50 protein-coding genes (1 of these 50 cut by a window edge) are annotated in these 55,996 nt (G+C 64.3%); 27 read left to right on the top strand and 23 right to left on the bottom strand.

Annotated features, from left to right (window positions below):
- Positions 1 to 126: 126 nt before the first annotated feature.
- From ACNJX8_RS05290 to ACNJX8_RS05280, 3 genes are all read left to right on the top strand, one after another.
- On the top strand, positions 127 to 1,011 hold the full coding sequence (locus ACNJX8_RS05290; protein ID WP_011090280.1) for a 4-hydroxyphenyl-beta-ketoacyl-CoA hydrolase: 885 nt from the start codon (positions 127 to 129) through the stop codon (positions 1,009 to 1,011).
- A 178-nt stretch (positions 1,012 to 1,189) separates the two neighbouring features.
- A complete protein-coding gene (locus tag ACNJX8_RS05285) occupies positions 1,190 to 1,921 on the top strand; it encodes a haloacid dehalogenase type II (RefSeq protein ID WP_439359828.1) in 732 nt (243 codons plus the stop codon).
- A 41-nt stretch (positions 1,922 to 1,962) separates the two neighbouring features.
- Positions 1,963 to 2,430, top strand: a complete 468-nt coding sequence (locus ACNJX8_RS05280; protein ID WP_091886986.1) for a YbaK/EbsC family protein — start codon at positions 1,963 to 1,965, stop codon at positions 2,428 to 2,430.
- 6 nt (positions 2,431 to 2,436) lie between these two features.
- On the opposite strand, the gene ACNJX8_RS05275 is transcribed toward ACNJX8_RS05280, so the two are convergent.
- Positions 2,437 to 2,781, bottom strand: coding sequence for a hypothetical protein (locus tag ACNJX8_RS05275; protein ID WP_091887079.1), 345 nt, complete (start codon positions 2,779 to 2,781; stop codon positions 2,437 to 2,439).
- A 96-nt stretch (positions 2,782 to 2,877) separates the two neighbouring features.
- Entirely contained in the window at positions 2,878 to 3,864 is a 987-nt protein-coding gene (locus ACNJX8_RS05270; protein ID WP_439359827.1) for a tripartite tricarboxylate transporter substrate binding protein, read from the bottom strand.
- A 146-nt stretch (positions 3,865 to 4,010) separates the two neighbouring features.
- Here ACNJX8_RS05270 and ACNJX8_RS05265 point away from each other — a divergent pair, with 146 nt between their 5' ends.
- Entirely contained in the window at positions 4,011 to 4,268 is a 258-nt protein-coding gene (locus ACNJX8_RS05265; protein ID WP_091886990.1) for a hypothetical protein, read from the top strand.
- Between the two features lie 114 nt (positions 4,269 to 4,382).
- On the opposite strand, the gene ACNJX8_RS05260 is transcribed toward ACNJX8_RS05265, so the two are convergent.
- Complete coding sequence (locus ACNJX8_RS05260; protein ID WP_439359826.1) at positions 4,383 to 5,318, bottom strand: LysR family transcriptional regulator; 936 nt, start codon at positions 5,316 to 5,318, stop codon at positions 4,383 to 4,385.
- 119 nt (positions 5,319 to 5,437) lie between these two features.
- Between ACNJX8_RS05260 and ACNJX8_RS05255 the strand changes: the two genes are divergently transcribed.
- The 3 genes from ACNJX8_RS05255 (at position 5,438) to wrbA (ending at position 7,651) form a co-directional block, all read left to right on the top strand.
- On the top strand, positions 5,438 to 6,190 hold the full coding sequence (locus tag ACNJX8_RS05255; protein WP_439359825.1) for an SDR family NAD(P)-dependent oxidoreductase: 753 nt from the start codon (positions 5,438 to 5,440) through the stop codon (positions 6,188 to 6,190).
- 36 nt (positions 6,191 to 6,226) lie between these two features.
- Complete coding sequence (locus tag ACNJX8_RS05250; RefSeq protein ID WP_439359824.1) at positions 6,227 to 6,925, top strand: pirin family protein; 699 nt, start codon at positions 6,227 to 6,229, stop codon at positions 6,923 to 6,925.
- 126 nt (positions 6,926 to 7,051) lie between these two features.
- Positions 7,052 to 7,651: an NAD(P)H:quinone oxidoreductase gene (wrbA, locus tag ACNJX8_RS05245; RefSeq protein WP_439359823.1), complete on the top strand. Its 600-nt coding sequence runs from the start codon at positions 7,052 to 7,054 to the stop codon at positions 7,649 to 7,651.
- A 38-nt stretch (positions 7,652 to 7,689) separates the two neighbouring features.
- Here the strand turns inward: wrbA and ACNJX8_RS05240 are convergent, their stop codons facing one another.
- On the bottom strand, positions 7,690 to 8,823 hold the full coding sequence (locus ACNJX8_RS05240) for a GNAT family N-acetyltransferase (protein WP_439359822.1): 1,134 nt from the start codon (positions 8,821 to 8,823) through the stop codon (positions 7,690 to 7,692).
- A 118-nt stretch (positions 8,824 to 8,941) separates the two neighbouring features.
- On the bottom strand, positions 8,942 to 10,294 hold the full coding sequence (locus tag ACNJX8_RS05235) for an O-antigen ligase family protein (RefSeq protein ID WP_439359821.1): 1,353 nt from the start codon (positions 10,292 to 10,294) through the stop codon (positions 8,942 to 8,944).
- Positions 10,295 to 10,625: 331 nt separating this feature from the next.
- Between ACNJX8_RS05235 and ACNJX8_RS05230 the strand changes: the two genes are divergently transcribed.
- On the top strand, positions 10,626 to 11,612 hold the full coding sequence (locus ACNJX8_RS05230) for a glycosyltransferase (protein ID WP_439359820.1): 987 nt from the start codon (positions 10,626 to 10,628) through the stop codon (positions 11,610 to 11,612).
- A gap of 15 nt (positions 11,613 to 11,627) precedes the next feature.
- Here the strand turns inward: ACNJX8_RS05230 and ACNJX8_RS05225 are convergent, their stop codons facing one another.
- Positions 11,628 to 12,656, bottom strand: a complete 1,029-nt coding sequence (locus ACNJX8_RS05225; RefSeq protein WP_439359819.1) for a glycosyltransferase family 2 protein — start codon at positions 12,654 to 12,656, stop codon at positions 11,628 to 11,630.
- Between the two features lie 396 nt (positions 12,657 to 13,052).
- Here ACNJX8_RS05225 and ACNJX8_RS05220 point away from each other — a divergent pair, with 396 nt between their 5' ends.
- The 5 genes from ACNJX8_RS05220 to ACNJX8_RS05200 all read left to right on the top strand — a co-directional run bounded on the left by ACNJX8_RS05220 (position 13,053) and on the right by ACNJX8_RS05200 (position 18,892).
- Entirely contained in the window at positions 13,053 to 13,853 is an 801-nt protein-coding gene (locus ACNJX8_RS05220; RefSeq protein WP_439359818.1) for a methyltransferase, read from the top strand.
- 279 nt (positions 13,854 to 14,132) lie between these two features.
- Complete coding sequence (locus tag ACNJX8_RS05215; protein WP_439359817.1) at positions 14,133 to 16,514, top strand: exopolysaccharide transport family protein; 2,382 nt, start codon at positions 14,133 to 14,135, stop codon at positions 16,512 to 16,514.
- Entirely contained in the window at positions 16,507 to 17,310 is an 804-nt protein-coding gene (locus ACNJX8_RS05210) for a WecB/TagA/CpsF family glycosyltransferase (RefSeq protein WP_128939866.1), read from the top strand. Before ACNJX8_RS05215 ends, ACNJX8_RS05210 begins: the two co-directional genes overlap by 8 nt.
- 19 nt (positions 17,311 to 17,329) lie before the next feature.
- Positions 17,330 to 18,322: a UDP-glucose 4-epimerase GalE gene (gene galE / locus ACNJX8_RS05205; RefSeq protein ID WP_439359816.1), complete on the top strand. Its 993-nt coding sequence runs from the start codon at positions 17,330 to 17,332 to the stop codon at positions 18,320 to 18,322.
- Between the two features lie 228 nt (positions 18,323 to 18,550).
- Positions 18,551 to 18,892, top strand: coding sequence for a hypothetical protein (locus ACNJX8_RS05200; protein ID WP_128939868.1), 342 nt, complete (start codon positions 18,551 to 18,553; stop codon positions 18,890 to 18,892).
- On the opposite strand, the gene ACNJX8_RS05195 is transcribed toward ACNJX8_RS05200, so the two are convergent.
- Positions 18,866 to 22,981, bottom strand: coding sequence for a bifunctional diguanylate cyclase/phosphodiesterase (locus tag ACNJX8_RS05195; protein ID WP_439359815.1), 4,116 nt, complete (start codon positions 22,979 to 22,981; stop codon positions 18,866 to 18,868). The two genes, ACNJX8_RS05200 and ACNJX8_RS05195, sit on opposite strands and share 27 nt — an antisense overlap.
- 296 nt (positions 22,982 to 23,277) lie before the next feature.
- Between ACNJX8_RS05195 and ACNJX8_RS05190 the strand changes: the two genes are divergently transcribed.
- From ACNJX8_RS05190 to ACNJX8_RS05180, 3 genes are read left to right on the top strand one after another with little or no spacing between them, the layout of a single operon-like run.
- On the top strand, positions 23,278 to 24,330 hold the full coding sequence (locus tag ACNJX8_RS05190; protein ID WP_439359814.1) for an Ldh family oxidoreductase: 1,053 nt from the start codon (positions 23,278 to 23,280) through the stop codon (positions 24,328 to 24,330).
- 21 nt (positions 24,331 to 24,351) lie between these two features.
- Positions 24,352 to 25,719, top strand: coding sequence for an LLM class flavin-dependent oxidoreductase (locus tag ACNJX8_RS05185; RefSeq protein ID WP_439359813.1), 1,368 nt, complete (start codon positions 24,352 to 24,354; stop codon positions 25,717 to 25,719).
- Positions 25,720 to 25,734: 15 nt separating this feature from the next.
- On the top strand, positions 25,735 to 26,520 hold the full coding sequence (locus ACNJX8_RS05180; protein WP_439359812.1) for a fumarylacetoacetate hydrolase family protein: 786 nt from the start codon (positions 25,735 to 25,737) through the stop codon (positions 26,518 to 26,520).
- Between the two features lies 1 nt (position 26,521).
- Here ACNJX8_RS05180 and ACNJX8_RS05175 read toward each other — a convergent pair whose 3' ends face one another.
- Positions 26,522 to 27,442 (bottom strand): LysR substrate-binding domain-containing protein, encoded by a 921-nt coding sequence (locus ACNJX8_RS05175; protein WP_128931342.1) that lies wholly within the window; start codon positions 27,440 to 27,442, stop codon positions 26,522 to 26,524.
- 62 nt (positions 27,443 to 27,504) lie between these two features.
- Here ACNJX8_RS05175 and ACNJX8_RS05170 point away from each other — a divergent pair, with 62 nt between their 5' ends.
- The 3 genes from ACNJX8_RS05170 (at position 27,505) to ACNJX8_RS05160 (ending at position 29,473) form a co-directional block, all read left to right on the top strand.
- Complete coding sequence (locus ACNJX8_RS05170) at positions 27,505 to 27,975, top strand: hypothetical protein (protein ID WP_439359811.1); 471 nt, start codon at positions 27,505 to 27,507, stop codon at positions 27,973 to 27,975.
- A 74-nt stretch (positions 27,976 to 28,049) separates the two neighbouring features.
- Positions 28,050 to 28,643, top strand: a complete 594-nt coding sequence (locus ACNJX8_RS05165; RefSeq protein WP_439359810.1) for a hypothetical protein — start codon at positions 28,050 to 28,052, stop codon at positions 28,641 to 28,643.
- On the top strand, positions 28,640 to 29,473 hold the full coding sequence (locus ACNJX8_RS05160; RefSeq protein WP_439359809.1) for an MFS transporter: 834 nt from the start codon (positions 28,640 to 28,642) through the stop codon (positions 29,471 to 29,473). The genes ACNJX8_RS05165 and ACNJX8_RS05160 overlap by 4 nt, the downstream gene beginning before the upstream one ends.
- Before the next feature lie 25 nt (positions 29,474 to 29,498).
- Here ACNJX8_RS05160 and ACNJX8_RS05155 read toward each other — a convergent pair whose 3' ends face one another.
- The gene (locus ACNJX8_RS05155) at positions 29,499 to 29,954 is read right to left on the bottom strand and encodes an Lrp/AsnC family transcriptional regulator (RefSeq protein ID WP_091887029.1); all 456 of its coding nucleotides are present in this window, start codon (positions 29,952 to 29,954) and stop codon (positions 29,499 to 29,501) included.
- Positions 29,955 to 30,109: 155 nt separating this feature from the next.
- On the opposite strand from ACNJX8_RS05155, the gene ACNJX8_RS05150 reads away from it, so the two are divergent.
- Positions 30,110 to 33,541, top strand: a complete 3,432-nt coding sequence (locus ACNJX8_RS05150; protein ID WP_439359808.1) for an indolepyruvate ferredoxin oxidoreductase family protein — start codon at positions 30,110 to 30,112, stop codon at positions 33,539 to 33,541.
- Between the two features lie 12 nt (positions 33,542 to 33,553).
- Here the strand turns inward: ACNJX8_RS05150 and ACNJX8_RS05145 are convergent, their stop codons facing one another.
- Positions 33,554 to 34,465 (bottom strand): LysR family transcriptional regulator, encoded by a 912-nt coding sequence (locus ACNJX8_RS05145; RefSeq protein WP_439359807.1) that lies wholly within the window; start codon positions 34,463 to 34,465, stop codon positions 33,554 to 33,556.
- A gap of 301 nt (positions 34,466 to 34,766) precedes the next feature.
- On the opposite strand from ACNJX8_RS05145, the gene ACNJX8_RS05140 reads away from it, so the two are divergent.
- From ACNJX8_RS05140 to ACNJX8_RS05130, 3 genes are read left to right on the top strand one after another with little or no spacing between them, the layout of a single operon-like run.
- Positions 34,767 to 35,948, top strand: coding sequence for an HlyD family secretion protein (locus ACNJX8_RS05140; protein WP_439359806.1), 1,182 nt, complete (start codon positions 34,767 to 34,769; stop codon positions 35,946 to 35,948).
- Positions 35,949 to 35,964: 16 nt separating this feature from the next.
- On the top strand, positions 35,965 to 37,575 hold the full coding sequence (locus ACNJX8_RS05135; RefSeq protein ID WP_128947458.1) for a DHA2 family efflux MFS transporter permease subunit: 1,611 nt from the start codon (positions 35,965 to 35,967) through the stop codon (positions 37,573 to 37,575).
- A 26-nt stretch (positions 37,576 to 37,601) separates the two neighbouring features.
- Positions 37,602 to 38,063, top strand: a complete 462-nt coding sequence (locus ACNJX8_RS05130; protein WP_128931335.1) for a carboxymuconolactone decarboxylase family protein — start codon at positions 37,602 to 37,604, stop codon at positions 38,061 to 38,063.
- A 214-nt stretch (positions 38,064 to 38,277) separates the two neighbouring features.
- Here the strand turns inward: ACNJX8_RS05130 and ACNJX8_RS05125 are convergent, their stop codons facing one another.
- The 6 genes from ACNJX8_RS05125 to ACNJX8_RS05100 all read right to left on the bottom strand — a co-directional run bounded on the left by ACNJX8_RS05125 (position 38,278) and on the right by ACNJX8_RS05100 (position 44,011).
- Entirely contained in the window at positions 38,278 to 39,138 is an 861-nt protein-coding gene (locus ACNJX8_RS05125) for a D-amino-acid transaminase (RefSeq protein ID WP_128931334.1), read from the bottom strand.
- Positions 39,139 to 39,340: 202 nt separating this feature from the next.
- Positions 39,341 to 40,072: an amino acid ABC transporter ATP-binding protein gene (locus tag ACNJX8_RS05120; RefSeq protein ID WP_128931333.1), complete on the bottom strand. Its 732-nt coding sequence runs from the start codon at positions 40,070 to 40,072 to the stop codon at positions 39,341 to 39,343.
- Between the two features lie 12 nt (positions 40,073 to 40,084).
- Complete coding sequence (locus ACNJX8_RS05115; protein ID WP_091887045.1) at positions 40,085 to 40,777, bottom strand: amino acid ABC transporter permease; 693 nt, start codon at positions 40,775 to 40,777, stop codon at positions 40,085 to 40,087.
- A 3-nt stretch (positions 40,778 to 40,780) separates the two neighbouring features.
- Positions 40,781 to 41,512, bottom strand: a complete 732-nt coding sequence (locus ACNJX8_RS05110) for an amino acid ABC transporter permease (RefSeq protein ID WP_128939881.1) — start codon at positions 41,510 to 41,512, stop codon at positions 40,781 to 40,783.
- 115 nt (positions 41,513 to 41,627) lie between these two features.
- Positions 41,628 to 42,539, bottom strand: coding sequence for an amino acid ABC transporter substrate-binding protein (locus ACNJX8_RS05105; RefSeq protein WP_249759518.1), 912 nt, complete (start codon positions 42,537 to 42,539; stop codon positions 41,628 to 41,630).
- Positions 42,540 to 42,625: 86 nt separating this feature from the next.
- On the bottom strand, positions 42,626 to 44,011 hold the full coding sequence (locus tag ACNJX8_RS05100) for a M20 family metallopeptidase (protein WP_439359805.1): 1,386 nt from the start codon (positions 44,009 to 44,011) through the stop codon (positions 42,626 to 42,628).
- 264 nt (positions 44,012 to 44,275) lie between these two features.
- On the opposite strand from ACNJX8_RS05100, the gene ACNJX8_RS05095 reads away from it, so the two are divergent.
- Positions 44,276 to 45,655 (top strand): LLM class flavin-dependent oxidoreductase, encoded by a 1,380-nt coding sequence (locus ACNJX8_RS05095; protein ID WP_128931329.1) that lies wholly within the window; start codon positions 44,276 to 44,278, stop codon positions 45,653 to 45,655.
- Between the two features lie 177 nt (positions 45,656 to 45,832).
- Here ACNJX8_RS05095 and ACNJX8_RS05090 read toward each other — a convergent pair whose 3' ends face one another.
- From ACNJX8_RS05090 to ACNJX8_RS05075, 4 genes are all read right to left on the bottom strand, one after another.
- Positions 45,833 to 47,494, bottom strand: coding sequence for a thiamine pyrophosphate-binding protein (locus ACNJX8_RS05090; RefSeq protein WP_439359804.1), 1,662 nt, complete (start codon positions 47,492 to 47,494; stop codon positions 45,833 to 45,835).
- Between the two features lie 270 nt (positions 47,495 to 47,764).
- Positions 47,765 to 48,268, bottom strand: coding sequence for a GFA family protein (locus tag ACNJX8_RS05085; RefSeq protein ID WP_128955924.1), 504 nt, complete (start codon positions 48,266 to 48,268; stop codon positions 47,765 to 47,767).
- A 223-nt stretch (positions 48,269 to 48,491) separates the two neighbouring features.
- On the bottom strand, positions 48,492 to 49,619 hold the full coding sequence (locus tag ACNJX8_RS05080) for an alkene reductase (protein ID WP_128931326.1): 1,128 nt from the start codon (positions 49,617 to 49,619) through the stop codon (positions 48,492 to 48,494).
- A gap of 117 nt (positions 49,620 to 49,736) precedes the next feature.
- A complete protein-coding gene (locus tag ACNJX8_RS05075; protein ID WP_128931325.1) occupies positions 49,737 to 51,233 on the bottom strand; it encodes an aldehyde dehydrogenase family protein in 1,497 nt (498 codons plus the stop codon).
- Positions 51,234 to 51,424: 191 nt separating this feature from the next.
- Here ACNJX8_RS05075 and ACNJX8_RS05070 point away from each other — a divergent pair, with 191 nt between their 5' ends.
- Positions 51,425 to 52,270 (top strand): SDR family NAD(P)-dependent oxidoreductase, encoded by an 846-nt coding sequence (locus ACNJX8_RS05070; RefSeq protein WP_439359803.1) that lies wholly within the window; start codon positions 51,425 to 51,427, stop codon positions 52,268 to 52,270.
- Between the two features lie 214 nt (positions 52,271 to 52,484).
- Here ACNJX8_RS05070 and ACNJX8_RS05065 read toward each other — a convergent pair whose 3' ends face one another.
- The 3 genes from ACNJX8_RS05065 to ACNJX8_RS05055 all read right to left on the bottom strand — a co-directional run bounded on the left by ACNJX8_RS05065 (position 52,485) and on the right by ACNJX8_RS05055 (position 53,994).
- Positions 52,485 to 52,691, bottom strand: a complete 207-nt coding sequence (locus ACNJX8_RS05065) for a hypothetical protein (protein WP_025033895.1) — start codon at positions 52,689 to 52,691, stop codon at positions 52,485 to 52,487.
- A 276-nt stretch (positions 52,692 to 52,967) separates the two neighbouring features.
- Entirely contained in the window at positions 52,968 to 53,243 is a 276-nt protein-coding gene (locus tag ACNJX8_RS05060; protein ID WP_061846546.1) for a YiaA/YiaB family inner membrane protein, read from the bottom strand.
- 55 nt (positions 53,244 to 53,298) lie between these two features.
- A complete protein-coding gene (locus tag ACNJX8_RS05055) occupies positions 53,299 to 53,994 on the bottom strand; it encodes a PspA/IM30 family protein (protein ID WP_128939889.1) in 696 nt (231 codons plus the stop codon).
- A gap of 101 nt (positions 53,995 to 54,095) precedes the next feature.
- Between ACNJX8_RS05055 and ACNJX8_RS05050 the strand changes: the two genes are divergently transcribed.
- Both ACNJX8_RS05050 and hydA read left to right on the top strand, forming a co-directional pair.
- A complete protein-coding gene (locus ACNJX8_RS05050; RefSeq protein WP_439359802.1) occupies positions 54,096 to 54,704 on the top strand; it encodes a TetR/AcrR family transcriptional regulator in 609 nt (202 codons plus the stop codon).
- A gap of 114 nt (positions 54,705 to 54,818) precedes the next feature.
- Positions 54,819 to 55,996, top strand: partial view of a dihydropyrimidinase gene (hydA, locus tag ACNJX8_RS05045; protein WP_439359801.1) — the 5' portion only. The gene runs 277 nt beyond the window's last position; 1,178 of the gene's 1,455 nt are visible here — the first part of the coding sequence; its start codon is at positions 54,819 to 54,821; the stop codon falls past the right edge of the window.

The raw sequence follows: 55,996 nt of genomic DNA, 5'->3' as shown, positions 1-55,996 counted from the left end.
CAACAACCCCATGCACAGTAGAAACGGCCGGATCGGCCCGATCTGCCAAGCCGAGAACCCGCGGCAGCGCCTTGCCAAATTCGTTATATGATATAATCAATTTGGCAACCCGTCGGGAGGAAACCCATGCCAAAGCTGAAGCTGCCCAACATCGACGATGTCGTTGCCATCGACATCCACACCCATGCCGAGGAGCCCTGCGGCTGCCATGCCGACGACGGCTATGACGATTTCCAGGCGCAGATGGCGGAGTATTTCAAGTCACCCAACAAGCATCCGCCAACGGTGCCGGAGACCGCGGCGTACTATCGCTCCAAGAACATCGCCGCCGTGATCTTCCCGGTCGACGCCGAGCGCGAGACTGGCTTCCGACGCTATAACAATTACGAGATGCTGGAGGTCGCCTCCGACCATCTCGACGTCCTCATCCCCTTCGTCTCGATCGATCCGCACAAGGGCAAGCTCGGCGCCCGCGAGGCGCGCAAGCTGATCGAGGAGTATGGCGTGCGCGGCTTCAAATTCCACCCGACCATGCAGGGCTTCTACGCCAACGACCGCATGGCCTATCCGCTCTATGAAGAGATCAACAATGGCGGCGCGATCGCGCTGTTCCACACCGGCCAGACCGGCGTCGGCTCGGGCATGCCCGGCGGCATGGGGATGCGGCTGAAATATTCCAACCCGATGTACATGGACGACGTCGCGGCCGATTTCCCCGACCTCAAGATCATCCTCGCTCACCCCTCCTTCCCCTGGCAGGAGGAGGCGCTGTCGGTCGCGACCCACAAGCCGAACGTCTATATCGACCTCTCCGGCTGGTCGCCGAAATATTTCCCGCCGATCCTGGTGCGCTACATCAACTCGATTCTTCAGGACAAGATGCTGTTCGGCTCGGATTGGCCGGTGATCACGCCGGACCGCTGGCTGTCGGATTTTGCCAAGATCGACATCCGCGACGAGATCCGGCCGAAGGTGCTGAAGGCCAACGCGCGCAAGCTGTTGGGAATCTAGGCGCTCACCCATCGCCCGTAGCGCATCGAGGGCTTCGATCCCGGTGACCGAAGCCCTCGGCTCAGACGCTCGAGGCCTCAGATGGTCTTCGCCGAGCAGGAGGCTCGGAATATAGAACGACGATAGCTGGCCGTTCCGATATAGTCCCTGCGCCTGCAACGATCCAAGGGAGGGGTCAATGAGCATCAAAGCCGTCGTCTTCGACGCCTACGGCACGCTCTACGACATCCAGTCGGTCGCAGAGATCACCGAGGATGCGTTTCCAGGCTATGGCGAGATCATCACGCAGGTCTGGCGTATCAAGCAGCTCGAATACACCTGGTTGCGCTCGCTGATGCGGCGCTACGAAGATTTTGCCACTGTCACGCGCCACTCGCTTGCCTATACGCTGCGCGTGCTTGGGATCGCTTACGAGAACGACGCATTCGAGCGCGTGATCGAGAAGTATCTGCACCTCGACCTTTATCCGGATGCGACCGCAGCGCTTGCGGCTCTGAGACCGCGAAAGCTTGCCATCCTCTCCAACGGCAGTCCGGACATGCTCAATGCGCTCGTGCGCAATTCCGGCCTCGACGCCCTTCTCGATGCCACCATCAGCGTCGACGCGAAGAAAATCTTCAAGCCGAGCCCGGACGTCTATGAGCTGATCGGCGAGGTGCTCGGCATCAAACCGAACGAGGTTCTGTTCGTCTCCTCCAATCCCTGGGACGCCGCCGGCGCGAAATCGTTCGGATTGAAGGTCGCCTGGATCGAACGGGTGACGCCCGAAGCCATGGCGCTGGCTTGCGTCGAGAACGAACTCGTGGCACCGCTGACGATGTTCAAGGCGATCCGCACCCAGATGGACGAGCTCGGCTTCGCGCCGGATCACCGCATCCGCGCGCTCTCCGAGCTGCCAGGAATCGCTTAGGGATCACCGCCCGCCCATGTGCTTGGAATGAGCTGTTTGGAATGAGCCTTCAATCCGTTCGCGATTTTTTCGCCGAGAGAGCCCCCGACATTACTGTCATCGAATCCCCGATCAGCTCTGCCACCGTGACGCTGGCGGCGGAAGCCTATGGCGTCGAGCCGGGGCGCATCGCCAAGACGCTGTCGTTGCGCATCGGCGAACGCGTGATCCTGATCGTCGCTGCCGGCACCTCGCGCATGGACAACAAGAAGGTGAAGGCGCAGTTCGGGGGCAAGCCGAAAATGCTGGGACTGGAGGAGGTCGCCGAGATCACCGGCCACGAGGTCGGCGGCGTCTGTCCGTTCGGCCTGAAGGCGCCGCTGCCGATCTATTGCGACGTCTCGCTGAAAGCGTTCGACGTGGTGGTGCCGGCCGCAGGCTCGACCCACAGCGCCGTGCGCATCACGCCGGAGCGGATGGCCGAACTCGTCGCGGCCGAATGGGTCGATGTCTGCGAACACCGATCCTAAGCGAGGCTAATCATCCTCGTCATAATAGGGCCGCGGTGGCGGGGGCGGGGCTGTGTTGTAGCGCGGCGGGGGCGCGGCGCGGTTGCGCGGCACCGGCTGCTGCGGCTGGGCCTGGTTGTTCGATTGGAACACCGCACGGCAGCCGCTCGAGAGCTGCGGCGTGTTCTGCTGCAAGCAGGCCACGATACGGTTCACGTCGGGAATCTGATCGCTGCACAGACGCCACACATCAGGCGTGCAGGCCATCTGTTGTTCCATTGTGCCGCGATATTCCTGGGCGAATGCTGCGTTCTGCGCGACGATGCCGCCGATCGCGAGCGCCACACCCAGCGCAATCCGCTCTGTTCGCATGTCCCGATCCTTCCCGAATCCCATCAAAACCTCCTCAATCAATGAGGCGGGGGAAGGTTCTGGACCAACAACAAAATGTGAAAGAGCGCCTGGAACCTACTCCACCTTGCCGATCTTCTTCACCGCCGCGATCAGCCGCGCGCTGTCGGCCGCGACGAATTGCGCGAAGGCCGGCGCATCCTGATAGGCCACGAGACTGCCCGAGGCCTCGAACGATTTGAGCACGTCCGGACTGGTCATGACCTGCGCCATCGCCTCGCGCAGACGGGTCGCGATCGGGGCCGGCAGCGCGCTTTGCGCGAACAGGCCGGCCCAGATGTACATCTCGACATCCCTGTAGCCGAGCTCCTGGAAGGTCGGCACGTCGGGGAAGCTCGCGATGCGCTGCGCGCCGCAATTGCCGAGCACGCGCAGCTTGCCGCCGTCGACCTGCGGCTTCAGCGTGCCGGGTGCGGCCGCGATCGCCTGCACTGTACCACCTAGGATCGCCGTCAATGCCGGACCTGCCCCGCGGAATGGCACGTGCAGCAGCTTGATGCCGGCGCTGCTTGCGAACATCTCCATCGCCACGTGCAGCGTGCCGTAGGGCCCCGACGAGCCATAGGTGATCTGGCCTGGCCGCTTCTTCGCGTCCTCCACGAAACCCTGCGCCGTCTTCCACGGCGCCGAGGCCGGCACCGCGAGCAGCGTGGGATCGGCGAGCACGCGCGCGATCGGCATGAACTGCGAGACCTCGTAGGCAACGGGACGCTCGAACAGCCGATCGGCCTCGGGGAGCACCGCGAGCGAGGACAGCGTCATCAGCAGCGTGTAGCCATCGGGCTCGGCGCGCGCCGCGGCGGCATTGCCGACCGATCCGCCGCCACCGCCGGCTCTGTTGTCGACGATCACGGGCTTGCCGAGGATCCGCTCCAGCGCCTGTGCCACCGGACGCGCCGCGAGATCGGCCTGTCCGCCGGCGGGAAACGGCACGATCATGGTGATGTTGCGAACGGGATAGGTTTGAGCGAAGGCTCTGTCAGGTAACGCGGCTCGCAACAACGGCAGTGTAGCAGCGGCGCGAAGGACGTCGCGTCGATCCATGGCAGGTCCCTCCCCTCATTTTCTTTGTTCGCCAGCCAGCCTAACGTCGCGATCGGCAAGAACAAGATGTTTACGAAGCATTAGCCATGTTCGACCGAGCCCGGAACGCATGCCTGAGGCCTCCGTTGCCCTCCCAGGAGTGTGCCATGGGAAAACTCGCGACCATCGACGTTGCCTTGGACGAGATGCTGGTGAATCTCGCCGCGATCGTCTTGCGACTTTCAACGCCCGAAATGACGCGAACACCGGAAGCGCGGCGCGCACTGGCACAATCCGTCCATCAATATGCGGTTTGCGCGAAGCGTTCGAGCGACCCGCGCGTTCACGAGCTGAAGTCGCAGCTGGAAGAGACGCTGAAGCCAAGCTTGCGCATTGTCGCGATCGACGGCGTGAAGGTGTCGTAGTCGAATACCGTCATTGCGAGGAGCTCTTGCGACGAAGCAATCCAGAATCTCTACGCGGAGACACTCTGGATTGCTTCGCTGCGCTCGCAATGACGAAGTTGTTGAAGCCGGTCGCTACGACGTCTTTGCTTTCCCACGTGGCCGCCGCTTGCACGTGCCCGGCAGCTTCGCGGCCAGGAAATCGCCGAGCGCCTCGACGCGCGCGGGGCGCGGGCCGCCCGGCGGCGTCACCAGGTGCACGGCGCCTTCGGCCTGCTTCCAATCCTTCAGGATCACCTCGACCTGGCCTGAGGAGATCGCCTCACCGACGATGAACTCGGGAAGCTCGGCGATGCCGAGGCCTGCGATCAGCGCCGGCATCACCGCCTCACCATTGTTGACGCGGAGCTGGCCGCCCGGGCGCACGCTGGCCTGCTCGCCGGCCGAATTGGTGTAGTGCCAGACGTTGGGCGTGGAGAGATAGGCGTAGCTGAAGCATTTGTGCTCGGCCAGATGCATCGGATGCGTCGGCCGGCCGTGCTGTTTGAGATAGGACGGCGCGGCCACGGTATAGCGCGGCATGGTGAAGAGCTGCCGTGCGATCAGCGAGGAATCCGGCAGCCGCGCGATCCGCACCGCCATGTCAAATCCTTCTCCGATCAGGTCGACGGTCGCATCGCTCAGATGCAGGTCGACCGAGACTTCCGGGTAGGCCTGAAAGAATTCCGGCAGCAGCGGCGCGACCGCCTTGATGCCGAACGTCATGGGCACGGCGAGCCGGACCAGGCCGCGCGGTGCCACCGATTGCGCCAGCGCTTCGTTCTCCGCCGCTTCGCCATCGGCCAGCAGGCGCGTCGCGCGTTCGGCGAGCTTGTGGCCGGCATCGGTCAACGCGAGCCGGCGCGAGGTACGGTTGAACAGGCGGGCGCCGAGCCGCTCCTCCAGCCGCGTGACCGCCTTGGAGACCGTCGCCTTGGACATCGCGAGCTCGCTTGCGGCCCCCGCAAACGACCGTAATTCCACGACTTTTGCGAAAACCGCGAGCGCCTCGAAATCGGGTAGTTTTGCCATGGCAGCCGATCCAATCGGGATATTTAGGGAAACAATGCGTTTCAACAGTTTCTATTTCTATTACCACAGGCGGAGGCTTATCCAGGGGTCATCAGACATTCAGGAACTGGAGAAATCCAATGACCAAGAAGCTCTCAGGCAAGGTTGCCCTCGTCACCGGCGGCTCGCGCGGCATCGGCGCGGCTTCGGCCCGCGCACTCGCCGATGAAGGCGCTGATGTCGCCATCAGCTATGTCGCTTCGCCCGACAAGGCGGAGGCCGTCGTCGCCGAGCTGAAGGCCCATGGCGTCAAGGCCCGCGCCTACAAGGCCGATCAGGCCTCGGCCAAGGAGGTCGATCAACTGGTCAGGAGCGTCGCCAGTGATTTCGGCCGGCTAGATATCCTCGTCAACAACGCCGGCGTCGCCGTCGGCGGGTTGATCGACGATGCCGCGACCGACACCGCCGCGCTCGCCCGCCAGGAAGACATCAACGTGCACGGCGTGATCGCCGCGATCCGCGCGGCCTCGAAGCTGATGGGCGAAGGCGGCCGCATCGTCACGATCGGTTCCGGTATTGCCACACGCGCTTCGTTCCCTGGCCTCGCCGATTACGCTGCGACCAAGGCTGCGATCGTCGGCTACTCCAAGGGCGCTTCGCGCGACCTCGGACCGCGCGGCATCACGGTCAACGTGCTGCAGCCGGGCTCAATCAACACGGACATGAACCCCGACGACGATCGTGAATTCGCCGACGCGCAGCGCAAGCAGCACGCACTGCAACGCTTCGGGACCGCGGAAGAAATCGCCGCCGGCGTCGTCTTCCTCGCAAGCCCGGAGGCCTCCTTCATCACCGGCACCGTGCTCAATGTCGACGGCGGGTTCGGCGCCTGATCCGAACCGCCCCCTTCAAGTCAAGGAATTACGCAAATGATCGAACTCAGACCTTTCGCAAAGCTCGGCGGCGCCGATCACGGCTGGCTTAAGGCCAAGCATCATTTCTCCTTCGCCAGCCATTATGACCCGAACAATATGGGTCACGGCGCGCTGCGGGTATGGAACGACGACGAGATCGCGCCGAACACCGGCTTTCCCGCCCATCCCCACGCCAACATGGAGATCATCACTTATGTGCGCGAGGGCGCGATCACCCATCAGGACAGCCTCGGCAACGAGGGGCGCACCGAGGCGGGCGACGTGCAGGTGATGAGCGCCGGCAGCGGCATCCGCCACTCCGAGTACAATCTCGAGCCGACCAGGACGCGGATCTTCCAGATCTGGATCGAGCCGACGGCGCGCGGCGGTCAGCCGACCTGGGGCTCGAAACCGTTCCCCAAGGCGGACCGTTCCGGCAAGCTCGTCACCATCGCGAGCGGCTTCGAAGACGATGCGGACGCGCTGCCGATCCGCGCCGATGCGCGGGTGCTCGCCACCACGCTGAAGGCCGGCGAGAGCGCGGAATACGCGCCGCAGAAGTCGCGGCACCTCTATCTCGTGCCCGCGGCAGGTTCAGTCGAGATCAACGGCGTGCGCGTCAACGCCCGCGATGGCGCCGCGATCCGCGACGAGGACAGCTTGAAGATCACCGCTCTGGAAGATTCGGAGCTCGTGCTCGTCGACGCGGCGTAGGCGCCGCCCTCACACAGCAACTCGTCATGCCCGGCCTACGCCACGCCGAAGAAGCTTCGGCGTCGCAGGCGGGGCAAGCCCGGCAACGAATAAACAACTCACCTCGTCATCCAACGGAGACCACTCATGACCAAAGTTCTCGTCCTCTATTATTCCGCCTATGGCCACATCGAAGCGATGGCGAAAGCCGTCGCCGAAGGCGCGCGCGAAGCCGGCGCCACTGTCGATATCAAGCGCGTGCCGGAGCTGGTGCCGGCCGAGGTCGCAAAAGCCTCCCATTACAAGCTCGATCAGGCTGCCCCCATCGCCAAGATCGAAGACCTCACCAATTACGACGCGATCATTGTCGGCACCGGCACCCGCTTTGGCCGCATCGCCTCGCAGATGGCCAACTTCCTCGACCAGGCCGGCGGGCTCTGGGCCAAGGGCGCCCTGCACGGCAAAGTCGGCGGCGCGTTCACCTCAAGCGCGACCCAGCACGGTGGGCAGGAGACGACGCTGTTCTCGATCATCACCAACCTGCTGCATTTCGGCATGGTCGTCGTCGGCATGAACTACGGCTTCGCCGGCCAGATGAAGCTCGACGAGATCACCGGCGGCGCGCCCTATGGCGCCACCACGATCACCGGCGGCGACGGCAGCCGTCAGCCCAGCGCCAACGAGCTCGCCGGCGCACGCTATCAAGGGCGCCAGATCGCGGAGACCGCAAAAAAGCTGCGCGGCTGAAGCGATCGCGGGCGGCATTCTCGTTCGGGAATGCCGCTTCAGCGTGTCCCCTTGCCCATCGCCCGTGCCGCAAAGGCGGCGAGCCTGGGATGACGACGCAGGCCCTGCGCGGCATGGTCACGCCATGCATAGGGCAAACCGCGCCAGGACAGCGCGACGCTGACATCGGTCAGCGGGACCTTCTGAGCGCCGAAGCGGCGCTTGTAGTCCTGGTTGCCGATGCTGAGATCGAAACGGCGCACGCCCCGTGCATGCAGCGCCGCCATGGTGCGCTCGGTGACGAGCAGCCCCGGCGAGCAGCTCGACCATGATTCGCCGGCGTGACTGATGCGCAGCAGGTAGTAAGTCGCGCCTTGCCTGACGCCGAGCGAGGTGGCGATGACGCCCTCGTCGCAGACCAGTGCCGAGACGACGGCGTAGCCTTCCGCGACGCCTTGGCGGGCGACCTCGCGGTAGAATCGCGCATGAGCCTCGTCGTTGAGCACAAATGGCGAGCCGAGCTTTCGCATGCGCGCCTGCTGCTGCACATCCATCACGTCCAGCAGTTCATGCGCGCGGGCGACGTCCGTGGCGATTTCGAACCGCGCGCCGGCATGACGGCTGAAGACGCGCCAGCAGCGCGGCATCTGCATGCGCTTGATCGAGGCCTGGTAATCTTCATAGTTCTCGCCCATCAGCACGAGATTGCCGTTGAGCGAGGAGGATCCGATCCGGCCGAGCGACACCAGCGGGTTCGGCCTGCCTCCGATGTGGGCCGGCATCTTCCTCAGGCGAAGCAGATCGAAGCCGTCGGGCAAGGCGCGCAGCGCGTCGATCAACGCCTTGCCGATGCCTTCTGCCGCATCCGCATCAAGCGACAGGATCGGCGCGTTGTTGTCGGAGACGCCGAGATCGGCGAATTCGACCACGCGGATGCCGCGCCTGAGATGGCTGATCATCGGCACAAGTGCGATGTCCTTGCCGGTGGCGGCATCGGAAATCACGGCGATCAGCGGTGCGAGATCATGGAACGCTTCATACCAGGCGCCGAGCCAGTAGCCGTGCTGGAACGCGGTGCGATGGCCTGCGCTCACGCGCAATGCTGCCCGCCGCCAGTCACGCATGAAATCGACCACGATTCCCGACGTGCTGGACACCCGACCTGCTGATTGCTCAACGCTGAGGAACGTCATCCGCGGGACATACGGTTACTGAGTCTTTCCAGATAGATTATGTTTCATCGCAACCACAAGTAACCTCGCTGCTTATCGTTAAGCGATGCCGCCCGAGCCGCTCCGCTGCGACAAGGCGTCAGTGCTCAGGTCCCACCTGCCCGACGCACTGGAACCTGGCCAGGAAGTGCAGGCCGGCCACCGCGAGGACGAACATGAACCAGATCGGGCTCTGTCGTTCGAGCAGGAAGGTCTCGGTGACTCCGTAATACAGACCGAACAGCCATACGGTGAGGAACAGCTTTGCCAGCGCGCTACTACGGTTGTGCGCCTGGGCCGACTGGAAATTGCCGAGCGGCGCGAGCACGAAGACGAGGATCACGAGCAGCAGCCCCGGCAGGCCGATGGTGACCGCGAGATCGAGATAGCTGTTGTGGCTGTGTGCCGCAGTCGTCGCCCATTCGGCGCCTTGGGCGGTCTGCCGCTCGGTCACGTCGTCCCAGAAGGCCGCATAGCCGTGGCCGATGATGGGCTTCTCGGCGACGGCTGCGAGCGCGAATTCCCAGATCGCGGAGCGGCCGGTGAAGGTGGGATCGAGCGGAAGCAGCCGCGTCATGGCGCCGAGCGCCGGACTCAAGACGCTGCCGACCGTCAGCAGGTTCATCACGATCAGCGGCACGAAGCAGATGATCCGCTTCAGCCACAGGCTCCGCGTGACGTAGACCAGCGACGCCAGCGCGTAGATCGCGAGGCACAGCACCGAGGATGTCTTACCGCCGGTGAAGATCAGGAAGATGCCCGCCAGCGCGGCGATCGCCGGGCCCATCACGAACGAGCCGACCGCGCAAAGGTAGATGCCGACATAGACCAGGATGGTCATCACGGGCGAGGCGACGTTCTTGTGACCAAAGCTGCCGCGCCAGTCGCCGGCAAGCTGCGGCTCGGTGATGTCGAGCGCGGTGTGGATCGAATATTGCGGCGCGAGGAAGACGCCGAGATAGCACAGTGCGAGCAGCGCGAGCGCGGCACCGCCGAGGCACAGGTTGAAGCTGCGCTGCGTCGGCGGCAATAGCGGCAGGAGCACGGCGAGCGACGTCACGCTCGCCGCGAGCACGAAGCGCTGGAGCGAAACGCCGCGGCTCTCGGAGAAGGCGATGTTGATCAAAAGCCAACCGACGAGACAGAGATGCAGCGGGTTCACAAGGGTCTTCAGCGAGAGACCGTCGGTGACGGCGGCGAGCAGCATCGCGACCGTGGCCAAGAGGCCGAAGGAGACGTAGGTCAGCGCCATTCGTCCGCCGACGGCGGTGGCGGCATCGGGGCTGCGCAGATCCGGGAAGGGATCGAGCGTGACCAGCACCAGCAGCAGCGCCGTGACGGCGACGAGACAGCGCGCCGCCTGCACGGCGTTCAGCCCCGCGAGCCCATCGCGCAGGACGTGGCCGAACGATCGGCGCTCGACGTCAGTCATGTCAGCGGCGCTGCGATCCAAGCTGCGATTCATGGCTCAAGGCAGGTGACGAAGCCGAAGGAAGGTCAAAGCGACATTCAAGGGAAGCTGAAGACCTTAACCAATCCCCGTTAACCGCCCGTCAACCAGCATGCAGGCGATAGCGAGCAGCCCTGTCGCACTCCTTGCGAATTGCCACAAGCTCAATGCCGGCGGCTTAACGCTAATCCACGAAACCGGCACCATCCAGGCCTTCCGCGCAATGATTTGACCGTAATGCGGGTATCATCCGCAGCGGCCGAGGCTGCGATCGTTGACGTTGCCAGCTCGGCGGATGCGCCTGGTTAACGGATCATTAAAGACGAGCCGCAGCTTGATCACCGCCGACGACGTTCTCGAATTGCCGGCTGCCTCACGCGTGATGCCGGCGGCGCGCCCGCCGCTGCCGGTGCACCCGGGCGCGTCGGTCTCCGTCGTGATTCCCGCCAAAAATGCCGCGGCCTATGTCCGTGAAACCATCGCGAGCGCGCTCGCGCAAGGCGATGTCACCGAAGTGATTGTCGTGGACGACGGCTCGACCGACGGCACCATGGCGATCGTCCGCGCCATGCGTGATCCACGGCTGTGTCTGATACACAACGACTCCGCCGGCGTGTCGGCGGCGCGCAATCTCGGCGCGCGGCAGGCGATCGGGGATTGGCTGCTCTTCCTCGATGCCGACGACCGCTTGCGTCCCGATGCAGTGGCGGCACTGCTGGCGGCAGCGCGCGGCGCTCCGCGCGCAGTTCTCGTCTATGGCGACTACAACACGATCGATAGCGAGGGACGTCAAATCGGCCGGCGCGATCTGCTGAAGGCACGCCGCAAGCCGTCCGGCGATGTGCTGACGCGGCTCGCGGCCGGCAACTTCATCGTCAATGGCGGCATCGTGCTCACCCGTGCGGAGGCCTTCCGCGCCATCGGCGGCTTCGACCTCTCCCTCAGATATTGCGAGGATTGGCATTGCTGGTGCCGCCTTGCCGCGATCGGCGAGTTCGAGTTCGCACCAAAGCTCCTGCTCGACTATCGCCTGCACACGGCCAACACGATGAACGCGGCGGTGCGGACGCCGCAGGACTTCTTTCCGGCGGTCGCGCGCGTCTTCGACGACGGGCTGATCCTGGCGCGACTGCCCGAAGGCGCGGCCGGCGCGCTGCGGCGGGCCGCCGAGATTCATCTCGTCACCTATTCGGCGATGCAGGCGGTGCGCTTCGGCAGATATCGTGAAGTCTTCGCCTATCTTGGGATGGTCGGCCGGCGATCGCTCAAATCGCTGCCGCGCTCCGCACTCCGGGTCGCCCTCGCCCGTTTTGGCATCTAACCCGCGACCAGGGCGTCAGGACACGATCTTCGAGGCTTCATAGGGCTTCGGCTCGATGCCGAACGCAGCGAGCACGGAGCCGAGCGCGACCATCACGGGATGCATCGCGACAACGGTCTTCGACGACGTCAGCAGACTGGCCGCGCGCACCAGCGACAACGGCAACCGTCCAGCCATCTGCGCAAACACCAGCATCCGCGCCGCCGCGCTCCGCGCCGCCTTGGACTGCACACGATAATTGATCGCGCCGATGCGCAGGCCTCGTTTTGCGATCCAACCGAGACTGGTGCGGCTCTGCGGCACGGTCTCGGTGATGACTGCCTCCGCGGTCCAGTGGAATGTCATGCCGGCATCGCGACACCGCACGAAGAAATCGCAGTCGCCGCCGCCGAGGAAATTGAAACGCAGATCGAAGGCCGGTCGCTCGAACCGCTCGAACACCGCGCGCGTGATCAGACAATTGCCGCAGCCATAGATTAGCGGCACCGCGCCGCTGTAATCATAGGCAGGACAGAAGGCGGGATGACGCGACAGCCAGGGCTGGCTATCGTCGTCGAAGACCGGCACCACCGGCCCGCCGACCACGTCGGCGCCGGTCGCCTCCGCGGTACGAACCATCAGCTCGAGCCAATCGGGCGAGGCGATCTCGTCGTCGTCGATCATCAGGAAGCGGGTCGCGGCGGGAAACAGCGCCTGCGCCGTCTCGAACGCGGCGTTGATCGCCTGACAATTGCCTTGCCGCTCCTCGACGAGGCAGACGCCCTGAAGCCTGCCGCCAGCGAGATACTCCGCGGCGACCGGCGCGCTCTCGCGCCGCGCAGCATCGTTCTCGACCACGACGACGGCAAAGGAGCGGGAGGTACGCTGGCTCACCAGCGAGTCCAGCGTCAGCCGCAGATGTTGCGGGCGGCGGAAGCAGGGAATGCAGACGACGATGCCGACCGACAGGTCGATGACGCGGGAGCTCGCCACGATCTCCCGGTTGGGATCGCACACGACGTCCGCGATGCGCGTGGCGGACAGGTCTGTCGGGATCAATGTCATGACGTCCTAGATGTCCGAGATATATTGAAAAAGCCCTGCTTCGATCGCGCGGATCGGCCCCGTCCCGCGACGGCACATCGCCGCGGCACAGATGCGTCCCAAAATGAACGACGGCCGCAGGACGCATGCCGGCGACCTCCAACCATCTCGGCACAACGCCGTGCACTTAACCGCCTTCGCGTGCTTCTGCTGCGAAACGTCGCACGCGTGATAGTGCAATTCGCGGTCCACTGCACCGACAACGCCGCAACATGAACAATGCCGTAGTTAACGCCCATGCGCATTAACCCGACCGTAAGCACTGCGACCAGTGAGGTGGCGCGGCATCAGTTTTGCTCTTCGGGCGAGCGAGTTTTTTCCTGTAAATTTGAATAGAACAAGCGCAGTCAGAAAATCATGAACAAGCCAGCCACGATCGATTTCGCGACAGCAACGACAATCAATGTCTCCGCGGCCACTCCATCCACCCAGGCGCTGCACGATCTGATCCCTGGCGAAGCCCGCGACAGCCTGCTCGCCATTCATGACATGCTACGCCGCGAACTGCCGCAGGGCCGGCTCGCCATCTATGAAGCTGGCGGCGGCTCGTGCAGCGTTCTGCCGCCGGAATTACCGAGCCGCAGCCACGTCACCGTCGTCGACATCGACGAAGATCAGGTCCGCAACAATACCTACGCGGACGAGGCGATCCTCGGTGACGTCCAGACCTACCGTTTCGGGCGGGAGAGCTTCGATCTCGTGATCTGCTACAACGTGATCGAACACCTTCCCGACGTCGAATCCGCACTGTTGAATTTCCGCGACGCGCTCAGGCGCGGCGGAATGATCCTGATCGGCGCGCCCAATCCGCGCTCGCTGTCGGGCGTGGTCACCAAATATTCGCCGCACTGGTTTCACGTCTGGTTCTACCGGAACATCCGCGGCATCAAGGATGCCGGCCTGCCCGGCGAGCCACCGTTCCCGACGTTCTTCCATCCGCTGGTGACACTGCCGAGGCTCGAAGCATTCGCGGCCGCCAACGGTCTCGAGATGATCTATCGTCGCGAAGTCGAGAGCCCGCGCTATCCCGAGATGCGGCGGCGCAAGCCGCTGTTTGCGGCCCTGGTCGACGCCGGCGCCGCGGTGCTGAACGCGGTGCTGCCGCGCGGCACCGACGTCCGTCGCGGCGACTATCACGTCATCCTGCGGAAGAGCTGACCGCCATGCGCGCGCAGCGGATCGCACAACAAGCGAAGCTTCACGGCCACGCTGTGCGCGGTAACGAACCGTTAATCTCTGCGGGACCTCAGCGTCACGGCGACGCGCCGAGCAGCGGCATGCGCTTAAACGCTTTGTTTGCCATTTCGGTGAATAGTCCCTCAATGAGTATGGTTAATTTTCCCTGTTGCGTTGATTGGGCCCCCATATCCCGGGTGCGTGGCGCAAAGCGAAGTGTAACCCCTCAGCCCGCGGCAGTTGGAATGAAAGCTGGGGATCATGCTTGACTATAACCAGCCGATTGATCGGGCCAGACCGGAGGCCCCGCAACGGAAGGCTCAGGCCGGCTTCAGCGTGCTGGAGCTCGCCAATCTGCTCTGGCGGCGAAAGGTCGCGATTGCCGCGGCCGCCCTGCTCGGCGCGACGCTTGCGGTCACCATCGGCAAGAGCCTGACGCCTTGCTACACCGCCACCGCCCAGCTCTATGTCGACCCGCGCGAGCTTCAGCTCGTCGATCGCGAGCTCACGCCGCGCGCGCAGGACGTCTCCGGCATGTCCATGGTGGTGGAGAGCCAGGCGCGCCTGATCACCTCCAATAGCGTGCTGCTCCAGGTCATCGAGCAGGCCGGTCTCGACAAGGATCCGGAATTCGGCGGCGGTGAGGGCGCGAGCCTGATGTCGTCGCTGCTCGGCCTGATCGGCCTTCAACCCCGCGCGCCCTCGGCCGCAGAGAGGAAGGAAGTGCAGCTCGCGGCGCTCGACGCGCTGAACAAGCACATCACGATCCGCAAGACCGAGAAGAGCTTCATCGTCGACATCGAGGTCTGGTCGACGGATCCTGCGAAAGCGGCGATGCTCGCCAACACGCTGACCAATGCCTACCTCGCGGAATCCCGCAACTCACAGGCCTCGGCCGCACGGCGCGCCACCAGTGATCTCTCCAGCCGGTTGAAGGAGCTGCGCGAGCGGCTGCGCAACGCCGAGACTGCGCTTGCCACCTACAAGGCCCAGAACAATTTCGTCGGCACCCAGGACACGCTGATCAGCGACCAGCAGCTCTCCGCCAGCAACCAGCGGCTGGCCGCGGCCCGCGCGGCGACGATGGATGCGCAGGCGCGGCTCGACCAGATCGAGGCGAGCCGGCGCACGGCCGCGGATGCGGGCGCGATTCCCGAGGCGCTGCAATCGCCGACGATTGCGAACCTGCGCGCGCAATATGCGGACGCCCGCAAGAAGTATGCGGAGCAGGCCGGCGAGCTCGGCCCGCGCCACCCGGCGCTGCGCCAGACCGAGAAGCAGGTCGAGGATCTCAAGCGCACCATCAACGAGGAAATCGACCGCTTCGCCCAGTCCGCCAAGAACGACCTGACGCGTGCCCGCGACTTCGAAGCCTCGCTCAACCGGGCGCTGGAAGCGCAGAAGCGGCAGAGCGTCCAGCTCAGCCAAGCCGCAGTCCGCCTGCGCGAGCTCGAGCGCGAGGCCGACGCCAGCCGCGACGTCTATCAATCATTCCTCAAGCGTTCGCGCGAGACCGAGGAGCAGGAGAGCCTGAACACGTCCGCAGCCCGCGTCATCGGCGAAGCGACGGTGCCGCAGCGACGCTCGTTCCCGCCGGCGATGAGCCTGTTCGCCATGATCGGCTTCATCTTCGGCGCGGTCGCAGCGTCAAGCTGGTTCGCTGCGGCCGAGCTCCTGTTCGCCGGTGCGACCGCGCCAGCGCCGACGCCTGCCCGTCCACAGCGCACGCCTGCGCCGGATGCAACGCGAGCTCCGCAGCGCGCGCGGGCTGCAGAGGCCTCGGAGGCCTCGCCGCCCCAGCAGGTCTCGCGAGCTCCGGAAGTTGCGCAAGCTCCGCCGGAACTTGCCGCTCCTCCGTTACAGCCTTCGATGGTCGAGAAGCCCCTGATCGAAAAGCCGCTGATCGCACGCCTCCAGGAGGCCGATGTCATTCACACGCTCGGCGCCATTCTCGCAACGGGCGGCGGCGTCGATCTCACCCGGCTGGGCTGGCCGACCCTGCGTCCCGGCTTCCCCCTGACCACGCTGCTCAATGCCTGGCGCGACATGCGCACTGCTGTGGCCCGGCGCGCCGATGGCAAGGCGATGCCGGTCATCGCGCTCGTCGGCACCGGCGAGACCACCGGTCGCAGCGTAACCGCGCTGAATTTCGCGCTGGCGGCCGCGCGCGACGGCGCCCGCGTGCTGATGATCGATGCCGATCATCAGGCACGCTCGCTCTCGAACAAGCTCAACCGGCGCGGCAAGAGCGAACCGAGCCGGCTCGGCTGGCTCTCGATCGGCAGCAAGGACGCCCGCGAGATCAAGACGGTCAACGGCATCTCGGTGCTGCCGGCCGCTGGGGGCGATACCGGCAAGGCGACTGATGCCATTCGCAAAGCGATTGCACAGGCGCGAGCCGCGGGCGGATATGATCTCGTGATCCTCGACGGCCCCGCGGTGCCGCTCTCGGCCGGCGGCCGCAAGCTGCTGGACGACACGGACGCGCTGGTGGCGGTGCTGCCGACCAGCCTCGACATCAACGACAGCCTGGAAGAGATCTTGACCGCGCTCGGCCGCGCCGAGCGCAAGCTCGTCGGCGTCGTTCTCGACGAGCTCACTCCCGCAGCCCAAACGCGCCAGCGAGGCAGACAATATGCTTGAGCGCCGCGTCAACCTCGATGGACGGGCGGCAACTGCCGAGGTGCCGCGGATCACCGTCGGCGGCCTTCGCATGGCCGCGATCGACCTGGAAGAAACCGCCGATTTCATGATCGAGGCGACCGATCCTGACAATCGCATCGGCCGTCCGCTGTTCCTGACCTCGGCCAATGGCGAGGTGCTGGCGCGCTGCTCGACGGAACCGCAGACCGAACGCCTGTTCCGCGCCGCCGACCTGATCAACGCCGACGGCCAGCCGCTGGTTGCGGCTTCGAAGCTGCAATCCTGGTTTCCGCTGCCGGAGCGCGTTGCAACCACGGACCTGTTCCACGTCGTCGCGCGCAAGGCGGAAGCGGTTGGCCGCACCTTCTACATGTTCGGCGCCAGCGAAGCCGAAAACATCGCTGCGGTCGAGAACGTCCAGAAGATGTATCCGAACCTCAAGATCGTCGGGCGCAGCCACGGCTATCTGCGTGGCGAGGCGCTGCGCGCGAAGGTCGAGGAAATCAACGCGCTTGCGCCGGATTATCTGTGGATCGCGCTCGGCGTGCCCAACGAGCAGGCATTCGTGGAGGAATTCACTCCGCATCTCACCAATGTTGGCGTTATCAAGACATCCGGCGGTCTGTTCAACTTTTTGTCGGGCAGCCGTTCCCGCGCGCCGCAATGGATGCAGAAGATCGGACTCGAATGGGCCTGGCGCACCTGGCTCGAACCGCGCCGCCTGCTCTGGCGCTATTTGACCACCAACCCCCGCGCGCTCTATCTTCTCTTCAGCCGCCACCGATCCCTCCGCTAAGAGAAGAGCAGAAGACGACATGACCGACCGACCGACCGTCCTCGTCACCGGGGGCGCAGGCTATATTGGCTCGCATGCGTGCCGCGCACTGACCGCCGCCGGCTATCAGCCCATCGTTTATGACAATCTCTCGACAGGTCATCGCAGTTTCGTTACCGGCCCACTGGTGACGGGCGATCTGCTCGACGGCACGGCGCTGGCGCGCGCCTTCGCCGATTACAACATTACGGCAGTGATGCATTTTGCGGCGGCGAGCCTGGTCGGGGAGTCGATGACCGACCCGCAGAAATATTACATCAACAACGTGCAGGGCACGCTGTCGCTGTTGCAGGCCATGCGCAACGCGAACTGCCGTCGCATCGTGTTCTCCTCGACCGGCGCCGTCTACGGCAACGCCGATTCCAAGGAACTGCCGGAAGACTTTCCCTGCGCACCGATCAATCCCTACGGCGCCTCGAAGTGGATGATCGAGCGCATGCTCGCCGATTACCGCACGGCCTATGGCTTCGGCGCGTTCTGCCTGCGCTATTTCAACGCTAGCGGCGCCGACCCGGCCGGCGGCATCGGCGAATTGCGCGACAACGAAACCCATCTCATTCCGCGCGCGATGATGGCACTTCAGGGCCATGTCGAGTTCGCCGTATTCGGCGACGACTATGACACGCCCGACGGCACTGCGATCCGCGACTACATCCATGTCACCGATCTCGCCGCGGCGCATGTCGCAGCACTGAAGCTTCTGGAGCAGGGGCATGCCGGCAGCAGCTTCAATCTCGGCACCGGCTCCGGCTTCTCCGTGCGCGAGATCCTCAACGCCATCAGGCAGGAGACCGGGCGCGAGGTGCCGCACACCATCAAGCCGCGCCGCCCCGGCGATCCCACCTATCTGGTCGCGGATCCCTCTGCCGCGAAGAAGGTGCTCAACTTCGTGCCCCGTCACTCCGACCTGCCTACAATCATCCGCACCGCCTGGGCCTGGCACCAGAAGGCGCATCCGTTCAGATCGGGTTAGGCAATCGCGGCACCCGCAGCTTGCCTGCCGTGCCTCGAAACGGCTAGAATGGATATTCGTTGCCGCCGTTGGCGCATCGCTGACGGCCGCACGTTTTCGCATTGCCGACGATGATGTCGGCTTGCATGGCTCGGCCCATTTGCGCGAGCTGATTTTTCCGAACGAAGGCCACGATCAAATCCGCCTGCCGGCCTATCATCGGGCGTGGATCGAGGGAGTATCGACCGCATGCATCAGGCTGCACGCCTGGAGTTCGAGCGCGTGATGGAAGAGTTCGCCCGCTGGCAGGTCGTGCCCGAGGGCGAGCGTTCCCCCGCGCCGGCTTGGTGGTGGGGACCTGCGATGGCGGTGCTCGACGACAACGAGCCGATGGGTTGCGCATGGTGCGCCGAGCTCGGCTTGAACGAGGGGTCGAGCTTCGCCGAGGGCGCTCGCAGCATTCTCGCCCTGTTCGTCGAGCAGACGTCGCTGACTGGACCGCAGCAGTTTCCGAACAAGGCCGAGGGCGGAGAACACGCCGTCCGCGAGCTGCACCCGCAGCCGTCAGACGACAGCGCGTTTCAGCCGTAACGCTGCGGCCTCCTCGGCGACCGGATCCCGCTCCGGCTGGAGCGGTGGCGCCACGGGCAGAACCATCGGCCGCAGCAGTTCGGCCATCTGTCGCGCCGGCAGCGGCTTGGCGATCAGATAGCCCTGCATCTCGTCGCAGCCATGGGTGCGCAGGAACGCCTCCTGCTCGGCATTCTCGACGCCTTCGGCGACGACGGTCATGCCGAGCGCCTTGCCCATGCTGATGATCGCCTGTGCGATCGCCTGGTCTTCCGAGTCCTGCGGCAGGTCGCGCACGAAGGAGCGGTCGATCTTGATGGTGTCGATCGGGAAGTGCTTCATCAGCGACATCGACGAATAGCCGGTACCGAAATCGTCGATGGCGAGGCGAATGCCGCGGCTCTGGATGGCATCGAGCACCTTGAGCGCACGCCCGACATTGCGCATCATCATGCTCTCGGTGACCTCCAGCTGGAGCAGCACCGGCGACATGCCGCTGGCGGCGAGCGCCTCGTCGACGTCCTGCAACAGATGCTCGTCGGCGAACTGGCGCGGCGACAGGTTGACCGCCATCGACAGCGGTAGCAGGCCGCGGCGCTGCCAGGCCATGGCTTGCGCGCAGGCCTCATTCAGCACCCAGCGGCCGATCGGCACGATCAACCCGGTCTCCTCCGCAAGCGGAATGAATTGCGCCGGCGAGACATTGCCGAGATCGGGATGCGTCCAGCGCAGCAGCGCTTCCACGCCGGTGATCTGGCCGGTCTCCATATCCACCTTGGGCTGGTAGTTCAGCGAAAACTGCTCGCGCTCCAGCGCCCGGCGCAGCGCGCTCTCCAGCGACAGACGTTCGATCGACTGCGTCTTCACTTCCTTGGAGAAGAAGCGATAGCCGTTCTTGCCGTCTTCCTTGGCGAGATACATCGCCATGTCGGCATTCTTGGTCAGCGTCTGCGCGTCGGAGCCGTTGGCCGGATACATCGCGATGCCGATCGACGCCGTGGTGTGGCACTCGTGGCCGGCCAGCTCCGTGGGCTCGGCAAGCGCGGCGAGCAGTCCGCTGGCGATGCGCTGGACGTCGTCGATCTCGCCGCACTGGTCGAGGATCACCACGAACTCATCGCCGCCGAGCCGCGCCACCACGTCGCTTGCCCGCAGCGCGCCGCGCAAGCGATTCGCCACTTCGAGCAGGAGCAGGTCGCCAGCCTCGTGACCCAGCGAATCGTTGATGACTTTGAAGCGATCGAGATCGATGAACAGCACCGCAAAGCGGTGATCGTGGCGCTGCGCCACGTCGATCGCCTCGCGCAGCAATCCGTTGAATGTCTCGCGGTTCGGCAGGTCCGTCAGGCTGTCATGCGAGGCGAGGTATTCGATCCGCTCATCCGCCTTGTTCTTCTCGTCGGCGCGATCGAAATTCTCCATCGCGAAAGCGACATTGTCGGCGAGGCGCTGCAACAGCTCGACGAACTCGGCCGTGAACGTGTCCTTTTCGGTCGACATGTAGATCATGACGCCGACGGCCAGGTCGTGAACGACGAGCGGGATCGCCGCGCCCGAGCGCGCACCGTCGCCGCGAACGATGGCGTGGAAGGCGCTCACGCGCTGGTCGTTGAGATAGTCGTTGCTGATGCAGGGCTGCCGGGTTCGGAACGCTGTGCCGGCCATGCCCCGGCCTTCGGGGCGCTCGGGATCGACCGAGAGGCGGACATTGCGCGTGGTGTCGGACGACGGTCCGGCGCTGGCGACGATCTTGAGCTGGTCGCTGTCGGCGCTGGCGAGCGCAATCGTCGTCGAGGTGAACTTGGCGCCATTCGATGCGGCAAGGCACACGAGGTCGAATAATTCGGCGCGCGATTTCGCCCGCATGATCGCCTCGTTGGTCGCGCTCAGCGCCGCGAACATGCGGGTCAGACGCTCCTTCTGCGCCTCGGTGCGGGCCTTTTCCTCGGCGCGATCGAAGTTGTCGAGCGCGAAGGAGACGTTTTCGGCAAGGCGAGCCAGCAGTTCGACCAGATCGGGCGTGAATGTGTCCTCCTCAGGAGCAAGGAACAGCAGAATGCCGATCGGCTCCTGACCGGCGCGCAGAAGCGGGAAGCTGGCAGCGGCGCGGGTCCCGTCCTCGACTGCCTTGGAGTGCCAATGTGCCGAGCGCGGGTCGTTCATATAGTCGTTGATGACACTGGGCCGGCACGTCCGCAGCGAGGTTCCGATGATCCCTTGGCCCTCGGGATGATCTGGGGAAATCGCGCAGGTGCGCCCGATCATTCGCTCCTGAAGCCGCCCCTTCACGGCGACGACCCGGACCAGCTCACGTTTCTCGTCGATGATTCCAATCGTCGCCGAGGCGAACATACCGCCCAGCACGGCCGCCTGACATGCGACCTCGAACAGCTCCTCGCGGGTCTCGGCGCGCACGATGGCTTCGTTGGTAGCGCTCAACGCCGCGAACATGCCGCTCAGCCGGTCTCGCTGCTTGTCGGCCTTCGCCTTCTCCTCGGCGCGGTCGAGATTTGCGATCGCAAATGACACATTGCGAGCGAGCCGTTCCAGCAGTTCGACCAATTCCGGCGTGAACGTGCCGATCTCGAGTGAATTGAACAGGAACACGCCCTCGGCGCGTTCGCCATTGAGCAACGGCAGCGCCGCGGAGGACTTGACGCCGGTGCGGCGGGCACTGTCGTGCCAGGGCTTGAGGCGTTCGTCGGCGAACAGGTCGTTGGTGAGGCACGGCTGCCCGGTGCGGAAGCACGTGCCGGTCAGGCCTCTTCCCTCCGGCACATTGTCGGTCGTCGCGAATTTGAGCCTGCGTACTTCATCGGAGTTCGGCCCTGCAGAGGCAACGACTCGCAGCAGCTCGGAGGCAGGCTCGGCGAGCGCGATCGTCGCCGAGCCGAACTTGCCGCCCTGTACCGAAGCTTCGCATACGAGATCGAACAGCTCGGCGCGCGATGTGGCCCGGATGATCGCTTCATTGGTGGCGCTCAGCGCGGCGTACATGCGCGCGAGCCGTTCCTCCTCGCGGGCGATCTTCGCCTTCTCCTCGTCGCGATCGAAGTTCTCGAGCGCAAAGCACACATTTTCGGTCATGCGCAGCAACAGCGCGACGATACCCTCGTCCTTCGCCCAGGATTTGCTGACGAAGAAGAACATCACGCCGACGCTGGTTCCGCGCTTGATCAGTGGCGCGGCGACGCAGGCGACCGCGCCAGCATTGATGTTGGCTCGCTCCCAGGTCGTTCCCTTGGTGCGACCGACGAGGTCGTCTTCGACCATCGCCTTCTGCGTCCGGAAGACCTGGCCGGAGATGCCCCGACCGTGAGGATTGTCGGGATCGACCGAGTAGCGCGCCTGCCTGATCAGGTCGAGATTTTGTCCGGTTGCGGCCACCGGCGTCAGCCAGTGCGAGTTCTCCTCGCGCAGCAGCACGAAAGTCGCCAGCGATTTGCCGCCATGAACTGCTGCGTCGCAGACCCGCTGATACAAGTCCAATTCGGTGCTGGCTTTGAGGATTGCTTCGTTCGTCGCGCTCAGCGCCCCAAACATGCGATTGAGCCGCCGCATCGCCGCCTCGCTGTCCCGGCGTGCTCCTTCTCGCTCGAAATTCTCGATCGCATAGGAGATATTGGCCGACATGCGCTCGAACAGCGACACCATCTGCTCTTTCAGCGAGCCGGCTTCGCGGCGGGTCACGTAGAGCACGCCGACGCTGTTGCCATTGCAGAGTAGCGGCAGCGCCGCGGCAGCGCCGATATGGGCCTTGGCCGCTCCCTCGCGCCACGCCAGCGAACGCGGGTCGTTCAGATAGTCGTTGCTGATGCACAGCTTCTGATCGCGAAACGCCTCACCGCCGACGCCGGATCCTTCGGGCGTGCCTGCTTCCGTCGTGATCATGATCGAGCGCAGCCGCGCAACGTCGTCGCCGCAACCGGCCGCAAAATGCAGCCGCCCGCAATCCGGTCCCACCAGGAATACGGCGACGGCCAAGAAGTCCCCACTCGAAAACCCGGCGTCGCAGACCTTCTGGTACAGCTCGTCCGGCGATTTCGCGTAGAGGATCGCTTCGTTGATGGCGCTCAACGCCGCAAAGGTGCGCGCGAGTGTCGTCGGCACGATCTCAGCTCCCGGGCATTTCTGCCCATTTCTCCCGGGTGACTTTATGAATGCGGATCGCCTAAGTGGTCGTTATTGCGCGCTGCAAACCGTCGATCAAAGTGAATGAGCTGCGAACGACCGGCGCCAAACTGTCAAAAATACCGCCGCACGGGATGAAGTTTCGACCAAAGGCGCGCTCTCTTTACGAATTTGCAGCCCTGTATTGGTTTACGGGAGATTGATATCGCAGCGGCGCTTTGAGACGATGGCACCCAACGAGCAGCCTGTTAAGGGCACCAAGCCGAGGGAACGCCATGCCGATCGTCAGGGCCGATCGCCTCACGCGCATCAGCGCCGCACTGCTCCGTGCCGCCGGAGCGTCCGAGGAAGAGGCCGACGCAGTCGCCACCGGCTGCGTCAACGCCAATCTCGCCGGCCATGACTCGCACGGCGTGATCGCCGTTCCCACCTATATCGACCGCATCAAGGCCGGACACATCGTGCCCGGCGCCAAATGGACCATCGTCCAGGAATCGCCGACCACGACCGTGATCGACGGCCATTGGGGATTCGGCTTCCACGTCAACGCAAAGGCGATGGCACTGACCATCGAGAAGGCGAGGACGGCGAACGTCGCCGCTTGCACCGTGTTCCGGCAAAGCCATGTCGGCCGCCTCGCCGCCTATCCGTTGATGGCGATGCTCGAAGGCATGATCGGGATTGCGACCGCGGATTCCGGGCGCTCGCCGAAGCACGTCGCCCCGTTCGGCGGCAAGGAAGCGCGGCTCGGCACCAACCCGATCTCGATCGCGGTACCGTCCGATCTCGATGCACCTTTCTATCTGGACATGGCGACCTCGGCGGTGGCGGCCGGCAAGGTCCAGCTCGCCGTCGCCCGCGGCGAAGAAATTCCGACGGGATGGATCATCGATGCCGAGGGGCGGCACACCACCGATCCGACCCAATACCGCAAGGGCGGCGCGCTGCTGCCGCTCGGCGGCACCGAAGGCTACAAGGGCAGCGGCCTTGCTGCCATGGTCGAGGTGCTATGCGGCCTACTCACCGGTCTCGGCTTCGGCGTCGAGCCGACGGGGCGACACAATGACGGATGCTTCATGGCGGTGTTCAACGTCGCGGCCTTCCGTCCGCTGCAGGAGTTCAAGCGCGAAGTCGCCGAGTTTGCACGCTACCTCAAATCGACACCGCCGTCCGAAGGCAGCAACGGCGTGTTCTATCCCGGCGAGATCGAGGGCCTGCGCGAGCGGCAACGCCTGCGCGACGGCATCGAGATCGAGGATGCCACTTGGGAGAAGCTGCGCGCGCTGGCGCGCGAGTACAGGCTCGACACCGTCCTCGATCTGGCCTGACGGCATCAGGAGAACAGCAGCATGACGCGGCAGATGGTACTGGTCGGCTTCCTTCAGGCGCAGAACTGCACGAACTTGCCGAGTTCCTGGCGGCATCCGGACTCGCGCAACGATTCCATGTCGGCGGATTATTATCAGGAGATCGCCAGGATCCTCGAAGCGGGCATGTTCCACATGGCGTTCTTCGACGACCGCCTGGCGATGCCGGACCGCTACGGCAACGATCACGCCCACACCGTCGAATACGGCATCCGCTGCGTGAAGATGGACCCGCTGATCGTGCTGACCACGATGGGCATGGTCACCGAGAAGCTCGGCCTTGGCGCAACCTGCTCGACCACTTATTACGAACCGTTCGACGTCGCGCGCCGCTTTGCAACGCTCGACCTGATGTCCGGTGGGCGCGCGGGCTGGAACGTCGTCACCTCGCTCAACGACGGCGAGGCGCTCAACATGGGGCGCGACTCCCACCCGGAACATGACTCCCGCTACGACCGCGCCGACGAGTTCATGGAGGTCGTGCTCGGCCATTGGGACACCTGGGAGGACGGCGCGCTCATCATGGACAAGCAAAGCGGCCGCTTTGCCGATCCGGCCAAGGTCAAGCGGCTCGATCATAAGGGGCCGGCCTTCAAGTCACGCGGACCGTTCACCGTGCCGCGCTCGGACCAGGGCCATCCCGTGATCATCCAGGCCGGCGCGTCGGGCCGCGGCCAGCGCTTTGCGGGGCGATGGGGCGAAGTGATCTTCACCGCCGCGCGCAACCTCGCCGCCGCCAAGGACGGCTATGCTTCCGTGCGCAACGAAGCCGCCAAGGCTGGCCGCGATCCCGACCAGATGTTCCTCTGCAACTTGACGACGCCGGTCTGCGCGGCGACCAGGGCGGAGGCCGAAGACAAGATGGCGCTGATCAATAAGCTGCCGCTCGAGATCGACGCGCTGTCGCTGCTGGCCGAAGCGCTCAATTATGACTTCGCCTCCAAGGATCTCGACGAGCCGCTGACGACGGACGAGCTGAAGAGCATGCAGGGCATCTTGGGCATTCGCGACGGCGTGCTGAAGAATTCGGGCAAGAGCCACCCGAGCGCGCGCGATTTCGTCACCTTCTCCGGCCGCGGCCAGGTCCAGGACGCAATGGTCGGTGGGCCCAAGGAGATCGCGGACAAGCTGGAGGAGATGTTCGTCGAGCGCGGCTGCGACGGTTTTGTCATCGCCGCAACTTACGTGCCCGGCTCCTACGCGGACTTCGTGCAACACATCGTGCCGGAATTGCAGCGGCGCGGGCTGTTCCAGAAGGAGTACCGCGGCAAGACGTTGCGGGACAATCTCGGACTGAAGCGGCCGGCCGCCGGCGCCTGGAAGACGCGGCCCCGCGATGCCGCGGAATAGCGACGAGGACCGGACATGCGCTGGCTGAAATTCACCGCCTCGAACAAGACATCCTGGGGGATCGTCGAGGGTGACCAGGTGATCGCCGTCGATGGCGATCCCTTCAGTGAATGGCAGCGGACCTCGCGCACGCATTCGCTGGCACAGGTCAAGATCGAGCTGCCACTGATCCCGCGCACCTTCTATTGCGTCGGCCTGAACTATCTGAAGCACCTGAAGGAGGCCGCCGACAAACGCGGTGAGGTACCGGCGGTGCCCGACCGGCCCGAAATCGGCTATCGCGCGCAGAACGCGCTGATCGCGCACGATGAGGATGTCGTGATCCCGTCCTTTGCGACGGACAAGATCCACTATGAAGGCGAGCTCGTCGTTGTCATCGGCAAGAAGGTGAAGCATCTCACCGAAGCGAACGCGATGGATTGCGTGTTCGGCTGCACCATCGGCAACGATGTCAGCGAACGCAGCTGGCAGAAGGCCGACCGCAGCCTGTGGCGCTCGAAGAACGCCGATACGTTCAAGCCGATGGGACCGTGGATCGAGACCGAAGCCGATTTCGACAAGATGGAGACCATCGTCCGGGTCAACGGCAAGGAGACCAATCGTTTCGTGACCGGCGACATGATCTTCGGCGTGGTGCCGTTCCTGGTCGAGCTGACCAGATATTTCACGCTCTGGCCCGGTGATGTGATCTGGATGGGCACCGACGGTGCCTCGCCTGACATCAAGCACGGCGATGTCGTCGAGATCGAGATCACCGGCATCGGCACGTTGCGGAACAGGTTCGTGCGGGAGGGGCAATAGCTCAGCGCGCGGCCCGGGATCGGCCCTTCACATGATCGATGAAGGCTCGAAGCTTCGGCATGATTTGTCGATGGCTGGGATAGTAGAGAAACACCCCCGGCGTCATCGGCGCGAATTTCTCCAGCACGGCGACGAGTTTTCCCGTTCTGACGGCGTCGGTCGCCAGCGGCCCTGGCACTTGCGCAAGGCCGACGCCTTCGACGGCGGCACCTAACATCGTCGGGAAGTCGTTGGCGATGAAGGGTCCCGCAACGGCAATCTCGATCGAACGACCGCCGTCGTTGAGCGACCAGGGTGCGAGCGCACCGTTTGATCGCCGCAATCTCAGGCATGCGTGCTCGCGCAGATCGTCCGGCCGCCGGGGCCGGCCGCGACGTTCGAGGTAGGCCGGGCTGCCGACGATCAGGAAAGGCAACGGCTTCGTCAGGCGGACCGCAATCATGTCCGGGGAGATGAACTGCCCCATCCTGATGCCGGCATCGAAACCTCCAGCGGCGAGGTCGACCAGCTCTTCGCTTGCAGCAAGCTCCACCTCGATCTCCGGAAAGGCCTGACAGAACGAGGCGACCAGGGGCTCCAGCAGAATCGGCACGACCGAGCGCGGCACCGTGAGACGCAAGAGCCCGGCCGGTCGCTGTCCGAGGTCGCGCGCGGCCCCGCTTGCCGCGACGAGCTCCTCGAAGGCAGGCCTTGCGCGCGCAAAGAACCGTTCGCCGGCCTCGGTCAGACTGACGCTGCGAGTCGTGCGCAGGAACAGCACGGCGCCGACGCGTGCTTCGAGTGCGCGCACCGCCTGGCTGATCGCCGACGGCGTTACCCCGAGCTCAGCAGCCGCCCGGCGGAAACTGCGGTGCTGGGCGACGCTGAGGAACGCCTCCACACCGTCGAGCGCACCTTGCCGGACTGTGAAGTTCTGCTTCATGGCCTATCAATATTATCGCGAATAGTCGCTCTCGCAAAGACGGCCTTACATCAGGATCGCAAATGCGCCGCGCCGCTGGTGCGCCTGACATTTGCGACATCGCGGCAATGGCCGTGATCAGAGAGATGAAACCGATGAAGGCAATCCGCAACATCGTCCTGGCGCTCACCCTCACACTGACAGGTGTTACCTCCATGGCAGAGCCGTCCCTTGCCCAAGCACAATCCACGTCACCGACAACCGGCGTGATGGTCATTCTGACTGTCAGGCCCGGCATCACACGCGAACAGGTCATGGCGGTGATGCCCGATGAAATCAGGCAAACCACCCAGCTCTATCTCAACGGGATGGTTCGCGAATGGTATTCGCGGTCCGATGGGCGCGGTGCCGTCTTCCTGCTGAACGTCAAGGATGTCGCCGAAGGGCACGCCATCATGGAAGGCCTGCCGCTGGCGAAGCAGAACCTCATCGACCACGAGTACATCGCGGTCGGTCCGCTCATGCCGCTCCGTCTGCTCATGGCCAAACCCTGAGCGTCGCCACGTCGAGCCGGATTGATAGGCATCGTCCCGGCTCGACAGCATGGTCAACCATAGGGAACCCGAACGTGCCGAACTTCAATCTTCCATTCGTTCTCAGCGTCGCCGGCGCTTTCCTGACCAGCTCGGTGGTCGCTGCCATCTATGTTTGGCCGGCGATCCGCGTGATGCCGCGCTATGACGCCCTGAGACTCATCGCAGCTTTCCATGCGTTCAGGTTCTTGGGAATGAACTTCATGGTGACCGGGTTCGTCTCTGCGGAGTTGAGTTCGCGCTTTGCCACCGAGGTTGGATGGGGTGATCTTATCGCTGCTGTCCTTGCGCTTCTATCGATGGCGGCTCTCTCGTGGCGATGGTCGATCGCCATCCCGGTGGTCTGGATCTTCAACGTCTGGGGGACGCTTGACCTCCTGAACGCGTACTACATGGGCGCGACAAAGATCCCGGATCCCGGCCTGTTCGGCGCCGGCATTTATATCCCCACACTTTACGTACCACTGCTGCTCGTCGGCCACGCCCTTGCCTTCAGGATTCTGCTCAGGGCCGGAACAGAGAAAAAAGTCCGTGACCTCGGACAGGATCGCGATCGGTCGGATGCCGGCCGCGATGCTGCCCTTGCACACGCCCGCAACCACGGCGTTCCAAATGGAGTGAGCACATGAGCACCGATGCTGTTTCCGCCACCATGACTGCCCAGCGTCCCCTCTGGCTCAGCCTGACCTGGACCGTGCCGTTCGTCCTGCTGTGGACCTGGTTGATCATCGCGCTTCCCGCACTTCCGGAGAGCGGCTTTCCTGCGCTTGGCGTTCGGTTGATGACCCATGGACTCATTGCGCTCGGCTTGTGGCTCTGCCTCAAAAACACGGAATTGGCGCCGGCTCAGCGCCGGGCAACCTGGTTGGCCTTGATGGTCCCCTTCACGCTCTGGGCAGCCGTCACCTGGACCGCAGCCATCAACGGCGCATTCGGCGCCGGTGCTTCGCCCTTGCCGCTGCTTCCAGCGGCGATCCTGCTGCCGGTGATCGTCGGTGCGCCGGTGTTGCTGTCGTCGAAGCGGATCGGACAATTGCTCGATGCAATGCCGACGACCTGGCTCATCGCCCTTCAACTCTACCGCATCTTCGGCAGCCAATGGCTGGCTTACTGGCTGCGCGGGCTGCTCCCGGGATTGTGGGCGCTACCGGCAGGAACCGGCGATGTGCTGACTGGCCTGCTTGCCGTGCCGGCGGCCATGGCTTTGGCAACCGGGACAGCTGACGGGCGGAAGGCAGGCATCTTCTGGAACGTCTTCGGCCTGGCGGACTTGGCTGTCGCGATCACCTTGGGGATGATCATGTCGCCGGGCCCGCTCCAGCTGATCATTCCGGACGGCCCGAACATGGCGCTGGATCGTTTTCCGAACGTGCTGACCCCTGCCTTCGTCGTGCCATGCTCGATCCTGTTGCATCTCCTCTCGTTGCGCCAACTGCGCCGGCGGTCGGAGACGGTGTGAGCCACGGATTCCTGGCGAATTTGCTTCAAAACGGCAGCGCCACGCCGGTCTTGATCTCCTTCAGCACCACGTTGCTGCGGACGTAGCGGATGCCGGGAATGCGGAACATGAACTCGTCCAAGAATCTGTTGTAGGCGGCCATGTCCTGCACGACGACGCGCAAGTGATAGTCGGCATCGCCCGTGGTCGCAAAGCACTCCAGCACCTCGCGGCGCTTGGTGACCCGAGACACAAACTCGTCGACGAACTTCGCGTCATGCCGCTCCAGCGAGACGTGGAGGATGGCGGACATCGCGAAGCCCGCCCGCTCGCGATCGATCAGCGCGGCGTAGCCACGGATGACGCGGCTTTCCTCCAGCGCGCGCACCCGCCGCCAGCAGGCCGAGGTGGACATGCCGACCTCATCGGCAAGTTGCTGGTTGGTGGCGCGGCCGTCCTTCTGGAGGTGCGCAAGAATCCGCGTGTCCTGCTCTTCGATCATGAAATCCCGCCAAACTGGATAATTTCACCGAATAATAGGTCAAATCGGACATATCTACCAGAACTGCACCGTCTATCGGGAAAGATAGGTAAGACCTACCAGCCGGCCGGGCCTAACCTCTGCTGATCCGGCAGGGAATGCCGCGGGAGGTCCGCATGGACGCCATTCCGACCCTCGACACCTACGAACTCTCCGACCGCTACGACCGTGAGGAAGGCCGTGTCTTCCTGACCGGCACACAGGCGATCGTCCGTGTCGCACTTGACCAAGTCAGGCGCGATCGCGCGCGCGGCCTCAACACCGCCGGCTTCATTTCCGGCTATCGCGGCTCGCCGCTCGGCGGCATCGATCTCGAGCTCTGGCGCATCCCGGAACGGCTCAAGCGTGACCGCATCGAATTCCTCCCCGCCGTGAACGAGGACCTTGCGGCGACCGCCGTGCTCGGCTCGCAGCAGGTCGAGACGCAAGCCGACCGCGAGGTCGATGGCGTGTTCGGGCTCTGGTACGGCAAGGGCCCTGGCGTCGACCGCTCCGGCGATGCGCTCAAGCACGGCAACGCCTATGGCTCCTCGCCGCATGGCGGCGTGCTGGTGGTTGCAGGCGACGACCATGGCTGCGTCTCGTCCTCGATGCCGCACCAGTCCGACGTCGCCTTCATGAGCTGGTTCATGCCGACGCTGCACCCCGCAAGCGTCAGCGAATATCTCGCATTCGGCGAATATGGCTACGCGCTGAGCCGCTTCTCCGGCATGTGGGTCGGCTTCAAGGCCATTTCGGAGATCGTGGAGTCGGGCGCCTCCGTGGCGCTAAGCCCGCCCCGCGACTTCCGCGCGCCCGACTTCACGCCGCCACCGGGCGGCCTGCACTATCGCTGGCCCGACCTGCCCGGACCGCAGATCGAGGAGCGGCTGGAAGCGAAGAAGCACGCGGTCTACGCCTTTGCGAAGGCCAATCCGATCGACAGGCACATCTACGACATTCCGAACGCGACCTACGGCATCGTCACCACGGGCAAGGCGCATCTCGACCTGATGGAAGCGCTGCGGCTGTTGGGCCTCGATGAAGCGGCCTGCCGCAGCATAGGCATCGACGTTTACAAGGTCGGCATGGTCTGGCCGCTGGCGCTGCATGACGCGATGGAATTCGTGAAGGGCAAGCGCGAGATTCTCGTGGTCGAGGAGAAGCGCGGCATCATCGAGAGCCAGTTCAAGGAATATTTCTACGACTATCCGGGCACGAAGCCCGAGCGCATGGTCGGCAAGCACGACGAGCAAGGAGCGCGGCTGATCTCCTGGATCGGCGAATTGTCGCCGCGCGCGCTGACTGCCGTGCTGGCGCGGCGGCTCGACCCGATGTTTCCGGGCCTCAATCTCGCCGCGCGGGCGGCTGCGTTGATGCCGGAGGCGGCACGCACGATCAACGTCCCAGGCGCGACGCGCACACCCTATTTCTGCTCGGGATGTCCGCACAACATTTCGACCAAGGTGCCGGAGGGCTCCAAGGCATTGGCCGGCATCGGTTGCCACTTCATGGCAAGCTGGATGGACCGCGAGACCTCCTCGCTGATCCAGATGGGCGGTGAGGGCGTGAACTGGGCGGCTTCATCGAAATTCACCGGCCACAAGCACGTGTTTCAGAATCTCGGTGAAGGCACCTATTATCACTCGGGCTCGATGGCGATCCGGCAGGCGATCGCCGCCAAGGCCAACATCACCTACAAGATCCTGTTCAACGACGCCGTCGCAATGACCGGCGGCCAGCCGGTCGACGGGCCCATCAGCGTGTATGCCATCGCTCACAGCGTCCGCGCCGAAGGTGTTGAGCGCATCGCGCTGGTGTCGGACCATCCCGCGCAATTTTCTCCGCCCGACCTGCCAACCGGCGTCACAATCCATCCACGCGAGGAGATGGACGCCGTGCAGCGCGAACTGCGCGGCGTGCCCGGCGTCTCCGTGCTGATCTACCAGCAGACCTGCGCCACGGAGAAGCGGCGGCGGCGCAAGCGCGGCCAGATGGACGACCCGAAGCGCTTTGCCTACATCAATGATCTCGTCTGCGAAGGTTGCGGCGATTGCTCGGTCGAGTCCAACTGTCTCAGCGTCGAGCCGAAGGAAACGCCGTTCGGCCGCAAGCGCCAGATCAATCTGTCGGCCTGCAACAAGGACTTTTCCTGCCTCAACGGCTTCTGTCCGAGCTTTGTTACCGTCGAGGGCGCGACGCGCCGGAAGAAGACCGCGAGCCAGATCGACGCGATCGGCCGCGCCGCGACGCTTCCCCTGCCCGCCTTCGCGACGCTCGACCGGCCCTACGACCTGCTCGTGACCGGCGTCGGCGGCACCGGCGTGATCACGGTCGGTGCGCTGATCGGTATGGCCGCGCATCTCGAGCCAAGCGGCGTCTCGGTGCTGGATTTTACCGGCTTTGCGCAAAAATTCGGGCCCGTGCTGAGCTACATCCGGCTTGCCGCTTCCCCCGACGCGCTGCATCAGGTGCGCATCGACCAGGGCGCGGCCGACGCGTTGATCGGCTGCGACCTCGTCGTGAGCTCCTCGCCGAAGGCCTCCGGCACCTACCGCCGCGGCACGCGCGCCGCGATCAATACCGCGGAGATGCCGACCGGCGACGTCGTCCGCTTCCGCGATGCCGACCTCGCCTCGCCTGCCCGCCTGCGCGCGATCGGCCGCGTGATCGGCGACAACAATCTCGACACGCTCAACGCGAATGCGCTGGCCGAACGGCTGCTCGGCGATGCCGTCTATGCCAACATCATCATGCTGGGCTTTGCCTGGCAGCACGGACTGGTGCCGGTCTCGCTGCAAGCGCTGCTGCGCGCGATCGAGCTCAACGGCGTCGCCATCGAGCGCAACAAGCAGGCTTTCGCCTGGGGCCGCATCGCCGCTGCCGATCCGGAATTTCTGCCGAAGACGGACGATATGCCAACGGTCGAGACGCTCGACCAGCTCATTGAACGCCGCGCCGATTTCCTCACCGCCTATCAGGATGAGGCCTATGCAGCGCGCTATCGGGCGATCGTCGCGAAGGTCCGCCGCGCCGAGGCTGTCCTGAGCAGCGAGGCCCTGACCGATGCGGTGGCCCGCGCCCTGTTCAAGCTGATGGCCTACAAGGACGAATACGAGGTGGCGCGGCTGCACATGCAGAGCGGCTTCATCGACGAATTGAAGCGCGAGTTCGAGGATGGCTTCAGCATCCACTATCACGTTGCCCCGCCATTCCTGCCCTCAAGGCGCGACGCACGTGGACGTCCGCGCAAGCGCGCCTTCGGGCAGTGGATCCAGATGCCGCTCGCCATGCTGGCGCGATTGAAGGGGCTGCGCGGAACACCGTTCGATCCATTCGGCTACACCGCCGAACGGCGCGCCGAGCGCGAGCTGATCGCCTGGTACGAGGACCTGATCGACCGGATGCTCGGCGGGCTCGACGCGGCACGCCTGGCAGATCTCATCGTCGTGGCCAAGGCCCCCATGAACATCCGCGGCTATGGGCCCGTGAAAGAGGCTGCGATCGCCTCGGTCAAGTCAGAGGTCGAATCCCTGCTGGCCCAGCCGATAACGGCGCGAGCGGCCTGACCGCCGCGCCGCTCATGAATAGGGATTGATCAGCTTCTGCTGCTCGGCGCTGTGATGCACGAGCATGTCGATGAAGGTCCTGACCTTCGCCGACAGATGGTGGCGGTGCGGATAGACCGCGTTCATCGACATCTCGACCGGGCGATATTCGGGTAGGAGCCGAACGAGGTGGCCTGCTTCAAGATCGTCCTGAACCAGAAACCCGGCCATCAGGCAGACAGCCGCCCCGTCCAGCGCGACTTTCCGCAGCGCTTCCCCGCTATTGGTGACGAAGCGGCCGGAGATGCGTACCGAGGCTGGAGCACCCTTGCGGTCGAAGAAGCGCCACTCGTCGCCAAAAGGATAGTTCAAGTGACGGGCGCAATTGTGCGCGGCGAGTTCGTCGAGCTTCTGAACACGACCATGCCTCTCGAGATAATCGTGCGAACAGCACAGCACGTGCCGCCAGGTGGCGAGACTACGCACGATCAGGCTCGAATCCGGCGGCGCAGTCATGCGCAGGGCGACGTCATAGCCTTCCTCGATGAGGTCGACGTCGGCCTCGCCCATGCGCAGGTCGATCTTGAGTTCCGGATAAGTCGACAGGAGCTGCGCCACCACCGGCGCGACGAACGGCACCATATGCGTGGCGACGTGGATGCGCAGCGTACCGCGGGGCACCGACTGCAATTCGCTCGCGATGTCGTCGGCCTGCTCGAGATCGGCGAGGATCTGCGTGGCACGGTCGTAATAGGCCTTGCCGATCTCGGTGAGGCTGACCTTGCGCGTGGTGCGATTGAGCAGCCGGACGCCGAGCCGGTCCTCCAGCGCCTGGACGTGGTTGCTCACCATGCTGGTCGACATGTTGAGCTTGCGGGCTGCTGCGGAAAAGCCGCCGGTCTCGACCACCCGGCTGAAGACTTCGAGGCTGGTCAATCGGTCCATGCCGCCTGATTATCCGCTCTTGATCGATAATCGCAAGGAATTCGCCGGGATTATCCAACAGATCACCCCAGGCGGTCTCGTCCGCCTACAGGTTCGCGCGGCGTGGGCCTCGTTAGCAGCAATTGCGCGACAGGTGCGGCAATCGCTCTGGGGCAGTGGCACATCCGGTTCGGTAGACCTCAGACATCAAGGTGATATCCCCCGGACTATCCACCCTTAATGGATAATCCTTCCGGTATTTCGCTGATTATCACCGGAGCTGGAAAGACAGATAGTCTCGGCACGCCGATAGGAGACCGCCATGTCCGAAATGCCGCGCACCGAAAACTTCCAGCAAGCAACTGAAATCATTCATGATTACTCCAAGACGCCGTCGCGTCTGCCGGCCCGGCAGTTGGTGCGGCGCGCGGCGCTGGTGCTCGCGCTCCTCGCAGGCACGGCTACGGTTGCCTATTTCGGACACGACTATTGGACCACCGGCCGCTACCTCGAATCCACCGACGACGCCTATGTGAAAGCCGATTCCACGATCATCGCGCCAAAGGTCTCCGGCTACATCGCGAAGGTGCTGGTCGGCGACAACGAGAAGGTCAAAGCGGGCCAGGCGCTGGCCAAGATCGACGATCGTGACTTCAAGGCAGCGCTCGACCAGGCCCGCGCCGATGTCGCCGCCGGCGAAGCCTCGGTGCGCAACATCGATGCCCAGCTCGAATTGCAACAGCCGATCATCGCGCAGAGCACCGCCGACGTCACTGCTGCGGACGCCAATCTGAAATTCGCCCAGGAGGAACGCGCCCGCTACGACGACCTGATGAAGTCGGGCTCCGGCACGATCCAGCGCGCGCAGCAGACCGATGCGGCGCTGCGCGCCAGCACGGCGCAATTGCAGCGCGCCAAATCCGGCCTCTTGGCGGCGCAGCGCAAGGTCGACGTGCTCACCACCCAGCGCGCCCAGGCGACGGCCCAGCTCGAGCGCGCCCGTGCGGTGGCACAGCAGGCGGCGCTGAACCTGTCCTACACCGAGATCACAGCGCCGGTCGACGGCACGGTTGGCGCACGTTCGCTGCGCGTCGGCCAGTACGTGCAGGCCGGCACACAGCTGATGGCGGTGGTGCCACTCGATGCGGTCTATGTCCTTGCGAACTTCAAGGAGACTCAGCTCACACATATGCGTCCCGGCCAACCGGTCGAGCTGCGCGTCGACAGCTTCCGCAGCCAGCCCCTGCGCGGCCATATCGACAGTCTGTCGCCGGCGAGCGGGCTCGAGTTCGCTCTGCTGCCGCCGGACAACGCCACCGGCAATTTCACCAAGATCGTGCAGCGCGTGCCGGTGAAGATCGTGCTCGACGATAATAACCTCACCGGCCTGCTGCGCCCCGGCATGTCCGCGGTGCCGACCGTCGACACCAAGCAGGCGGTGCTGGCCGAACGCGAGACGACCAGACATCTCGCCGACAACACATCCCGCCCAAACGGCGGCTGAAGCTGACGAGGCTTCCATGAGCACGCTCCAACCCACCCTCAACGCCGCAGCCGACCTCCCCGCCCCCGCTGCGCCCGCCACGCCGACGGTTTCCGCAAGAACATGGATCGCCGTGATCGGCGCGACGCTAGGCGCCTTCATGGCGGTGCTGAACATCCAAATCGTCAACGCCTCGCTGGCCGACATCCAGGGTGCGATCGGTGCCGGCATCGACGACGGCGGCTGGATCTCGACCTCCTATCTGATCGCCGAGATCGTGGTGATCCCGCTCTCCGGTTGGCTTGCGCAGGTGTTCTCGATCCGCATTTATCTCCTCACCAACGCGATCCTGTTTTTGGCGCTGTCCGCGGCCTGCGCGCTGGCGCAGGATCTGTCGCAGATGATCGTGCTGCGCGCGGTGCAAGGCTTCACCGGCGGCGTGCTGATTCCAATGGCGTTCACGCTGATCATCACGTTGCTGCCGCGCGGAAAACAGCCGGTGGGCCTTGCCCTGTTCGCGCTGTCGGCGACCTTCGCGCCCGCGATCGGCCCGACTATCGGCGGCTATCTCACCGAGAATTTCGGCTGGCAATACATCTTCTACGTCAACCTCGTTCCCGGCGCGATCATGGTCGGCATGCTCTGGTACGCGCTCGACGCAAAGCCCATGAAGCTGTCGTTACTGCGCGAGGGCGACTGGGCCGGCATCATCACCATGGCAATCGGCCTGTCCGCGCTCCAGACCGTGCTGGAGGAAGGCAACAAGGACGACTGGTTCGGCTCCCCCTTCATCGTGAAACTGTCGGTGATCGCCGTCGTTGCGCTGACTGCGTTCCTGATCATCGAGCTCACGGTCAAGAAGCCGCTCCTGAACCTTCGCCTGCTCGTGCGCCGCAATTTCGGCTTCGGCATGCTCGCGAACTTCCTGCTCGGCGTCGCGCTCTACGGCTCGGTCTTCATCCTGCCGCAATATCTGGCTCGCATCCAGGGCTACAACGCCGAGCAGATCGGCTTGGTGCTGGCATGGACCGGCTTGCCGCAGCTCATGCTGATTCCGCTGGTGCCGCGGCTGATGCAGAAGTTCGACGCGAGGATCATCATCGGTGTCGGTTTCGTCCTGTTCGCGGCCTCCAACTTCATGAATATCTATATGACCAGCAACTATGCCGCCGATCAGTTGCTCTGGCCCAATGTGGTTCGGGCGATCGGCCAGGCGCTGGTGATGGCGCCGCTGTCCGCGGTGGCGACATCAGGCATCGAACCGGAAAACGCGGGCTCGGCGTCCGGCCTGTTCAACATGATGCGCAATCTCGGCGGCGCCGTCGGCATCGCGCTGCTGCAGACCGTGCTGACCAAGCGCGAGCAGTATCACTCCAACGTGCTGATGCAGTCGGTCTCGGTATTCGAGCAGGCGACGCGCACGCGGCTGGAGCAGCTCACGCAATATTTCATCAATCACGGCATCCTGGACCATGCGGATGCGTCGCATCGTGCCTATGTCGCGATCGGCCGCATCGTGCAGAAGCAGGCCTATATCCTCGCCTTCAGCGACACCTTCTATCTGCTCGGCGCGGCGCTGATCGTTGCCCTGATCGCGGCTCTGTTCCTGAAGAAGCCCGGCCAGACTTCCGCCGGCGGAGCCCACTGACCTCACCCCACGAAAGGAGAACGACCATGAAGCCTCGCATGAACTACTACCAGGCCGCGCCCGACACGATCAAAGCACTGATGGCGCTGGAGACGCAGATCCAGTCGACGGGCCTGGAAAAATCACTGATCGAGCTCGTCAAGATCAGGGCCTCGCAGATCAACGGCTGCGCCTATTGCATCAACATGCACACCGAGGACGCCCGCAAGCGCGGCGAGACCGAGCAGCGCATCTATCTGCTCAACGCCTGGCGCGAATCCCCGCTCTATTCCGACCGCGAGCGCGCCGCACTGGCCTGGACGGAAGCGGTGACGCTGATCTCGCAGACGCATGCGCCGGACGACGTCTACGAGCAGGTCCGGGCACATTTCTCCGAGGAGGAGACCGTGAACCTGACCATGCTGATCGGCGCCATCAACGCCTGGAACAGGATTGCGATCTCGTTCCGCGCGGTTCACCCGGTCAAGGTGAAGGCGTCGGTAGCGTAAGGGTTGGTCGCTGTCACAACTCACGCCGCCGTCATGCCCCGCGAAGGCGGGGCATCCAGTATTCCAGTCTCGTAGGGTGGGCAAAGCGACTTGTCCGCCGTAGCTCGCAGAGCGAAGGCGGAAGCGTGCCCACCTTGTTTCAGCGAACGCGAGAGAAATGGTGGGCACGGCGCAAAAGCGCCTTTGCCCACCCTACGATAGCTGAGTGTGTGGCTCAAACCGCCGTCGCCTTGGCGAACTCCACGTAGATCTCGCGCAGCCGCGTTGCCGTCGGGCCGGGCTTGCCATCGCCGATCTTCTTGCCGTCGATCGCGACCACCGGCTGGACGAACAGTGAGGCCGACGTCGCAAAAGCCTCCTTGGCGGCGAGCGCCTCGGCCACCGTGAAAGAACGCTCCTCGACGCGGAGCTGCCGCTCTTCAGCGAGCGCCACCACGGCCTTGCGAGTGCAGCCCGGCAGAATCGCGTTGGAGTTCTTACGGGTCACGATGACGTCGTCCTGTGTCAGGATGAATGCCGAGGACGAGCCGCCTTCGGTGACATAGCCGTCTTCCAGCATCCAGGCTTCGCCGGCGCCGGCTTCGGCCGCGGCCTGCTTCGCCAGCACCTGCGCCAGCAGCGCCACGCTCTTGATGTCGCGCCGCTCCCAGCGGATGTCCGGCACGGTGATCACGTTGATGCCCGTCTTCGCCGACGCCGCGTTGATAATGTCCTTCTCCGAGGTGAACATCACCAGGCTCGACTTGACGTCGCCCTTGGGAAACGCGAAGTCGCGGCCCTTGTCGGCGCCGCGCGTCACCTGGAGGTAGACGAGACCGCTCTCGACCTTGTTGCGCGCGATCAGCTCTTTCTGGAGCTCGGTTATGCGCTCGACCGTCTCGGGCAACTTCAGCTTGATCTCGCCGACCGAGCGCTCCAGCCGCGCCAGATGTGAGGCGTTGTCGACCAGCTTGCCGTCGAGCACGGCCGAGACCTCGTAGATGCCGTCGGCGAACAGGAAGCCGCGATCGAGGATCGAGACTTTCGCGTCCGAGAGCGGGACGAATGAGCCGTTGACGTAGGCGATCGAGTCCAAGGCAGGTCTCCTGGCGGGGAATGGGAAATTTGGGGCGTTATACGCGAAACGGGGGTCGCGATCACCCCTCTATTCGTCATTCCGGGGCGGCGCGAAGCGACGAGCTATGATGCGCATCCGAGAATCCATTTCACCTCGCGTCCTGCCGCTCGATGGATTCCGGGCCCGCGCCAAGAGGCGCGTCCCGGAATGACGACAGGAATTAATGCGACAGAATCTTCGACAAGAACTTCTGCGCGCGGTCGCTGCGGGGCTTACCGAAGAAATCGTCCTTCGCGGCGTCCTCGACGATCTCGCCGCGGTCCATGAAGATGACGCGGTTGGCGACCTTGCGGGCAAAGCCCATCTCGTGGGTCACCACCATCATGGTCATGCCTTCGCGGGCGAGGTCGACCATGACGTCGAGCACCTCGCTGATCATCTCCGGATCGAGCGCCGAGGTTGGCTCGTCGAACAGCATGGCGATGGGGTCCATGGCGAGCGCGCGTGCGATGGCGACGCGCTGCTGCTGGCCACCGGAGAGCTGCGCCGGAAACTTCTGCGCCTGCTCTTTCAATCCGACGCGCTCCAAAAGCTGCATGCCCTTGGTCAGCGCCTTGTCGTGCGACCGCCCCAGCACCTTCTCCTGCGCGAGGCAGAGATTGTCGATGATCTTGAGGTGCGGAAACAGCTCGAAGTGCTGGAACACCATGCCGACGCGCGAACGCAGCTTCGGCAGATCGGTCTTGGGATCGTTGACCTTGGTGCCGTCGACCAGGATGTCGCCGCTCTGGAACGGCTCCAGCGCATTGACGCATTTGATCAGCGTCGACTTGCCCGAGCCCGACGGACCGCAGACCACGACCACCTCGCCCTTGGTGACGCTGGTGGTGCAATCCGTCAGCACCTGGAAACTCGGAGTGTACCATTTGTTGACGTGGCTGATTTCGATCATGACCGACACGCTCTAGCGAATGATGGCGATGCGCGCCTGGAGCCGGCGGACGCCGAACGACGCGATACAGGAAATGGTGAAGTAGACGACAGCTGCGAACAGATACATTTCGACCAGGCGCCCGTCGCGCTGCGCCACCTTGCTGGCGGCGCCGAGGAAGTCGGTGATCGACAGCACGTAGACCAGCGAGGTGTCCTGGAACAGCACGATGGTCTGCGTGATCAGGACCGGCAGCATGTTGCGGAAGGCCTGCGGCAGCACGACGTAGCGCATGGTCTGGGCGTAAGTCAGCCCCAGCGCGCTGGCCGCGGCGGGCTGCCCGCGCGAGATCGACTGGATGCCGGCGCGCATGATCTCGGAGAAATACGCCGCCTCGAACATGATGAAGGTGATGAGCGAGGATGCGAACGCGCCGACGCTGATCGGGCGCGAGGCGCCGGTCAGCCACTGCCCGATATAGGGCACCAGGAAGTAGAACCAGAAGATGACCAGCACCAGCGGCAGCGAGCGCATGAAGTCGACATAGACGCCGGCGATGCGGCCAAGGATCTTGAAGCCGGACAGGCGCATCAGGGCGAGCGCCGTGCCGAAGATGAGACCGCCGAGAGCCGCGAGCCCCGTTAGCGTCAGCGTGAAGGTCATGCCCTCGTAGAACAGGTAGGGCAACGCGCGGCGGATGACGTCGAAATCGAAATTGCCGAGCATCGCTTATTTCCCCGTGATGTAGCCGGGGATCGCAACCCAGCGCTCGAGGAAGCGCATCGCGGTCACGACGACGGCGTTGACGAGGAGGTAGAGGATGGTCGCGGCGGTGAAGGCCTCGAACACCTGGAACGAGAATTCCTGCATGGAGCGCGCCTGTCCGGTCAGCTCGAGCAGACCGATGGTGATCGCGACCGCTGTGTTCTTGATGGTGTTGAGGAACTCGGACGTCAGCGGCGGCAGGATGATGCGGAACGCCATCGGCAGCAGCACGTAGCGATAGCCCTGCACCGTGGTCAGACCCAGCGCGGTTGCCGCCATCTTCTGCCCACGCGGCAGCGACAAGATGCCGGCCTGCAGCTGCACGGCCACGCGCGCCGACATGAAGAAGCCGACGCCGATCGCGGCCGTCCAGAACGGCGCGTTCGGCAGCTGCTTCAACCAGAGGCCTGCGGCCTTCGGCAGGATTTCCGGCAGCACGAAGAACCACAGGAACAGCTGCACCAGAAGCGGCATGTTGCGGAAGAATTCGACATAGGCGAAGCCGAACCAGGTGGCGCCCTTCGACGGCAGCGTCCGCATCACGCCGACGATCGAGCCGGTGATCAGCGCGATGACCCAGGCCAGCGCCGCCGTCTTGAGGGTCAGCACCAGGCCCGCCAGCAGCATATCGAGATAGGTGCCGGTCCCCATCGGGTTCGGCTGGAAAAAGATTCCCCAGTTCCAGTTATAGTTCACGTGTCCCCCGCGCGAACGCGCCAGTCATGGATGTCCCGGCGCCTATGCAAATGTCCGGCCACCCTGGTGTCAAGAGTGGCCGGACATGATTCCGATCGAAAGATCGAGGTCTATATTACTTATAGTCGTCCGGGTTCGGCGAGTCTGTCGGCTTGGCGAACTCGTTCTTCAACTCGGCCGAGATCGGCGTGTTGAGGTTCAGTCCCTTAGGCGGGATTTTCTGGGTGAACCATTTGTCGTAGATCTTCTGGGCTTCGCCGGACGTGTAGAGGGCCGCCGTCGCCGCATCGACCACCTTCTTGAAGGGGGCGTCGTCCTTGCGCAGCATGATGCCATAGGGCTCGGGCTTGGAGAACGCGTCCTTGGAGATGGCATAGTCGTTCGGCGACTTCGAGCCGGCAACGAGGCTCGCCAGCAGGATGTCGTCCATCACGAAGGCGACGGCGCGGTCGGTCTCGACCATCAGGAAGGCTTCGGCGTGGTCCTTGGCCGGAATGATGTTGGCGCCGAGGCCCTTCGCGACGTTGGCTTCGGTGAGCTGCTTGATGTTGGTGGTGCCGGCGGTCGAGACCACCGCCTTGCCCTTGAGATCGTCGATCGACTTCAGGCCGCTCGACTTCTTGAACACGTAGCGGCTGGCCGTCAGGAAGTGGGTGTTGGTGAAGGCGACCTGCTTCTGGCGCTCGGCGTTGTTGGTCGTCGAGCCGCATTCGAGATCGATCGTGCCGTTCGCCATCAAGGGGATGCGGGTTGCCGAGGTCACCGGGTTGAGCTTGACCTCGAGCTTGTCGAGCTTGAGCTCCTTCTTCACGGCGTCGACGATCTTGTAGCAGATGTCCATCGCGAACCCGACGGGCTTCTGGTTGTCGTCGAGATAGGAGAACGGGATCGAGGAGTCGCGGAAGCCCAGCGTGATCGCGCCGGTGTCCTTGATGTTCTTCAGCGTGCCGGTCAGCCCCTGGGCCCCGGCCTGGCTGACGACGAAGGTCGCGGCCAGCGCGAGCCCGATGTGACGGAAATGTTTCACTTTTTCTTCCCCTTTCGGATGATGCGGCCCGGATGCAAGCACAAATCGAGCCGGATTAGAATGTAACTTTCGGCTGGATCAAAGGCTCAGGTTAACGGCGCCGGCAACTCGCCGAGATCCCAGAACAGCCCGGCCATCACCGTCAAGGCCTCTTCGGTCAATGGCAGCAGGATGTGCTCATTGGGCGCATGCTGGGAGCAGCCGGGATAGGAGTGCGGCACCCAGATCGTCGGCAGGCCCAGGATCTCGGAGAACACGTCATTGGGCAGCGAGCCGCCGAAATTCGGCAGCACGGCCGGCGCCTTGCCGGTGGTCGACTGCACCGAATCCGCCGCCCATTTGATCCAGGGGCTGTCGAAGTCTGTGCGCGATGCAGCAAAACTCTGGGCCGCCCGCACCTCGACCATCGGAAAACCCCTCGCGACCAGATGCGCGCGGATGGCATCGATCAGGCCCTCGATCTTGGTCCCGACCACGAAACGCAGTTGCAGCACGGCATTGGCATGGCCGGGAATGGCGTTCGCCGGCTTCTCGATATTGCCTGAGGACATCGCCAGCACTTCCAGCGTGTTCCAGGCGTAGAGCCGTTCGGCCGCCGATAGTCCGTCCTCGCCCCAATTCTCGGCCAGCGCCGGCTCGTCCGCGGTCGGCACCACCTGCACGTCGGCGAGATAGCTGCGGATCTGGTTGGTGAGCCGCGGCGGCTTCAGTGCGTCGAGCTGGAGGCGGCCGTGGCCGTCGACCAGTGTGGAAATGGCGTTGACCAGGATGGTCGCGGGGTTGGCGAGCACGCCGCCCCAATTGCCGGAATGGTGGCCGCCATCGCGCAGGTTCACGTCGAGATGGATGCGGATGCCACCTCGGCAGCCCAGAAACAACGTCGGACGGTCGGCGGACAGGCGCGGCCCGTCGGAGGCCATGAACAAATCGGCCTTGAGCGCGTCGCGATTGAGATCGCAGACCTTGCCGAGATCGGGCGAGCCGATTTCCTCGCCCATCTCGACGATGAATTTGGCGTTGAAGCCGAGCTTGCCGCCTCGCGCCTCGCGCACGGCGCGGAGCGCCGCCATGTTGATGCTGTGCTGGCCCTTGTTGTCGGCGGTGCCGCGGCCATAGAGGCGCGTGCCCGCAACCGTCGTGCGCCAGGGATCGCGGCCATCGCGCCACTCGCCTTCCATGCCGTCGACGACATCGCCATGGCCGTAGATCAGCACGGTCGGCACTGAACCGTTCTCGTGGTGCTCGGCGAACAGGAACGGCGCCTTGCCGCTTGGGGATTCGATGATGCGGCTGGTGAAATCAAGCGCAGCAAAGGCCGGCTGCATTTCCTGTTCCAGATAGGCGCGCAGCTCAGTGCCGCGCGACGGATTCTGGCTCTCGGTCCGATAAGCGACGCGGCGGTCGAGCTCGGTGAGAAACGCACCGGATTTGAAATCCTCACGGGCGCGGGCGATGGCGTCGGCTCTGGTCATGACTTGCTTTTCGAGGTTTTGAGACGAAGGACATTACCCGAGACGGGCGGGACTTCGAAAGTGGCGGGGACGTCGATAGTTCTTGGAGTTCTCTTGGGATTTCGTTCTTGCTCTCTTGAGATCGGCTTGCCAAGCGCGGCAGCGCTACGGATTTTGGCCTTGCCAAGGCCGAGACATGCAAGTCTAGGATATGCAAGAACTTCGCCAATTCGGGCGCACGTCTACCATTCGAAGAGCGCTCAGTACAGAGTGCCGAGGGACATCATGGCCAAGCAGATCAGGCTCAACGCCTTTGCGATGAATTGCGTCGCACACCAGTCACCGGGCCTGTGGACTCATCCGCGCGACCGCACTGCCGACTATAACCGCCTGCCCTACTGGATCGATCTCGCCAAGACGCTGGAGCGCGGCCGCTTCGACGGGCTGTTCCTGGCCGACGTGCTCGGGGTCTATGACGTCTACGGCAATAGCCCTGACGCAGCCTTGCGCAATGCGGCGCAGACGCCGTCGAACGAGCCGCTGCTGCTGCTTTCGGCGATGGCCGCGGTGACGCAAAATCTCGGTTTCGGCGTCACCAGCAATCTGTCCTTCGAGCCGCCCTACCCGTTCGCACGGCGGATGTCGACGCTCGATCACCTCACCGAGGGGCGGATCGGCTGGAACGTGGTCACCGGCTATCTCGACAGCGCCGCGCGCGGCGCCGGCAAGGACAAGCAGACCGGGCATGACGACCGCTACGACATCGCGGACGAATATATGGAGGTCGTCTACAAGCTCTGGGAAGGAAGCTGGGAGGACGATGCGGTGCTGCGGGATCGCAAGCGCGGCATTTTCACCGATCCCACGAAAGTGCATCGCGTCAATCATGACGGCGCGAACTACCGCATCAACAACACCATTCATCTCAGCGAGCCGTCGCCGCAGCGCACGCCCGTGCTCTATCAGGCCGGCACCTCGCCGCGCGGCCGGCAGTTCGCGGCACAGCATGCCGAATGCGTGTTCATGTCGGGACCATCGGCCAAGGTGATCGCGCCGCGCGTGTCAGCAATCCGGCAAGAGGCCGCCGCGCTTGGCCGCAACCCGGCCGAGATCCTGATGTTCTCGATGATGACGATCATCCTGGGACGGACGGAAGCCGAGGCGAAAGAGAAATACGCCGACTATCGCCGCCACATCAGCCCGGAAGGCGCGCTGGCGCTGATGTCGGGGTGGACCGGCGTCGATTTCTCCGGCTACGACCTCGACCAGCAGGTCCGGCACGTCCAGAATGACGCCGGCCGCAGCGCGATGGACAACGTCACCCGCGCCGATCCCGACCGGGTCTGGACCGTGCGCGACGTCATCGAGCATGTCGGCATCGGCGGCGCCGGCCCGGTCGTGGTCGGCACGCCGGAGATGGTTGCCGACAAGATCGAGCAATGGTTCGAGGCGACCGACGTCGACGGCCTCAACGTCGCCTTTGCCATCTCGCCCGGCGATTTCGAGGACATCGCCGATATGCTGGTGCCGGAGCTGACGCGGCGCGGACGGTACAAGGCGGACTATGCCAAGGGTACGCTACGGGAGAAGCTGTTCGGTGAGGGTCGCGCAAGGCTCGATGCGCCGCACCCGGCGGCGGGATATCGGGTAGGGAAGAGGGGGTAGACGCTGCCACACCCTCAGGCGTCGTCCCGGCGAAGGCCGGGACCCATACCGCGTGATCCCTCGATTGTGATTGGTCGTAGTCCCGGACGACGAGTCTTCGCCAAACCCCTCCCTGTGGTTATGGGTCGTCGCCGGGACGACGATGAGGAGGGATCGCGCCCGCCATTATCAGAGTGCCTACACTTTCCCATCCACCATCACCTCGATCAGCTTCGTCCCCGGTCGGCCGAACGCTGACGCCAGCGTTGCCTTCAGCTCCCGCGGATCGCTCACCCTGATCGCCTCGCAGCCCAGCGCCTTGGCGATGCCGGCGAAATCCACCGGCGGATCGACGAAATCCATGCCGACGTAATTGTCATCGCCATGGAAGGCAAGCAGGCGCTGCTTGATGATGCGGTAACCGCCATTGTTGGCGATAACGACGTTGAGCGGCAGCTTGTGATGCGCCGCCGTCCACAGCGCCTGGATCGAATACATCGCGCTGCCATCGCCGGAGAAACACACGACGGGACGATCCGGATTGGCGATGCTGACGCCGACCGAGGCCGGCAGGCCCCAGCCGATGCCGCCGGAGGCGAGGCCGTGATAGCCGTAGCGATCGCGATGCGGACGCAGCGCCGTGATCTGGCGGCTGGAGGTGAGCCCTTCGTCGACGAGAATGGCATGGTCGGGCATGGCTTCGACCATTTGCAGCACCAGAAAGTCCGGATCGATCGGCGTGCGGCCGGCGCTCTTGCTGATCTGCTCGATCAGCGCGGCGCGGCGCGCAGTCCAATTCTTCGGCGCAAGCTCGGCAAGACGTTGCCTGGCGCGGCTTGCGAGTGTCGTGCCGCCCAGCTCCTTCAGCACCGGGATCAGCGCGCGCAACGTTTCCTTCAAATCCGCCTTCAGCGCGATCTCGGCGCCGTAGTTCTTGGCGATCTCCCAATCGGCGAGACCGATCTGCACGATGCCGAGACCATCCGGCAGCGCATCGACCTCGCTATGGACCGACATGCGCAGGGGATCGCCGCCAAGCGCGATCAGGAGATCGTAAGGCGCGAGCGTATCGCGCGCCGCCTTCTGAACCCGCGCCAGCGTGCCGACGAAGCTCGGGCTCTCCGAGAGGAAGTGCGAACCATAGGGCGTCGAGGACTGATACGCGGCGGCGCCGAGCAGCTCGGCCAATTCAGCCGCCTCCTTCAAAGCATCACTCTTGACCACTTCGTCCATGGTGACGATCACAGGACGCTCGGCTTTCAGCAGCCGCGCAGCAAAGGCCCTGAGCGCGTCATCCGATGGTTTGGTACGTGCGTCGATGCGGGTGGAACGGCCGAGATCGATGCCGGCCTCGCTGTTGAGGATGTCGCCAGGCAGCGAGATGAACACGGGGCCGGTCGGCGGCGTGGTCGCGACCTTGGCCGCGCGGCGCACGACGCGCGGCAGATCCTCGAGCCGGGTCACCTCAACCGCCCATTTCACCAGCGGCTCGGCCATGCGCACCAAGGGACCGTACAGCACCGGCTCCATCAGGCCGTGGCCCTGCTCCTGCTGGCCGGCGGTGAGGATCATCGGCGTGCCCGTGAACTGCGCGTTGTAGAGCGAGCCCATCGCGTTGCCGAGGCCTGGCGCGACATGGACGTTGCAGGCGACGAGCTTTCCGGAGGCGCGGCTGTAACCATCGGCAATCGCCACCACCAGGCTCTCCTGCATCGCCATCACATAGGTGAGATCAGGATGGTCCTTCAGCGCGTGCATGATCGGCAGCTCGGTGGTGCCGGGATTGCCGAACAGATGCGTGATGCCCTCGTCCTTGAGCAACGCGAGAAAGGCGGAGCGGCCGGTGATCTTGTTCTTCATGTTTCCTCCAGGAGCGGACGTTGCCGCAAGGACGGGAGCATGATGACCGAAGTCGGTGGAGGCGCGCAAGGAAGTGCGGTCATGGCTGCGTTGCGCGAGCGCCCCGATCTCTTCTCTCGTGTCCCGGACGCGGCGCAACGTGTAACGTTGCGACGCAGAGCCGGGACCCAGAGTTCGCACGACGATGGCTGGTGCATGGGCCCCGGCTCAGCAGCGCACCGCCGAAGAGGCGCTGCGCTGCGTCCGGGGCACGAGAGCAGCGCGGTGCGCTTACATCTCCTCGCGCCCAAGCTCGAACGGGTCCTCGCCCCTCGCCCGCTTCTTCTTTTTCGAGCGTTGCCAGACCACGCCCGGAAAACCCTTCAGCGGCACCAGCGGCTCGCCGGTATAGGCCCACTCCTGCAGCTCTTCGATCGCGATGTGATAGAGCGGCTGGCGGCCGGTGCGCTCGTTGAACAGCGCGCGGGGGATGTTGACCATGTGCGGGCCGCGCGGGCGCTCATAGGCGATCGGCGTGCCGCAATGCGAGCAGAAGCTGCGGGTTGTCTTGGTGGCCTTGTCTTCATAACGCGTGAGCGCGACCTTGCCCGCGGTGATGCGAAAGCGCTTCTTCCAGCTCCCGACATAGGTGGCGTAGGCCGCGCCATGGGCGCGGCGGCTGGCGGCGGAATGATCGTGCCAGGCCCAGCGCGCGGGCACGTCAATCTCGAAGCTGACCTTGCCGCACAGGCATTGGCCGGTGGCGATTCCTGCGGCGGCTGCGGCTTTGGCCATGAGGATTTCTCTCCGTCGTCATTGCGAGCGCAGCGAAGCAATCCAGAATCTTTCCGCGGAGGCAGTCTGGATTGCTTCGCTGCGCTCGCAATGACGGAATATGTGGTGCGGTCGGAGCCAAGCAACAACTCCGTAGCCCGGATGGAGCGCAGCGCAATCCGGGAATCTCGACGCTGGCACGAATCGGGGATTTCGCTGCGCTCCATCCGGGCTACGAAGGTCCCTACGCCGGCGTCAGCTCGTCATACACCGGATAATCCGTATAGCCCTTTTCTTCGCCGCCATAGAACGTCGCGCGGTTGTACGGCGTGATCGGGTAATCGCGCGCCAGCCGGCGCGGCAGATCGGGGTTGGAGATGAAGATGCGACCGAAGGCGATGATGTCGGCGTGTCCCTCGGCGATCGCCGCATTCGCGGTCTCGCCGGTGAAGCCGCCGGCGGTCATCAGCACGCCACTGTAGAGCGGGCGGAACAGCACCATCGCGGACGGCACGTTCTGCCAGTTGACGTCGGCACGCCCCGCGCCACTGGAGCGCGGCTCGATGAAGTGTAGATAGGCAAGACCGAGCTCGTCGAGCGCCTTCACGACATGGGTATAGAGCGGCATCGGATCGCCCTCGCCGGAATCATTGGCGATACCGTGTGGCGACAGCCGCACGGCGACGCGGTTCGCACCCCAGACCTCGATCGCGGCTTGGGTCACTTCGAGCAGCAGCCGCGCGCGGTTCTCGATTCCGCCGCCATACTGATCGGTGCGCTGGTTGCTGCGCGATTGCAGGAACTGCTCGAGCAGATAGCCATTGGCGCCGTGGATCTCGACGCCGTCGAAGCCGGCGGCGAGCGCGTTCTTGGCACCTTGGCGGAACGCCTCGACGATGTCCTTGACCTCCTCGGTCTCGAGCGCGCGCGGCGTCTCGTAATCGGCAATCTTGCCGTCGGCGGTCATCGCCTTCATGCCCTCGGCCTTGATCGGGATCGCCGAGGCCGACACCGGCAGCGCGCCGCCGTGGAAAGAAGAATGCGAGACGCGGCCGACATGCCAGAGCTGGAGGAAGATGATGCCGCCCTTGGCGTGCACGGCATCGACCACCTTGCGCCAGCCCGCGATCTGCGTCTCCGAATAGATGCCGGGGGTCGCCGGATTGCCACGGCCGTGCGAGAGCACCGGGGACGCTTCGGCGATGATCAGGCCGCCTTGCGTCGCGCGCTGGCCGTAATATTCCGCGTTGAGCGGCCGCGGCGAAAAGCTCTCGCGTTCGGCCCGCATCCGCGTCAGCGGCGCCATCGCGACGCGATGCGCAAGCCTGTATGGACCGACCTGCAACGGTTTGAACAACGCCGGAAATTTCATGCTGGCCCCGAATGTTTATGGAAGGATGCGGATCATACAGCGAGGGGCGGCCACCGGAAAAGCGCCGCCCCACGAAATCAAATATTCCCTCTTACGGAACGCAGAAGAGAGCAGGTCTTACGCCGTCTTGACCCAGACGGCTTTCACGTTGAGATATTCCTCGACGTGCTGCTTGCCGGACTCGCGGCCGTAGCCGCTCATCTTGTAGCCGCCGAACGGCACGGCCGGGTCCATCGTCTGGTAGCAATTCACCCACACCGAGCCGGCGCGCAGGCTCCTCGCCACCGCATGTGCCTTGCTGACATCGCGAGTCCACAGGCCGGAGCCGAGGCCGAACGTGGTGGCGTTGGCGCGCTTGACCAGCTCGTCCATGTCCTTGAAGGCGATCGCGGAGATGACGGGCCCGAAAATCTCCTCTTGCGCGATGCGCATATTGTCCTGGACGCCCGCAAACACCGTCGGCGAGACGAAGAAGCCCTTCGACAGCGCGCCTTCGGTGACACGGGCGCCGCCGGCAAGCGCCTTGGCGCCTTCCTTCTGGCCGATATCGAGATAGCCGGTGACGCGCTCGAGCTGCTGCTCAGACACCAGCGGGCCGATCTGCACGTTGGGATCGAGACCGTTGCCGACTTGCAGGTTCTTGCCGAACTCGGCGACGCGGCCGACGAATTCTTCGTAGATCGACTGCTCGACGAACAGACGCGTGCCCGCGCTGCAGATCTGCCCCGAATTGGCGAACACCGCCATCGCAGCACCCGGCACCGCGGCATCGAGATCGGCGTCCGCGAACACGATGTCCGGCGACTTGCCGCCGAGCTCGAGCGAGACGCGCTTGAGGTTGCCGGCCGACGCACGGATGATCGACTGGCCCGTGACATGCGAGCCGGTGAAGGCGACCTTGTCGACGTCGTGATGCGAGGCGAGCGCCGCGCCTGCGGTCTCGCCATAGCCGGGAACGACGTTGATGACGCCGGGCGGCACGCCCGCTTCCATCGCGAGCTCGGCGATGCGCAGCGAGGTCAGCGGCGCCTCTTCGGCGGGCTTGAGCACCACGGTGCAACCAGTCGCGAGCGCCGGGCCGATCTTCCAGATCGTCGCCGTCAGCGGCCCGTTCCAAGGGATGATGGCGCCGACGACACCGACCGGCTCCTTCAGCGTGTACGAGAAGATCTCGCCGGGCAGCGAGTTCTCGATGGTCTCGCCATGGATCGCGGTGGTCTGGCCGGCGTAGTAACGCAGCATGCCGATCGCGCGCAGGCGATAGGCGCGGGTGCGGCTGACGGGAGCCCCCATGTCGAGCGTGTCGAGTTGCGACAATTCATCGAAATTCTTCTCGACGAGATCGGCGAGCTTCAAGAGGAGGTTTTGCCGCTCGAACGGCTTGACCTTGCTCCACGGACCCTCGAACGCACGACGTGCGGCGGCGACCGCGCGGTCGATGTCTTCCTTGTCGCCTTCGGCAACGGTTGCGAGCAGTTCGCCGGTGGCGGGATTGCGGGTCTCGAAGCGCTTGCCTGAGGCAGCGTCGACCCACTTCCCGTCGATCAGCATCTGCTTGTAGGACCCGTTCGCGAATGGATGGCGCGTGATCGGAATAGCCTGCGACACAGCCATGGCTGCACTCCCTGTCAGGTGATTGATTGGTTCGATCTGCGCGGGATCGTTCGTCGCATAAAATATAGCCGCGCCGGAGAGGCGTAAAGGCGGCGCGGAGCGAAGACCTCCCATGCCGACTTGTGCAGGGTCGCAAGAGGCACGTGCTATAACGCGATGGAGCGCAATGTAGCTTCGCCGGAGACCCCGCCATGTCACATCCCGCCATCGTCAAAGACAACGTTGCCGTGATCACGGGAGGCGCGTCCGGCATCGGATTTGCCGCCGCCGCGGCGTTTGCGCGCACCGGCATGAAGCTGTGCATCGCCGATGTCGATCAGCCGCGGCTGGCTGAGGCCGCAACAAAACTGTCATCCGTCGCAGGTGCCGGGAATGTGATGACGTCTGCCGTAGATGTCAGCAAGGTCGAGAGCGTGATGGAACTGGAACGCGCCGTGTGCGCCCGCTTCGGCGGCACCGATATCCTGATGAACAATGCCGGCATCCAGCCCGGCAGCACATTGTTCACCGGGCCTGACAATTGGCAGCGCATCATCGGCGTCAACATGTGGGGCATCATCAACGGCTCGCGCATCTTCGCGCCCGGCATGATCGCGCGCGGCAAACCCGGCCTCATCATCAACACCGGCTCGAAGCAAGGCATCACCACCCCGCCCGGCGATCCCGCCTACAATGTCTCCAAGGCCGGCGTGAAGGCTTTTACGGAAGCCCTCCAGCACGAGCTGCGCAATACCAGGGACTGCCGCGTCACTGCGCATCTGCTCATACCAGGCTTCGTCTTCACCGGCCTCACCGCCAAGGGCCGCACCGAGAAGCCCGCAGGCGCCTGGACGCCGGAGCAGACCGTGGATTTCATGCTGAGGCGGCTCGAGGTCGGCGACTTCTACATCCTGTGCCCGGACAATGACGTGCCCCGCTCACTCGACGAGAAGCGCATGCTGTGGGCCGCCGGCGATATCATCGAGAACCGCCCGCCGCTGTCGCGCTGGCATCCGGATTACGCGGATGCATTCAAGAAGTTGGTGGAGGGGAAATAGGCTCGCACCGCCCTATCACTCCCTCGCCCCGTTCTTACGGGGAGAGGGTGGGGTGAGGGGCTGCCTCCACAAACTGCGGCCTGAATTGTAAGCAGGCTCGCGAAAGGCGTGAGTCGGATAAACTGAGATCGCAGTTGCGGAGTGCCCTGCCCCTCACCCGGATCGCTGCGCGATCCGACCTCTCCCCGCAAAGAGCGGAGAGAGGTAGGAAGCCCTACAGCGTCTCTTGCTTATGCCCGCAATTCTTGCAGGCGAACTTGACGCGGGTCTGACCCTTTTCCGCCTGCACCCGGTTCGGCGCGCCGCACTTGCCGCAGACGGCCTCGATGCGGGTGGTGCCCTGCTTGACGACGATGGTCTTCTTTTCCATCGATTCGCGGATCAGGCGCTCGGCCTCCTCACGCAGGGATTGTTTCGACAAAGCTCATCTCCGCCTCTGGAAAGCGCGAGAGCCATATCGCACCTGCGTTCAAATCACAATCGGCAAAGCCTGCTCTGACCTCGACAATCACGTGCCAGTCCTCGGCATGCACGAGAAGGCTCTCGGCAACATATGGGCGCAACGCCCTGCCATGATGGCTCGACTGCATTTCGCAGACGATGGCGCGATTGTGGCAAATGACCGGAAATACAGCGGGCGGCGGATGCTCGGCATCAGCCGCCCTGCGCAGAGCGCTCTTTTCCCGCGCTGGTCTCCTCAAGCCGCCTTCGACACCTCCATCAGCAGACGCTCGGCCTTGGCGTCCTCGATGCGGTTCACGAGGCGGCTGCTCTCGTGATTGTCGCGCACAGTCTTGGTCAGCGTGATGCAGGTCTGGATCAGCATGACGATGCCCATGGTGAGATAGCCCTTCATCCAGAGGTCGATCGGCAGGAAGAAGATGCCGATGGCGACGAGGAAGGCAGAGGCTGCGAAGGACGCGTAAGTGAAGCTTACCCAGGCGCTGCTGTGGGGCTGGCCGTTCTGGTTCATGATGGGTCTCCTGTTGGTTCGAATGATGATTGGGTTCGAGGGATTAGATGTGAGATCAGGCAGTCGGCATGCGCTTGGACTTCAACCGCGCCAGCACATCGTCCGCGGTCGTCTTGAGCCGGGGGCCAAAGCCCTGTTCGGCTAGCCTCTCGGCGGTGGCGAGCGGACCGGTGGCCGCGTCGAGTTCGACCAGGGCATCGTCGGCGGCCTGGGCCTCCATCTGCCGCTCGCGCAGACGCCTCAACGTGCCCTCCGCCTCCGGCAGTGTGGATTCGTAGGGACGTGCAGCCTCGATGCCGCCGCGACGAAGCGAGCGCACCGCTTCCGAGGCACGGGCAATACGGCGGCCGCGGTCGAGCTCGGTGATGCGGGCCTGCGCGCTGGTGACGTGGCGCTTCAGCCGCGCGATCTCGGTCGCGAACAGCGCGCGCGCCGTCATTGCCGCATCGCGATCAGCCTCTAAGCCGGCGATGGCTTCGGCGGCATCCTTGGCGAGATCCTCGCGGCCGCCGTCGAGCGCCGCAACGGCACGGGTCTCGAGATCGGCGATGCGGGCATTCGTCGCTTCGAGCTTGCGGCCCTCCTGCTGGTCCTGCGCGATCGCCAGCGCCAGCGTGCGCTTGCTGCGCTCGACGGCCGCGGCCGCATCACGCATCTGCTGATCGAGGATCAGAAGAGCGGTCCGGTCTTCCAGCTCCTCGCCCGCAGCGGCCACGCTGCCGCGGAAAAGCGTCACTACGGTCTTGAACATTTGTTTCTCCCTGTTATGAGCATTGCTCACGGATGCTTTGTAGCACATCTTGAGCAGTGCTCAAGATATTTTTGAACGATGTTCACGAATCTGACAAATAAATGTCTAAGACCTTGGAACGTCGAGAGAAACTTCGAGCCGATCTGATCCTGGCGGCGGAGCGGATGATCGCTGAACGAGGATTGGCGGGCCTGAAGACACGCGATCTTGCCCGCGAGATCGGCTGCGCCAATGGCGCGGTCTATAATCTTGTGGCCGATGTCGACGAATTGATCCTGCGCGTCGGCTCGCGCACGCTGCTTCGGCTCGACCAGGCGCTCAGCGCGGCGGAGAGCGCTGGCGAGCCCTCTCCACAAGAAGCCTTGGTTCGCATCGCCATCGCCTATTGCGATTTCGCCGCCGAAAATCTCCAGCTCTGGCGCGCGTTGTTCGAGCATCGTCTGGAGGCCGACAAGATTGTCCCCGACTGGTCGATCCACGACCAGATGCAGCTGTTCCGCCACATCTACCAGCCGCTGGCCGCGCTACTTCCAAAGCGCAGTCCGGAGGAGTTGAGCATCACCGCGCGCAGCCTGTTCTCGGCGGTTCATGGCATGGTGGCGCTGGGGTTGGAACAGAAGTTGGTCGCCGTGCCGCTGCCGGCGCTGCGCAAGGAGATCGCAGGCCTCGTGCGCGCAATGCTGGATGGGCTGGTCGCCCACGCAAAGTAGAGACAGCGCGGTGAAACCATCGGCGGAGGCTGACTAAAATTTCGCCTGTCGCATCGCTGTCGCCGTGCCTAGCCTTCGCAGCGAGACGTCCCCTCACCTCTCCCGGAGCCCTCCATGCCCCTCCTCATCCGCGGCGGCACCGTCGTCAATCACGATCATTCGCGCCGCGCGGACGTGCTGATCGACGGCGAGATCATCGTCGCGATTGGGGCCTCGCTCGATGCGCCCACCGGCAATGAAGTGATCGACGCCGGCGGCGCCTATGTCATCCCTGGTGGCATCGACCCGCATACCCATCTCGAAATGCCGTTCATGGGCACCGTCACCGCCGATGATTTCGAATCGGGAACCAAGGCGGCGCTCGCCGGCGGCACCACCATGGTGGTGGATTTCTGCCTGCCCGATCCCGGTCAGTCGATGCTCGCCGCCTATCAGAATTGGCGCCGCAAATCCGAGAAGGCGGCCTCCGACTACGGTTTCCACATGGCCGTGACGTCGTGGTCGAAGCAGATCCATGACGAGATGGAGACCGTGGTCAAAACCTACGGCATCAACACCTTCAAGCATTTCATGGCCTACAAGGGCGCGCTGATGGTGAACGACGACGAGCTCTACAACTCGTTCGCCCGCTGCGCTCATTTGGGCGCCATGCCCGTGGTCCATGCCGAGAATGGTGACGTCGTCGCCCTGATGCAGGACGCGCTGATCGCGCGCGGCGTCACCGGCCCCGAAGGCCACGCTTACTCACGGCCGCCGGAGGTCGAGGGCGAAGCCACCAACCGCGCCATCATGATCGCGGACATGACGGGCACCCCGGTCTACATCGTGCACACCAGCTGCCGCGAGGCGCATGAGGCGATCGCGCGGGCACGCGCGGCTGGAAAGCGCGTCTATGGTGAACCGCTGATCCAGCACCTATTGCTCGACGCGGATGAATATCAGAACAAGGACTGGGATCATTCCGCGCAGCGCGTGATGTCACCGCCTTTCCGCGACAGATCGCATCAGGACAGCCTGTGGGCCGGCCTGCAAGCCGGCTCGCTCCAGGTGGTCGCGACCGACCATTGCGCCTTCACCACCGCGCAGAAACGGTTCGGCCTCGGCGACTTCAGAAAGATCCCAAACGGCACCGGCGGCCTCGAAGACCGCCTCGCGCTGCTATGGACCGCGGGCGTCGCCACCGGGCGGCTGACCAAGGAGGAATTCGTCGCGGTGACCTCGGCGAACATCGCCCGCATCCTCAACATCTACCCGCGGAAAGGTGCTGTCACCGTCGGTTCGGATGCCGACAT

This window comes from Bradyrhizobium sp. SPXBL-04, from assembly GCF_051853035.1.
Lineage (GTDB): Bacteria > Pseudomonadota > Alphaproteobacteria > Rhizobiales > Xanthobacteraceae > Bradyrhizobium > Bradyrhizobium zhanjiangense.
Note: the sequence above shows the minus strand (reverse complement) of the source record. Positions and strands in the feature narration are given on the sequence as shown.

What these genes read in the sequence shown, in the direction of transcription:
- ACNJX8_RS05290 (WP_011090280.1), top strand. Translation starts at nt 127, where the DNA reads ATGCCAAAGCTGAAGCTGCCCAACATCGACGATGTCGTTGCCATCGAC.
- ACNJX8_RS05285 (WP_439359828.1), top strand. Translation starts at nt 1,190, where the DNA reads ATGAGCATCAAAGCCGTCGTCTTCGACGCCTACGGCACGCTCTACGAC.
- ACNJX8_RS05280 (WP_091886986.1), top strand. Translation starts at nt 1,963, where the DNA reads ATGAGCCTTCAATCCGTTCGCGATTTTTTCGCCGAGAGAGCCCCCGAC.
- ACNJX8_RS05275 (WP_091887079.1), bottom strand. Translation starts at nt 2,781, where the DNA reads ATGCGAACAGAGCGGATTGCGCTGGGTGTGGCGCTCGCGATCGGCGGC.
- ACNJX8_RS05270 (WP_439359827.1), bottom strand. Translation starts at nt 3,864, where the DNA reads ATGGATCGACGCGACGTCCTTCGCGCCGCTGCTACACTGCCGTTGTTG.
- ACNJX8_RS05265 (WP_091886990.1), top strand. Translation starts at nt 4,011, where the DNA reads ATGGGAAAACTCGCGACCATCGACGTTGCCTTGGACGAGATGCTGGTG.
- ACNJX8_RS05260 (WP_439359826.1), bottom strand. Translation starts at nt 5,318, where the DNA reads ATGGCAAAACTACCCGATTTCGAGGCGCTCGCGGTTTTCGCAAAAGTC.
- ACNJX8_RS05255 (WP_439359825.1), top strand. Translation starts at nt 5,438, where the DNA reads ATGACCAAGAAGCTCTCAGGCAAGGTTGCCCTCGTCACCGGCGGCTCG.
- ACNJX8_RS05250 (WP_439359824.1), top strand. Translation starts at nt 6,227, where the DNA reads ATGATCGAACTCAGACCTTTCGCAAAGCTCGGCGGCGCCGATCACGGC.
- wrbA (WP_439359823.1), top strand. Translation starts at nt 7,052, where the DNA reads ATGACCAAAGTTCTCGTCCTCTATTATTCCGCCTATGGCCACATCGAA.
- ACNJX8_RS05240 (WP_439359822.1), bottom strand. Translation starts at nt 8,823, where the DNA reads ATGACGTTCCTCAGCGTTGAGCAATCAGCAGGTCGGGTGTCCAGCACG.
- ACNJX8_RS05225 (WP_439359819.1), bottom strand. Translation starts at nt 12,656, where the DNA reads ATGACATTGATCCCGACAGACCTGTCCGCCACGCGCATCGCGGACGTC.
- ACNJX8_RS05220 (WP_439359818.1), top strand. Translation starts at nt 13,053, where the DNA reads ATGAACAAGCCAGCCACGATCGATTTCGCGACAGCAACGACAATCAAT.
- ACNJX8_RS05215 (WP_439359817.1), top strand. Translation starts at nt 14,133, where the DNA reads ATGCTTGACTATAACCAGCCGATTGATCGGGCCAGACCGGAGGCCCCG.
- ACNJX8_RS05210 (WP_128939866.1), top strand. Translation starts at nt 16,507, where the DNA reads ATGCTTGAGCGCCGCGTCAACCTCGATGGACGGGCGGCAACTGCCGAG.
- galE (WP_439359816.1), top strand. Translation starts at nt 17,330, where the DNA reads ATGACCGACCGACCGACCGTCCTCGTCACCGGGGGCGCAGGCTATATT.
- ACNJX8_RS05200 (WP_128939868.1), top strand. Translation starts at nt 18,551, where the DNA reads ATGCATCAGGCTGCACGCCTGGAGTTCGAGCGCGTGATGGAAGAGTTC.
- ACNJX8_RS05190 (WP_439359814.1), top strand. Translation starts at nt 23,278, where the DNA reads ATGCCGATCGTCAGGGCCGATCGCCTCACGCGCATCAGCGCCGCACTG.
- ACNJX8_RS05185 (WP_439359813.1), top strand. Translation starts at nt 24,352, where the DNA reads ATGACGCGGCAGATGGTACTGGTCGGCTTCCTTCAGGCGCAGAACTGC.
- ACNJX8_RS05180 (WP_439359812.1), top strand. Translation starts at nt 25,735, where the DNA reads ATGCGCTGGCTGAAATTCACCGCCTCGAACAAGACATCCTGGGGGATC.
- ACNJX8_RS05175 (WP_128931342.1), bottom strand. Translation starts at nt 27,442, where the DNA reads ATGAAGCAGAACTTCACAGTCCGGCAAGGTGCGCTCGACGGTGTGGAG.
- ACNJX8_RS05170 (WP_439359811.1), top strand. Translation starts at nt 27,505, where the DNA reads ATGCGCCGCGCCGCTGGTGCGCCTGACATTTGCGACATCGCGGCAATG.
- ACNJX8_RS05160 (WP_439359809.1), top strand. Translation starts at nt 28,640, where the DNA reads ATGAGCACCGATGCTGTTTCCGCCACCATGACTGCCCAGCGTCCCCTC.
- ACNJX8_RS05155 (WP_091887029.1), bottom strand. Translation starts at nt 29,954, where the DNA reads ATGATCGAAGAGCAGGACACGCGGATTCTTGCGCACCTCCAGAAGGAC.
- ACNJX8_RS05150 (WP_439359808.1), top strand. Translation starts at nt 30,110, where the DNA reads ATGGACGCCATTCCGACCCTCGACACCTACGAACTCTCCGACCGCTAC.
- ACNJX8_RS05145 (WP_439359807.1), bottom strand. Translation starts at nt 34,465, where the DNA reads ATGGACCGATTGACCAGCCTCGAAGTCTTCAGCCGGGTGGTCGAGACC.
- ACNJX8_RS05140 (WP_439359806.1), top strand. Translation starts at nt 34,767, where the DNA reads ATGTCCGAAATGCCGCGCACCGAAAACTTCCAGCAAGCAACTGAAATC.
- ACNJX8_RS05135 (WP_128947458.1), top strand. Translation starts at nt 35,965, where the DNA reads ATGAGCACGCTCCAACCCACCCTCAACGCCGCAGCCGACCTCCCCGCC.
- ACNJX8_RS05130 (WP_128931335.1), top strand. Translation starts at nt 37,602, where the DNA reads ATGAAGCCTCGCATGAACTACTACCAGGCCGCGCCCGACACGATCAAA.
- ACNJX8_RS05120 (WP_128931333.1), bottom strand. Translation starts at nt 40,072, where the DNA reads ATGATCGAAATCAGCCACGTCAACAAATGGTACACTCCGAGTTTCCAG.
- ACNJX8_RS05115 (WP_091887045.1), bottom strand. Translation starts at nt 40,777, where the DNA reads ATGCTCGGCAATTTCGATTTCGACGTCATCCGCCGCGCGTTGCCCTAC.
- ACNJX8_RS05100 (WP_439359805.1), bottom strand. Translation starts at nt 44,011, where the DNA reads ATGACCAGAGCCGACGCCATCGCCCGCGCCCGTGAGGATTTCAAATCC.
- ACNJX8_RS05095 (WP_128931329.1), top strand. Translation starts at nt 44,276, where the DNA reads ATGGCCAAGCAGATCAGGCTCAACGCCTTTGCGATGAATTGCGTCGCA.
- ACNJX8_RS05090 (WP_439359804.1), bottom strand. Translation starts at nt 47,494, where the DNA reads ATGAAGAACAAGATCACCGGCCGCTCCGCCTTTCTCGCGTTGCTCAAG.
- ACNJX8_RS05085 (WP_128955924.1), bottom strand. Translation starts at nt 48,268, where the DNA reads ATGGCCAAAGCCGCAGCCGCCGCAGGAATCGCCACCGGCCAATGCCTG.
- ACNJX8_RS05080 (WP_128931326.1), bottom strand. Translation starts at nt 49,619, where the DNA reads ATGAAATTTCCGGCGTTGTTCAAACCGTTGCAGGTCGGTCCATACAGG.
- ACNJX8_RS05075 (WP_128931325.1), bottom strand. Translation starts at nt 51,233, where the DNA reads ATGGCTGTGTCGCAGGCTATTCCGATCACGCGCCATCCATTCGCGAAC.
- ACNJX8_RS05070 (WP_439359803.1), top strand. Translation starts at nt 51,425, where the DNA reads ATGTCACATCCCGCCATCGTCAAAGACAACGTTGCCGTGATCACGGGA.
- ACNJX8_RS05060 (WP_061846546.1), bottom strand. Translation starts at nt 53,243, where the DNA reads ATGAACCAGAACGGCCAGCCCCACAGCAGCGCCTGGGTAAGCTTCACT.
- ACNJX8_RS05055 (WP_128939889.1), bottom strand. Translation starts at nt 53,994, where the DNA reads ATGTTCAAGACCGTAGTGACGCTTTTCCGCGGCAGCGTGGCCGCTGCG.
- ACNJX8_RS05050 (WP_439359802.1), top strand. Translation starts at nt 54,096, where the DNA reads ATGTCTAAGACCTTGGAACGTCGAGAGAAACTTCGAGCCGATCTGATC.